Genomic DNA, 55,858 nt, shown 5'->3' on the forward strand with positions numbered 1-55,858 from the left:
AACTGCCCCACAGCGATCCCGCCACCCACCCGGATCCTGTCGCCCTCGCGGACCACATCCCCCACATGCAGGCGGCCCTCGCGCTGGCACGCCGCGGGCTGGGCACGACGTGGCCCAATCCCTCCGTCGGCTGCGTCATCGTCCGTGACGGCCGCGTCGTCGGGCGCGGCACCACGGCGCCCGGCGGACGGCCGCATGCCGAACCCGTCGCCCTCGCCATGGCGGGCGAGCAGGCGCGGGGCGCCACCGCCTATGTCACGCTGGAGCCGTGCTGCCACTGGGGCCGCTCGCCGCCCTGCACCGAGGCGCTGATCGCCGCCGGCATCGCCCGCGTCGTCGTCGCCACCGGCGATCCGGACCCACGGGTCAACGGCGAAGGCCTGGCGAAGCTCCGCGCGGCCGGCATCAGCGTGGAAACCAGCGTGCTCCAGGCCGAGGCACAGGACGTGCTCACCGGCTTCTCCCACCGCATCACCCTCGGCCGCCCGATGGTGACGCTGAAGCTCGCCACCACGCTCGACGGCCGCATCGCCACGCATCGCGGCGAGAGCCAGTGGATCACCGGCACGCCCGCCCGCCGCCTCGCCCATGCGCTGCGCGGCCGCCACGACGCAGTCATGGTCGGCGTCGGTACCGTGCTGGCGGACAATCCCGACCTGACCTGCCGCATCCCCGGCTTCCGCCCGACGCCGGTGGTGCGGGTGGTCGCCGACAGCCACCTGCGCACGCCGCTGACCACGCGGCTGGCCATGACCGCGGCGCAGACGCCGGCATGGTTCCTGATCCGCGCCGGCACCGACCCCGCCCGCCGCACCGCGTTCAGCGACCTGGGCGCGACGCTGATCGAGGTGCCCGGCGCCTCGGCCGGCGTCGATATCGCCGCCGCGCTGCAGGCGCTCGGCACGGCCGGCCTGACCCGCCTGCTGGTCGAAGGCGGCGGCCAGCTTGCCGCGGCGCTGCTGCGCGCGGACCTGGTGGACCGCATCGCCTGGTTCCACGCCCCCGCCGTCATGGGCGGCGACGGCTGGCCGGCGGTGCAGGCCTTCGGCATCGAGACACTTGACCACATGCCGCGCTTCCGGCGGCATTGCGTAACTTCCGTTGGTAACGACATGCTCAGCGAGTATTCGAGGCAGGCTTCATGTTCACCGGCATCATAAGCGCCCTTGGCAGCGTCCGCGCGATCGAACCCCTCGGCGCCGGAAAGGACATGCGACTGGTCATCGACACGCCCGTCGCGTTCCTCAGCGATCCGCCCGTCAGCCTGGGCGCGTCGATCGCCTGTTCCGGCTGCTGCCTGACGGTTGTGGCGCTGGGCGCCGACTGGTTCGCCGTCGACGCCTCGGCCGAGACGCTGGCGCACACGAAACTGGGATCATGGACCGTGGGGTCGCGGGTGAACCTGGAACGGTCGCTGCGGCTGGGCGACGAGCTTGGCGGGCACCTGGTGTCCGGCCACGTCGACGGCGTCGGCGAGGCGGTTTCGGCGACGCCGGAAAATGCCTCCACGCGCTGGGTTTTCCGCGTTCCGCGCGCGCTGTCGCGCTTCATCGCGGTAAAGGGCAGCGTCGCGGTCGACGGCGTCTCGTTGACTGTCAACGACGTTCAGGGTGATACCTTCGGGGTGAACATCATCCCCCATACCGCCTCGGTCACCGGCTTCGGCACGATGCAGCCGGGCGATCGGGTGAATATCGAGATCGACACGCTGGCGCGCTATGTCGCCCGCCTGGCGGAGACAGCCTGATGGACCAGTCGCAGAAGTCATTCGTTACAGCTGATTTGAGGCAGTATATCTCCTCGGCCGAAGACATCATCGAGGAAGCCCGCAACGGCCGGATGTTCATCCTGGTCGATGACGAGGACCGGGAAAACGAAGGCGACCTCGTCGTCCCCGCGCAGTTCGCCACGCCGGACGTGATCAACTTCATGGCCCGCCACGCGCGCGGCCTGATCTGCCTGGCGCTGACCCGCAAGCGGGTGGAGCAGCTCGGCCTGCCGCTGATGAGCCGGCAGAACGGCACGCGGCACCAGACCGCGTTCACCGTCTCGATCGAGGCGCGCGAGGGCGTCACCACCGGCATTTCCGCGGCCGATCGGGCGCGCACCATTGCGGTGGCGATCAATTCCGACAGCACGCGCGACGACATCACCACGCCGGGCCACGTGTTCCCGCTGATGGCGCGCGAAGGCGGCACGCTGGTGCGGGCGGGGCATACCGAGGCGTCGGTTGACATAGCCCGCAAGGCCGGCCTGGCGCCGGCGGCGGTGATCTGCGAGATCATGAACGACGACGGCACCATGGCGCGGCTGCCGGACCTGGTTTCCTTCGCGCAGCACCACAACCTGAAGCTCGGCACCATAGCGGACCTGATCGCGCACCGCCGGCTGACCGAGCGGCTGGTGCGCAAGGTCGAGGAAGGCAGCTACCACCATCCCGCCGGCGGCGACTGGCGCGCCGTGGTCTATGCCAACACGGTGGAGTACCAGGAACACCTGGCGCTGATCAAAGGCGACGTCAGCGGCCCCGAGCCGGTGCTGGTGCGCATGCACGCCATCGACCTGCTGGAGGACATGACCGGCTCGCCGCACTGGATCGCGGTGCACAACGCCATGCACATGATCTCCAAGGCGGGCCGCGGCATCGTCGTGCTGATCCGCGAGCATCGCCCGACGGCGCTGGCCGAGCGGGTGCGGCGGCTGGGCGTCGGCGGGCCGACCCCGTCGCGGGAACTGCGCGACTATGGCATCGGCGCGCAGATTTTGCTGGATCTGGGCGTGAGGAACATGGTGCTGCTGATCAACCATCCGCGCACCATCATCGGCCTTGAGGGCTATGGATTGAATGTGGTCGAGCAGCGGCCCATCCCGAATATCGTAGGAACGGATTACGTAGCATGAGTACACAGGATGCCGAACGCCCGAGCGCGCCGCGCGTCGAGGGGCGAGCGCCGCATCTGCTGATCGTCCGCGCGCCCTATTACCGGCAGGTGGTGGACGGGCTGACCGAGGGAGCCCACCAGATCATCAGCGAAGCGGGCGCAACGGCGGAGGTGCTGGACGTGGCCGGTGCCTATGAACTGCCGCAGGCGATCCGCATTGCCCTGCGCGGCATCCGCCGGTTCGACGGCTATATTGCGCTGGGCTGCGTGGTGAAGGGCGAGACGGATCATTACGAATTCATCTGCCAGGCGACGATGGACGGCATCATGCATGTCGCGTTGCAGTTCGGCATCAGCCTGGGCACCGGGCTGCTGACCTGCGATACGATCGAGCAGGCCGAGGCGCGGTCGGGCCGCGACGGCCACAACAAAGGCGCCGAGGCGGCCCGGGCCGCCCTGCTGCAGATCAACGCCGCCCGCCAACTCGGCGCCGTCTGATGGCCCGCCCTCCGAAAACCCGGGCGCGCACCGCGTCCCGGGTGGCTGCCGTGCAGGCATTGTTCCAGGCCGAACAGGCGGGCGACAGCGCCGAGACGGTGATCGACCAGTTCCTCAAGCACCGGCTGGGCGACCTGAGCGGCCAGGACGGGTTCGAGGACGGCCGCGTCCCCGACGCCGACGAGCGGCTGTTCGTCCGCGTGGTGCGCGAGACGGTGCGGCGGCAGGACGACATCGACCGCCTGCTGGCCGGGACCCTGCCCGAGGACTGGCCGCTGTTACGGCTCGATCCGGTGCTGCGGGCGCTGATGCGCGCCGGGATCGCGGAATTGTCGATGCCCGACGGGCCGCCGGCGAAGGTGGTGATCAACGAGTACCTGGATATCGCGCGCGGGTTCTACACCGGCCCGGAGGCGGGCATGGCGAACGCGGTGCTGGACAAGGCGGCGCGGTCGCTGCGCGGCAAGGAATTCCAGTAGGCTGTCACGCGGCGGCGGTCGTCTCGCCGCCGCGTGACAGCAGCGGCCGGAACCGGTAGGTTCGAAGCGTGAATAAACGCCGCGAGGGAACCGGCCGCCATGCGTCATTCCGCCCGCTTCGGCATCATCGGCGTCACGGCCGTCTGCCTGCTTGGGCCTGTTGCCTGCAAGCGGCAGCCGCCGATGCCGTATGCCGCTGCCCCGCTCGCCCCGATGGCGATGCGCAGCATGGCGGTGGGACAGGCGCCCGACGCGGCAAACCAGCGGATCGCCTACACGGAAAGCTTCGTGGTCGAGCTGCCCAGCGGCGCGGTGGAGGCGACGCAGCAGGAAACGCTGAAGAAATGTCTTGCCGCCGGCTGCTCGGTGCTGAACACCCGTCTGGATCGACTGCGCAACGGCGTGGTGGAGGCGTCGATTTCGGTGCGCATCGCGCCGGACCGCTACCAGGCGTTTGCCGACACGATCGTGGCGCCGCCGGCGCGGCTGGTGAGCCATGCCGAGACCGCCGAGGACAAGACCATCCCGCTGCTGGACATCGAGAAGCGGCTGGAGGCGCAGACCGCGCTGCGCGACCGCCTGCAGAAGATGCTGCAGCAGGCCGGGACCAGCGTCGGCGACCTGGTGGCGGTGGAGAAGCAACTGGCCGAGGTGCAGGGCACCATCGAGAGCGAAACGGCGCAGCGGGATTATCTGCGCACGATCACCGATACCGTGCGGGTGGAGGTTTCGTACAACGGGCTGATCCAGCAGGCAGGGCCGATCGATATTTCGCCGATACGAGTGGCGGCGGATGCGTTCGTGCAGACGGCGATTGAATCGTTTGGCGAAATGATCGGGCTGGTTGCCTATGCCCTGCCATGGCTGCCGATAGCCGCAGTGGGGTTCTGGCTGCTGCGCCGCCTGCTGCGGCGGGCATGAGGGGGGGGGGAACGACAGCTCCACCGGCGCCAGGATAGCGGCGGTCGTTACCGCTTCGTCATGCCGGGCGCAGGCCCATGCGTATCAGGATGGGGCGACGGGTGGTGAAGGATTTGGCACCAGGTCCGTTGCCTCATCGTCATGGCGGGCGTGTCCCGGCCATCCGCGCTTCGACGGTTGGGGGTAGATGGCCGGGACACGCCCGCCATACGATAGAGAGACGACCTCGCTCCGCCGTACGCCCTATCCTGATACGCATGAGGACACGCCCGGCCATGACGGTGAGGCAGCCGACGCCCTCAACAAGCCGTCAGCATCTCGTGCGCCGCCACGCTGCTGCGGTGCTGGACGATCCTGGCATCCCCGCGCAGCACCTCCCAGACCGTCCTCGTACCCTCCCGGTGGAACCGGATATCCAGGTGGCGCTTCCCGACCCGCAGGTCCCTCAGCGTCATGTCCGGCAGCCACTCCGGCAAATCCGGATCAACGTACAGCCGATCGGCTGGCGCGTCCGGCTGGATGCCGAGCATGGCCTGCAGCAGCGCGAAGCACGATCCCGCCGCCCAGGCCTGCGGCACGTTGGCGCCGAGATACTGCACCGGGAAATTGGCCCCGTCGCGGGCGACGCCGGCATACAGTTCCGGCAACTGGTGCATCAGGAAGTGGCTCGCCGCCTCGCTGATGTCACGGGCGAGCTGCGCCACCTCGGCGCTGAAGCCGTAGCGCTTGAAACCAAGCGCGATCAGGCTGTTGTCGTGCGGCCAGACCGAGCCGTTCTGGTAGGAATACGGATTGTACGCCGGATGCCGGCTGGACAGCGTGCGGATGCCCCAGCCGGAGTTCATGTCCGGCTGCATCAGGCGCGCCACCACCCGCGCCGCGCGCTCCGGCGGCACGATGCCGGACCACAGCAGATGGCCGGGGTTCGAGGCGATCGTCGTCACCTTCCGCTTCTGGCCATCCAGCATGTAGGCGTAGAAGCCGGTCTCCTCGTCCCAGAAGGTTTCGTTGAACTTCTCAAACAGCGCCGCCGCCTTCCGGCGCAGCTCCGTCGCCCGGTCCGGCCGGTCCAGCGCGTCGAACACCTCCGCCATGCGCACCCAGGCGTCATAGACATAGCCCTGCAGCTCGCACAGCGCCTTCGGCCCGCGCACCGGCGTTCCATCGGGATACACCATGGAATCGCCGGCGTCCTTCCAGTTCATGTTCTCATAGCCGACGGGCGAGCGGGTCTGGAATTCCTGGAACCCGTCGCCGTCGCGGTCGCCGTCGTTGTCGATCCATTGCAGCCCCGCCTCGGCAACCGGCAGGTATTTCTCCAGCAGCGCGCGGTCGCCGGTCGCGCGCCACGCGGCGTGCAGCGTGATCAGGTACAGCGGCGTCGCGTCGGCGGTGCCGTAATAGGGCGTGTGCGGAATCAGCTTGAAATGCGCCAGCTCGCCGTAGCGCAGCTCGTGCATGATCTTGCCCGGTTCGGCGTCGCGGAACTCGTCCCGCTCCTTCGACTGCCAGCGCCCCAGGATGTCCAGCGAGCCGCGGGCGAACTCGGGGTAGACAAGAATGTTCTGCAAGGAAACGATCAGGCTGTCGCGGCCGAACGGCGCCATGAACCACGGCAGGCCGGCGGCGGGCAGGAACACCATGTGGTCGGTGCCCGACAGCGGCAGCCGCAGCGCCGCCATGTCGTCGATCGCCTGGTGGTAGAAGCGGTAGAACTCCTCGTTGCTGGTGCGTATCTTCAGCACCGTCTGCCGCCAGTCGCGGTGCGCCCTGGCCTGCGACGACGACTCGGCGTGCTCGACGCAGTCGTTCGGGGCGTGATAGCGCTTGTCGCCGTCGGCGAACTCATACAGCAGGCAGGCGTGCCAGGTGCCGCCGGGCGGCAGCTTCACCTCGAAGCTCAGGCGGCCGTTGGCGAACACCGCCCGCGAGTCGCTGCGGCCGACGGAAATCGCCACCGAGCGGGCGAAGTCAGCGTTGCGATAGGTCGTGCGCAGCGTCTGCCGCGGCTCCGACCAGTCGGTGTTGATGTGGCCGCGCCGGATGTCGCGCCGGGACTTGACGTCGAACACGTCGGCGAAGTCCGAGCGGATCGCCATTTCTAAGTTGAAACGGATCGGCTTCTGGCCGTGGTTGGTGATGTCCAGGTCCTCGTGCATGCCCTGGTCGAGCACCCGCGCCAGGCCGAACGCCAGGGTCTGCCTGGCGATTGGCCCGTCCTCGGTGAGGAAGGACCGGTTGGTCAGGAAGATGCGGGCGCAGTCGAAATTCACCGCCCCGCCGTTCAGCAGGTCCCACTCGGCGCCGTTGGCGTAGACCGACCACGCACTGATCAGCCGCGTATCGAAAAAATACAACCCCTTGTCGCTGGGCCACGTGATCTGGCCATCCGGCTCGGTCACCAGGACCGTCATCGCCTGGTGGATGGCAATCTGCGGCGGGCCAACCTGAACCTTGAAGGGCATGGGCGAGTGTCTCCGCGTTGGTTGAGTGCGCCGGGTCCGCTATAGCGTGGCGCGAGCGGCCGTTTCACGTGACAGGATAGTAGGATTGGATACGCAGGATATAAGATGGACCTTGGACCACATCCGGCAGCACATCGAGCCGGGCATGCCGCTGGCGCCGTTGTTCAACATCGGCGTGATCGAGGCAAGCGCGTTCGTGTAGCCGGTGGGGCTACCGGACACGCACCGGCCTCGCTTGCCACCGGGTCCGGTGGTGCCCAGAATGCAGCGGCCGCACGAACAGGACCGAGGAACCGCCGCCATGGCCGATCTGCCGACGCACGTCGAAATCCACGAGGAAGGTCCGCGCGAAGGCTTCCAGATCGAGCCCGGGCCAATCGGCAGCGCCGACAAGATCCGGCTGATCGAGGCGCTGGCGGAAACCGGCCTGCGCCACGTCCAGGTCTGCTCGTTCGTCAACCCGCGGCTGGTTCCCGGCTGGGCCGACGCCGAGGCCGTGGTGGCAGGATTCCGCGCCAGGCCCGGGGTCGAGTACACCGGGCTGTTCTTCAACGGCAACGGCCTCGACCGGGCGCTGGCGTTCCGGGACAAGCTGGCCATCCGGGGCAGCATTTCGCTCACTGCTTCGGACGCGTTCACCCGCAGGAACCTGCATCGCAGCCACGCCGAGAACGTGGCGGCGATGCGGCAGCACAGCGCGCTGCAGCTTGCCAGGGGGATCCCGGTCAACCGCATCGGGGTGATGGCCGCTTTCGGCTGCAACTACCAGGGCGACATCCCGCCCGCCCAGGTGATCCGCACGCTGCAGGACGGCCTGGCGATCGCCACCGAGACCGGGGCCGACATCACGCTGTTCTCGCTGGCCGACACGATGGGCTGGGCGACGCCGGCGCGGATCGAGCGGGTCATCGGCGAGGTGCGGAACCGCTGGCCGGACATGGCCTTGTCGCTGCACCTGCACGACACGCGCGGCCTGGCGGTGGCGAATGCGTTCGCTGGATTGAAGCTGGGCGTCACCCGCTACGATTCGACCGTCGGCGGCCTGGGCGGCTGCCCGTTCGCCGGCCAGCCCAAGGCCGCGGGGAATATCTGCACCGAGGAACTGGTGCTGCTGTGCGAGGAAATGGGCATCGCCACCGGCGTGGACCTCGACGCGCTGATCGAGGTGGGACGCATGGCGGAGGCGATCGTCGGGCACCAGTTGCCGAGCGAACTGATCCATGCGGGAAGCCTGGATGCGTTCCGCCGCAAGGCGGCGTGACCCCGGTCGAGGAGACAATCTCTACCTGGCGGGGCCACGGCCGTTCTCTCTCCGTCATGGTCGCGAAGTCCTGCTACGCAACCAGGCTCGCATACTCCGGATGCCGCTCGATGTAGCTCGCGACGAACTCGCATTCCGGCACCACCCGGCGCCCACGCGCCCGCGCGTCATCCAGCACGGCGCGGGCGATCGCGGAGCCGATGCCTTGCCCGGACAAGGCCTCAGGCACCTCGGTATGCACCAGCACCACGTGATCGGCCTCCTTCCGGTACTGAATGAAGGCCACCACGCCGTCGATCGTCATCTCATAGCGATGACGCGCGACGTTGTCTGTCAGATCGGCCATGGCGTTCTCCCTTCGGCGAACCAACCTCTCAACGCGCGGACCTGGCCTGCGTTGCGCCGTTCGCCGGGTCCACCGGCCGTTCGGGCCGCAGGCGTCGGTGCCGCGCCCCTGCCCTCGCACCGGGCTGCCACCAGCCGGCGGTCCGACGATCAGCCGGCCGTCACTCCTCGGCCGCCGCCTTGCGCGCCAGCGCTTCGTCGGCCGAGGCGATGCCGCCATGTGCGGCGGACCAGGCGACCGGGTTCTCCAGGAACTTGCGGACGGCCGACATCGCCTCCTCCGAGAAGTATGGCCGATCCTTGCAGGCATCCAGCACGTCCCACCAGGTGCACAGGCTGTGCAGGGTGATGTCCATCTTCCGCAGCGTCTCGAACGCGCCGGGGAACACGCCGTAGAAGAACACCACGAAGGCATGGTTGACGATTGCCCCGGCGTCGCGCAGCGCGGTGGCGAAGCGGATCTTCGACTGGCCGTCGGTGGTCAGGTCCTCGACCAGCAGGGTGCGCTTGCCCACCGGGACGTCGCCCTCGATCAGCGCGTTGCGGCCGAAGCCCTTCGGCTTCTTGCGCACATAGGACATCGGTATCGACATGCGGTCCGCCATCCAGGCGGCATAGGGGATGCCCGCGGTCTCGCCGCCGGCGACGGTCTCGATCGCCTCGTAGCCGACGTGGCGCTGGATTTTCTCCACCGCCAGGTCGCAGATCTTCGCCCGCGCGTGCGGGAAATAGATGATCCGCCGGCAGTCGATATAGACCGGGGACTTCCAGCCGGAGGTGAAGGTGTACGGCTCCTCGGGCCGGAAATTGACCGCCTTGATCTCCAGCAGGATGCGCGCGGCCGTCAGCGCGGCGTCGCGGTCCCACTCGGTCGGGGCGGGGGTGGCATGAGCGGGCTTGGCCATCGCGGCTTGGTCCTCTGTCCCTGAAGAAGGCGCGTCTGATAGCCCATCGGCGCGGCGGGTGACAGCCCCAAGACGGCCGGCGCCGGCCTGTCGGGCCACGGTGTCAGGCCACGGGGATCGGGGGTCCGGATTGGGCGGCACGGCGGCGCCGCTGCGCCGGACGGCATCGTGCCGGCGATGCCCTGCGCGCCGGCCCATCGGCCCGCGGCGGTGGCGCGGCACCTTTGGGCTTTCACCGCGGCGATGGCGCCGGCAACCGCGCCCCGGGCCGGTTGGGGCGACAACGCGCCGATGCGAGCCTGCCTGCCGGCGACGACACCGTGATCCTGATCCGCACGCCCATGAGACCCGGAACGCAACCGCGCCACGACCGCTGGCGTTGCCCCGGCAGTGGGGCACGCGGCTCCACCTCATGAAGCCTCATTCGTCACAACCCGATCACTGCTCGCTGAAGCGCCGGCAGGTAATGGTTCGATTCGTTATCGAATTACGCATGCCCGATCGGTGCGCTGGCGAAGATGTGACGGGACCGAATCTGAGTTCTGACGTAATGTTCCAACCACAAACCGGGTCAACCGAAAAGCGGGAGCCTACCGTGCCAACAGCAAATCATTCCAGCGCCTTCAGCAATATTACCAACACGAGCGTATCGTTCGGCGGCACCTCTGACAGGCTGACCTTCATCAACTCCAGCAGTTGCGGCGTCACCGCCACCGGACTGAACCAGACGGTGTCGCTGATCAACGACAGCTGGATGGTGGTTCAGAACCAGTCGCCGAGCATGCTGAATGTGCTGATCCAGGGGAATGACGCCAACATCACGGTCAACGACATGACCCGCAACATGCACTTCACCCTGGTGCACCAGGGCGCCTACACGATCACCGACAATACCACCGGCCCCATCAGCGGCGCGTTCATTACCACCGCGCACAGCTCGATCTTCGTCATGGGCGTGACCGCCGCCACACTGGCGCACAACGTCACCTCCGTCCACTGATACCGGGCGGCGCTGGCGCCGGCCGGCATGCGCGCGGAGTTGGCGGGGCGGCTGCGCGCGCAATCAATAAGTTACCAACCGGCATTCCATCCTCGCAATGGTCCGTCTTTATGCCGGTTGGTATGACGGCCGGGCGGGACATGCCCTACGGCCGGATCAGGCCGCAGCGATCGACGGGCGGATCAGGCCGCGGCGAGCGCAAGCAACCGGCGGACGGCAGCGAGAGAGCCACTCGTGCCGGCAAGCCGAAGCGGTGGCCGGACCGGTCGTCGCACGCGGCGCCACTGTTGCGGCCCCGGTACGGCTGCGGCGGTCCTGTTTCAGGACCGCCGCCCGGGCGATTGTGCCTGTCATGCCTGCGGGTCCCGTGGATGACGCCGCCAGCGTGCCGCCTTTGTCATCGCACGTGCCGTCCGGCTTCTGCCGTCCGCCACGCCCGGTCCCCGGCCAGCCCGTTCAGTGCGTGGTCGCGATGGCGAAGGTGGCGGTGCCGTTGGAATACAGCGCGGAGACGCCCGAGCCATAGTGGGTGCCGTTTACGTCGATGCCGTTGACGTAGAGATTGCGGTCGGTGCTCGCCGTGCCGCCATAAGCGTCGTTGGTGAACTGCACCCCGATGGTGTGGTTGCCGGCACCGAAGTTGCCGGAGAAGGTCAGGTCTTCCCAGGCCCCGGCGGCGTGCAAGGCCACCACCTGCTGCGGCGTCGTCACCACCTTGCCGTCCACCAGCAACTGGAACTGGGCGTTGCCGTTGTAGGCATCCTCGGACAGGTGCACGGTGACGGTGTCGGCCGGGCCGCTCGCCGCCGCGACGCTGCCGCCCACGCTGAAGGTCCGCGTGCTGTTGGTATAAAGCGCCGCGCTGGTGCCGCTCTCGGTCTGGCCGTTGAAGGCGATCGCGTTGACATAGAGGTTGCGGTCGGTGCTGGCCGTGCCGCCGTAGGCGTCATTGAGGAACTGGATAGCCACCTGGTGCGAGCCGGAAGCCCAGTTGCCGGTCAGCACGAAGACGTTGCTGTCGCCGCTTGAATGCAGGGCCGAGGCGATCATGGTGCCGCCGACCTGGGTGCCGTCCACCTTGACGATGAACTGCGCGTCGCCCTGGTAGGCGTCCTCCGAAACGTTCAGGGTGATCGTCGACGTCGTGGAGGGCGGCGGGCTGGAAGGCGGCGTGGAGGTGGGCAGCGGGCTGGTGCTGGTGCCGTTGCCGGTATTCCACCCGCCATTGCTCCAGCCCCACCAATTGCCGGCGGCATTCTCCTGCCAAACCGTGCCGTTGACATAGGCCAGTTCGGTGACGCCGCTCGAGTAGCCGGCAGCCTGGCCGTTTTCCTGCACGACACCATTCGCGATCGTCCACGTGTTGCCGCTGGCGTCGGTGATCGCGGCGGAGGAGCCGGCCGTCACCACCGTGTCATTGGCCGATGGCGTGGCGGTGGTGGTGCCCCCGCCGCTGCCACTGCCACTGCCGCCGCCACTGCCGCCGCCACTGGACGGCGGTGTGGTCGGCGTCTCGGAGGCCGCCTCCGCGGCGATCCCGGCCGCCACCTGTTGGCCGTAGGACGTCAGCGAGTAGTTGGAATTCAGCAGGCCGTCGCCCGGGGCGCCTGTGTGGGCAATCCAGGCGGCCGAGCCTGATACCGTGCCGTTCTCCACGGCGCTCTGTATGGCGGTGATGACCTGGTTGGCGTTGGCGTCGATCGTCACGCCGGTGGTGCTGTTGCCATACTCGCCGATGATCACCGGGATCGTGCCGTCGGCGCTGGTGATGCTGTGCGCCTCCTGCACCGTCGTCGCCAGCGCGCTCGACACCGTCGATTGGTTGGTTGAATAGTTGCTGACCCAGCCATAGGAGTGGATGTCCCAGATGACGCTTGTCATTCCGGAATAATCGGACGCGGTCAGTTGTGAGGACAATGGTCCGCCCATGGGCGTAGCGCTGATGCCCGCTTCGAGCATGATGGGGCTGGTATTGCCGGTGTTGCGGATCGCGTCATAGGTCTGCTGCTGCCACGTTGACAGCGCAGCACCCGGGCCTGGCGGCTCGTTGTCCGTGCCGAACCAGACGTAGGGGTTGTTCTTGAAGTATGAGGCGACCGAGGAATACCAGTTCAGTTCGTTGGTCAGCTCCTGGCCGGTGAAAACGCTGCCCACCCCGCCCCCGCCGTCAGAGCCGGTGCTGGTGGTGTGATCCTCCAGTTCGACGACGATGCCTTGGCTGGTCAGCGAATTGACATAGGCGGCGATCGAGGCGGGGGTGGGATAGGTATTGATCGCGAGCCGGACGAAGTTCAAGCCCGGGAAATCGGCGAGAAGCTGGCTGGCCGGTACTTGCACGTCGATTCCGACGTTGACCCCGCGTGCGACATACACCTGTCCATTCGGATCGATGATCTGTCCATTGGAATCGTAGAACTGGCCGGTGGCGGTCGACATTCTTGCTTACCTCAAACGTTGCGGTAGGCAAGCTATCAGGCTGACCAACTATTGTTCAACATTAAAACTATATAGAAATGTTACGGGCATCTTCAGTGTGGATTTGGGAGACATATGAACAGGATGATACGATTCTGCACCGCACCGCCCGCCGGCAGGGCAGGCCACGCCCCTCGCCGATCGCGGGACGTTCGGGCGGCAGGCGGCGGTCCCCACCGCCGCAGGTGCCGGCAAGCCGAGGCCAGCCGGCGGCGACACGGCAAGGCAGCAGCGCCCGCCGGCAACCTGGTTGCGGTCTGGACGATGCGGTCGCAAGCCCCACGCACGGCCGTGAAGCGGTGCACAGGCAGCGAAGCCCGTCCGGGCCACGACGCCACGACACGGCGCCGCTCAGCGCGGTATGGCACCGGAGGTGGCCGGTGACGGCCTCTCCAGAGCCTCGGGTGCGGCGGACGCGCCGCCGTTTCGGCTACCGCGATGACGGTGTGGTGGCACTCTCTCCCGCAGAAGTCCCGGTTATCGCCAAAGCCCTCACGCATCCGTGAGCGGCCGCAGTCTCCACCACCACGTCATGCGGTGTCAATAACAAATCTTGATTGATTTGTGGCGTAACATTTCGGTAGCGTCAGGCTCGCAGCTCGTTCCGCAACATTCCGTCGGCGTTCTGCCCGCGCGGTCCCGTGCGGATGCGAACGATTGGCACCGGCAAACCCGCGGCATCAACCCGACGCCACCACTGCCGATCGGTGTTTGTTCACAACGTACTGGCAGGCCGCGGTCCTTGCCGGCATCCGGGGGTCGTGCGCCGGCGATCGATCTCCTCTATATCTCCCTCCCCAGATCACCGCCGCGGACCTGCCGAATGCACATCGCCACCTCCTCCGCCTTCAAGGAAAACGCCAGCAAGGCGCTGTCCAACAGCGGCCTGCAGAAAGCGCTGGCCCGCAGCGGCCCCAGCTTCATCGCCCGCCGCGCCGCCGCCGCCGCCGCCCTGCCGGAGTTCGAGCGGTTGCGCGACACCGCCCGCGACATCAAGAACCACGCCCTGGCCAACCTGGATTTCTACCTGGAAGCCTACGAGACGAAGGTGCTGGCCTCCGGCGGCAAAGTGCACTGGTGCGCCGACGCCGGCGAGGCCCGCGACGCCGTGCTGGCGATCTGCCAGGCCGCCGGTGCCCGCACCGTCACCAAGGGCAAGTCCATGATCGGCGAGGAGATCGCCATCAACGACCACCTGGAGCAGCACGGCATCCGCCCAGTGGAAACCGACCTGGGCGAATACATCATACAGTTGCGGCACGAGCTGCCCAGCCACATCATCGCCCCGGCCTTCCACCTGAACATGGAGGACTGGGAAGCCGCCTTCCGCAAGGCCCACACCGACCTGCCGGCGGACCGCACCTTCCGCGAACGCCGCGACGTGCTGATCGAGGCGCGGACGAAGCTGCGCTCGCAGTTCCTGGTCGCCGACGTCGGCATCACCGGCGCCAACTTCCTGATCGCCGAGACCGGCAGCAGCGTCATCGTCACCAACGAAGGCAACGGCGACCTGACCCAGACCCTGCCGCGCGTGCACATCGTGCTGGCCAGCATCGAGAAATGCGTGCCGACGCTGGAGGATGCAACCTCGCTGCTGCGGGTGCTGGCGCGATCCGCCACCGGGCAGGATTTCTCGGTCTATACCACGTTCTCCACCGGCCCGCGGCGCCCGGGGGACCTGGACGGGCCGGCGGAATACCACGTCGTGCTGATCGACAACGGCCGCTCGGCCATGCTGGGGACGGATTTCCAGGACATGCTGCGCTGCATCCGCTGCGCCGCGTGCATGAACCACTGCCCGGTCTACGGCGCCGTCGGCGGCCACGCCTATGGCTGGGTGTATCCGGGGCCGATGGGCGCGGTGCTGACGCCCGGGCTGATTGGCGTGGACAAGGCGGAGCACCTACCCAACGCCTCGACCTTCTGCGGCAAGTGCGAGAGCGTCTGCCCGGTGCGCATTCCCCTGCCCAAGCTGATGCGCCACTGGCGCGAGCGGGCGTTCGAGCGCCACCTGACCCCGGGCGCGACCCGCACCAACCTCGCTCTGTGGGCGTTCCTGGCCCGCCGCCCGGCGCTGTACCGGATGGCGACTCGGGCGGCGGCACTGGGCCTGGGCTGGATGGGCCGCAAGACCGGCCGCTTCGCCCACCTGCCGCTGGCTTCCGGCTGGACCGGCGGCCGCGACCTGCCGGCGCCCGAGGGCGACACGTTCTTCGCCCGCTACGCGCGGCAGCAGCGGACGCAGCAGGCGCAATGAGCAAGGACAGCATCCTGACCGCCATCCGCCGCGGCCTGAAGCGCGGCAAGCTGCCGGATGACCAGGCCGCCATGTTGCGAGACCGGATGCAGCAGCACCCGCGCCACCTGATCCCGGCCCGCTCGCGGCTGCCGCACGCGGGGCAGGTCGACCTGTTCGTGCGCAACGTGGAGAAGGAATTCGGCACCGTCGCCCGCGTGGCCGACGCCGGCGCGGTGCCCGCGGCGGTGGCGGACTACCTGGCGGCGCAGAACCTGCCCCCGCGCCTGGCGATGGCGCCGCATCCGGACCTGCGCGCCCTGCCCTGGGCCTCGCGGCCGCTGCTGGAAATCCGCGAAGGCCGGGCGGAGGCGACCGACGCGGTCAGCGTGCAGCACGGCTTCGCCGGCATCGCCGAGACCGGCACGCTGATGCTGCCCAGCGCGCCCGAGCGGCCGGTGACGCTGAACCTGCTGGCGGATACCGAGATCGTCGTGCTGCGCGCCTCCTGCATCGTCGGCGCCTATGAGGAAGCCTGGGATCGGCTGCGGGCGGAGTTGGACGGGATGCCGCGCAACGTCATGCTCGTGACCGGGCCGTCGCGGTCCGCGGATATCGAGCAGACGCTGGAACTGGGCGCGCACGGCCCAAGGCGGCTGCATGTGGTGGTGATCGAGGATACGGACCGGGCGGCGTAAGGGCCTGATGCAAAATAACCGATCCACCGGAGCCGGCGCACCGGCCCTTCCACGTCATGGTGGGCGCAAGCCCACCATCCACGCCTTTGCCGCGATCAGCACCGCAACGCGTGGATGGTCCGCCTTCGCGGACCATGACGGGGAGAGGCCGGTGCCGTGTACGCAATGACTCGGTCAGCCAATGACGCGGTTATCTCCTGACGGGTCCTTCGTGTGGTTCAGCGCCGCAAGGCGTGGATAGCGGCCCTGCGGCCGCCAAGACGACACGACCGGGCAAACTCTGCGCCGCCCGGCATCACACCCCGCAACAGCGGGGCATGACGCCGTTTCTCAATCAACGAGCCAATCAGCCGGCATCAAAGGCTGAACACGTACAGCATGGACGTGTTCTGCATATCCTTGAGCTGCGGCGACTTGTTCAGCATGTCCCGCGCCACGATGTTGCCGCCGACGAGCACGGCGATGTACTGTTTGCCGTTCACCGAGTAGGTCATCGGCGGCGCCGAGCTGAACGAGCCGACATTGAAGCCCCAGAGCGGCTTCAGGGTCGTGTCATCCAGGGCGTAGATCTTGCCGTCGATGGTTGTCGTCAGCGCGAGTCCGCCGGCGGTCGTCGTGACACCGGAATAGATCGCGTGCGGCAGGTTCTCCTGGGCGACCTTCCTGCCGGACGCGGGATCCATGACGGTCACGGCGCCCTTGACCACCTCGGCGTTCGAGTAGGCGCCGCCGAGCCAGAAGGCCCCGCTGGCGTCATTGGACGGGTTGACCGTGACGCTCGAGCAGCCTTCCAGGCCGCCGCCATACGACATGTGGGTGCGCTCGCTGTACGAGGTCGGGAAGAAGTTCACGCCGCCCTGGATGTTCGGGCAGCCCTCGATCTTGCCCTGCTCACGCCGGGAGGCCGCGCCGATCTTGTAGGTCTGCAGGTCCTTGTTCGGGTCATACTCGACCGGCTTGCCGGTCTTCGGGTCGATCCCGTCAGTCCAGTTCACCTTCTCGGCATATTGCTGACTGGAAATGAACTGTCCGTTGGTCCGGTCGAGCGTGTAGAAGAAGCCATTGCGCCCGAAGTGCGCGAGGATCTTACGCTCCTCGCCGTTCACCTTGGTGTCGATCAGCTGCTGAATGCCGATCTCGTCGTAGTCGAGGAAATCGCCTGGCGTGTACTGGAAGTACCACTTGATCTTGCCGGTGTTGACGTCGAGCCCCAGGCTGGAGTTGGTGTACAGGTTGTCGCCCGGACGGTATTCCGGATCGAACATCGGCACGGGCTGTCCGGTGCCCCAGATCGTCAGCTTGGTTTCCGGATCATAGGAACCCGTCTGCCAGAACGAGCCGCCGCCGTGCTCCCAGGCATGGGTATTGCCTTTCCAGGTTTCGCTGCCGGGCTCGCCAGGAGCGGGCACGGTGTAGGTCCGCCACAGGTGGTCGCCGGTATCCGCGTTGAAGGCGTCGATATGGGCGCGCGCGCCTCGGTCTCCGCCGCTGCCGCCGACGATCAGCTTGTCGCCGATGACCAGCGGCGCCGCCGTCAGCGCGCAGTGGCTCTTCACCATGTCGTCGAACTGGACGGACTTCACCAGTTCGCCGGTGTCGGCCTTGGTCCAGTTGACCTTGCAGTCGTTCGTCACGGAGATGACGAAATTCTTGTAGAGCGCGACGCCGCGGTTCGAAGCCGTGAACATGTCGGCTTTGTTGCTGCCAGGATCCATGATCCAGGTGATCCGGGCGTTCATCGGGTCGCGCACGTCGATGCGATAGACGGCGCCGAACCCATCGACGACATACATGAAACCATCATTCACGAGAGGCGTGCTCTGGTGGCCGCCCAGCGACATGAACCCGATGCCGTTCACGCCGCCCAGCGCGACAGTGAAGGCGACGTGAAGGTTCTTCACGTTGTCCTTGTTGATCTGGTCAAGCTCGGAATAGCGGTGGGAGCTGTAGTCCTTGTTGACCATCAGCCAGTTCTGCGGCTCCTTGTCAGGGTTCATCAGCCGCTGCGGCGTGACATCGGCCGCCAGGGTCGGCAGCGCGGTCGTGGCAAGCAGCATGGACAGCAGAACGGCGCGTGGCACTGTTTTCAGGCCCATCGTTTCCTCCTTATTGTTTCTTTGACCCGGCCGCCATCGAGACTGCCCATGGCTGGCGCTTCGTCCCGCGGGGTCGGTCAGTCTGAAGGAACCCGACGCGAGATCGAGGCGGGGCAACACTCGCTGACTGGGAAACCGTAGTGTACGACGTGATTCTTTTCCAGAGGATTGTTCGGTCGGCGGATGTGGCGTCAGGCGCGCGGGATGGTGGCCGGTGGAGGGCCTTGATGGCGCCCGGCGCGCGCCATCGTGACGGGTGCCGGCGCTTTGGGTCCTGTGCGAGGCCTGTCCCGTGCAGCGGGAACAAGCCGGGCCCCGGACCTTCCTCGGGCCGGCCGGCATCCGGGTGCATCGCTCACGGTCATGAACCCGGACAACGGTTCCAGGTCTTCACGCCGCGCCGCCCGATATGTCGATGATATCCTGCAGGCAATCAGCCGTGCGATAGCGTTTAGAAGGCACGGGTACGGTCCCGTTCGACGTTGGCACGCAGGCGCTGTTTATGGATCGGTTCAGGCAGGATCTGCACCTCGCGACCAAGAAGCGAACCGAGTTCGCGCTCGAACCTGACCAGATCGAGCAGGCCGATTTTCGCAGCAGGATCGAATTCGGCAGCCAGGTCGATGTCGCTGCCCGGGCCGGCTTCGCCCCGCGCGACGGAGCCGAACAGCGGCAGATGGGCAACCCCGGCCCGCACCAGGGTTTCCCGATGCGCGCGCAGGGTGTCGATCACGCGGGCCGCAGTGGGGGCCGCAGTGGGGGCCGCAGTGGGCGGTGGGGGACTGTCCATGGTCATGCCACTCCTGCAACATAGCATGGCGGAAAGGTATTTGTCCCGGCTTGCCTAAAGCTCTCCGTTGCACACGGTATCAGCATTCGGAGAGCGGCCTTCCTGCCGCTGTCTCGTCCAGCTTCAGTTGGACCGCGAGGACGCCCAGTTCAGCAGGTTGCGGTTCAGGCGCCCGTGCCTGCCGGGAGGGGTCAACGCCGCTCCACCAAGGAGTCAGCCGGCTTTGCGTTGACGTCGTGGCGGTTGAAAGGCATTCTCAATCGTTGCCTGCTCCCATCGTCCTCTAGACGTGGAAACTTTCCCCGCACCCACAGCGGCCCTTCTCGTTCGGATTGACAAACGTAAATCCGGACGTCAGGTTCTTCACTTGGTAGTCCATCACCGTGCCAATCAGAAACAACGAGGCCTTGCGGTCCACCAGGACGGTCAGGTCCTTGTCCTTCACCACCTCGTCGCTCGGCGCCGGCGCGTCCGCCCAGGACATGTCGTAGGACATGCCGGAGCAGCCCTTGGTCTTGACGGCGATGCGCAGCAGCTTGCCCTGCTCGCCCTTCTCATACAGGCTGCGCAGCCGCGTCGCGGCGGCGTCGGTCAGGGTCATCAGGGGCGGCAATGCGCGGGTCTTGCGGGGGGCAGTGGTCGTGCTCATGGTCCAGCTTCCATCGCGATCGGTCAGTACATGTTCAACTGCAGCCGGGCTTCCTCGGTCATGCGTGACGGGTCCCAGGGCGGATCCCACACCGTGTCCACGCTGCAGGACGTGACGCCGTCCACGGTCAGCACCGCGTCGTGCACCTGTTCCGGCAGTTCCTGCGCGCTCGGGCAGCCGGGCGCGGTCAGCGTCATCTCCACCTTCACCGCGCCGTCGTCGGCGATCTCGATCGCATAGATCAGCCCGAGTTCGTAGATGTTGACCGGGATTTCCGGGTCGTACACCGTGGCGATCGCCTCGATCAGCGCGTCCTCGGACGGCGTTTGGGCGGATGGCGTTTGGGCGGATGGCGGGGCCGGCGGCTGCAACGGCTTCTCGCCGTCGGGAGTCCATGCGGTCGGGGGCGTTATCTCATTCACTGCTTGCCTCCTTCGTCCCGTCCAGCGCGGCGATCAGGGCGTGCCAGGGCAGGGTCGCGCACTTCACGCGGGATGGATATTCGTGCACACCCGACAGCGGCGCCAGGCGCTCCAGCGGTTCGGCCAGGGCGCCGCCGCAGTCGGGGCAGGCGCCGGTGCGGGCCATGGTGCGGAATGCCTCGAACAGCGCCTTGGTGTCGGCCTTGGCGCGGCCCTGCACCGTTTCGGCCATCAGGTCCGCCGAGGCGACGCTGATGGCGCAGCCGCGGGCCTCGAAGCCGACATGGTCCAGCCTGTCGCCGTCGTATTTCACCCAGACCTGCACGCGGTCGCCGCACATCGGGTTGTCGCCCTTGGCGGTGGCGTCGAACGTTTGCAGCCGCTGCGCGTGGCGCGGGTGGCGGCCGTGGTCCAGGATCACCTCCTGGTACAGGTCGCGCAGGTCGTCGAAATTGTCGGTTCCGCTCATGCAAAGAAATCCCGCACCCGGACCAGGCCGTCGGCCAGGGCGTCGATCTCGGCGTGCGTGGTATAGACGCCGAAGCTGGCGCGGGCGGTGCTGTCCAGGCCGAAACGGTGCATCAGCGGCTCGGCGCAATGGTGGCCGGCGCGCACCGCGATGCCCTGGCGGTCCAGCAGAGTCGCCACGTCATGCGCATGCGCCTTGCCCAGCACGAAGGACACCACGCCGCCACGGTCCTGCGCCTGGCCGATGATGCGCAGGTCGGGCACGGTCGCCAGCCGCGCCAGCGCGTGCTCGGTAAGCGAGGCCTCATGCGCCGCCAGGGCGTCGTAGCCGATGGCCTGCACGTAGTCGATTGCCGCCTTCAGGCCGATGCCCTCCAGGATGGCCGGGGTGCCTGCCTCGAACTTGTGCGGCACCTCGGCCCAGGTGGATTTCTCATATGTTACCGACGAAATCATGTCGCCGCCACCGAAAAACGGCGGCATCGCCTCCAGCAGCTCGCGCCGCGCCCACAGCACGCCGATGCCGGTGGGGCCGTACAGCTTGTGGCCGGTCCAGACGTAGAAATCGCAGTCCAGCGCCTGCACGTCCACCTTGCGGTGCACGATTGCCTGCGAGCCGTCGAACATCACCTTGGCGCCATGGGCGTGCGCGACCTGCACGATGCGTTCCGCCGGCGTGACGGTGCCCAGCACGTTCGACATGTGCGTCATCGCAACAAGGCCGACCTTCGCGTCCTGCAGCAGGGCTTCGAAGGCGGCCATGTCGAGCTCGCCGGCGTCGGTCACCGGCGCCACCCGCAGCTCGATGCCGCGGTCCTCGCGCAGCAGTTGCCACGGCACGATGTTGGAATGATGCTCCATGCCGGAGATCAGCACCGCCTGCCCCGGCTTCAGGATGCCGCGGCCGTAGCTGTGCGCCAGCAGGTTGATCGCGCCGGTGGAGTTGCCGGTGAACACGATCTCCGACCTGTCGCGCGCGTTCATCAGCGCGGCGGCGGCGTCGCGGCAGCCTTCGAAGCTTTCCGTGGTCCGCTCGCTCATCCAATGCAGGCCGCGGTGGACGTTGGCGTACTGCGTCTCCATGGCGTTCACCATGGCGTCGATCACCGCCCGCGGCTTCTGGGCAGAGGCGGCGCTGTCAAGGAACACCAGCTTCTTGCCGCGGATCGTCTGCGTCAGGATCGGGAAGTCGGCGCGGATGCGCTCGACGTCCAGAGCAGCCGGATTGGTCATGACGTTCATGCGGCCAGCTTCTCCCACCAGCCGGCCACGGCATTCTCCAGCCAGGCGCGGATGGTTTCATCGGTGACGGCATCGAGGGCTTCAGTCAGGAAGGCGCGCACCAGGATGGCGCGGGCCTCGGCTTCCGGCACGCCGCGGCTGCGCAGGTAGAACATCTGATCGGCGTCCAGCTCGCCCACCGTGGCGCCGTGGCTGCACTTCACGTCGTCGGCGAAGATTTCCAGCTCCGGCTTGGTGTCGATCTCGGCGTGCGGCGACAGCAGCAGCGCCTGGTTCATCTGGTAGCCGTCGGTCTTCTGCGCCCCGCGGGCGACCTCGATACGCCCCTGGAACACGCCGCGCGAGCGGCCCGCCAGCACGTTCTTGACCGTCTGCCGCGACTGGCAGTTCGGCGCGGTGTGGCTCACGACCGAGGTGAAGTCGCCATGCTGCGAGCCCACCAGAAGCTGCGCCGCGTTCAGGTGCGCCGCCGCGCCGGCGCCGGACAGCTGCGCGTGCACCTCGGTGCGGCAGAGGCGGGCGCCGATGTTCAGGGTGAAACTGTCGTACGTCCCGCCCGCCTGCACGTCGGCATAGGTGGTGGAGACGTGAAACGCCATCGCCGCCTCGTTCTGCAGGCGCACATGCGTCAGCGCCGCGCCGTCGGCGACATGGATTTCCGCCACCGTGTTGAGCAGGTAGGCGCCCTGCCCGGCGGCGATTTCCACCAGTGCCAGCCGCGCGTTTTCGCCCAGGCGGATGGTGTGGCGGGGATGGAAGTCGGCGTCGCTGGTGGCGATGCTGATGAGCTGGACGATGCCGGCGTCGTGCCCGGCAGGGACGTGCAGGATGGCGCCGTCTTCGGCCAGCATGGTGTTGAGCGCGACCATCGGTTCGCGGTCCGGCCACGTCAGCGTGCCGAAATCGGCCTGGTCGGCGAAGCGGGCGACGGAGAACGCGGAGGAAGGCGTGGATGCCGGGCCTGCGCCCGGCATGACGGATGGGGCCAACATGACGGACAGATCGGCCCGCAACACACCATCGACGAACACAATGCGCGGGGCGTCAAGCAGCGGCAGGTTGGCGAGGATGGTTTCCGCCTCGTGCCGCGGCGCCGCGTCGCGGTGGAATTTCGTTTCGGCCAGCGCGCGCAGGCTGGTGTATTTCCAGGCCTCGATCGGCCGCCCCCGCGTGCCACCCGGCAGGCCGACGGTGCGGAAAGCGTCAGCGGCGGCGGCACGCAGGGCGGAGTCGCCCGGCAGCGCGTTCAGCACGCTGTCATACCGCTCCAGGAAGCCGGCAGCCCCGGTACTCATGCCGCCTCCGCAATCAGGTCGCCGTAGCCGCGCTTTTCCAGTTCCTTCGCCAGCTCCGGCCCGCCGGAGCGGACAATCTGCCCGTTCAGCAGCACATGCACCCGGTTCGGCACCAGATGGTCCAGCAGCCGCTGGTGATGAGTGATGACCAGCGCGGAAAATTCCGGCCCGCGCAGAGCATTGACGCCATCGGCGACGATCTTCAGCGCGTCGATATCCAGGCCGCTGTCCGTCTCGTCCAGGATCGCCAGCTTCGGGCGCAGCAGCGCCATCTGCAGCACTTCGTTGCGCTTCTTCTCACCGCCGGAGAAGCCGACATTGACGTTGCGCTTCAGCATGTCGTCCGGCATCGCCAGCCGCTTCGCCTCGGCCCGCGCCAGCTTCAGGAACTGCACCGCGTCCAGTTCCGACTCGCCGCGCGAGCGGCGGATCGCGTTCAGCGCCGTGCGCAGGAAGTTGGCGTTGTTCACGCCCGGCAGCTCAATCGGCGCCTGGAACGCCAGGAACAATCCGGCGGCGGCGCGCGCCTCCGGCTCCATATCCAGCAGATCGATGCCGTTGAACGTGGCCGACCCGGCGGTGACTGCGTAATCCTCCCGCCCCGACAGCACATAGCCAAGCGTCGATTTACCGGAGCCATTCGGCCCCATGATGGCATGAACCTCCCCATCCGGCACCGTCAGATCGATGCCCTTCAGGATCGGCTTTTCATTGATTGCAGCGGCCAGGCCGCGAATTTCCAGCATAGCGATTACCCCACCGATCCTTCGAGCGAAACCGCCAGGAGCTTCTGCGCCTCGACGGCGAACTCCATCGGCAGTTCCTTCAACACATCCTTGCAGAAGCCGTTGACGATCAGGCCGACGGCGTCTTCCTCCGACAGCCCGCGCTGGCGGCAGTAGAACAACTGGTCCTCGGCGATTTTCGACGTCGTCGCCTCGTGCTCCACCTTCGCCGTCGGGTTGCGGCTTTCGATATACGGCACCGTGTGCGCGCCGCACTGGTCGCCAATCAGCAGGCTGTCGCACTGGGTGTAGTTGCGCGCGTTCGCCGCGCCGGGCAGCATCCGCACCAGGCCGCGATAGGTGTTGTTCGACTTCCCCGCGCTGATACCCTTGGAAACGATCGTGCTGCGCGAGCCCCTGCCGACATGGATCATCTTCGTGCCGGTATCGGCCTGCTGGTGGCTGTTGGTCACCGCCACCGAGTAGAACTCGCCCACGCTGTCCTCGCCCTGCAAGACGCAGGACGGATACTTCCAGGTGATAGCCGAACCGGTTTCCACCTGCGTCCAGGAGATCTTCGACCGCGCGCCGCGGCAGGCGCCGCGCTTGGTGACGAAGTTGTAGATGCCGCCCTTGCCTTCCGCGTCGCCGGGGTACCAGTTCTGCACCGTGGAATACTTGATCTGCGCATCATCCATCGCGACCAGCTCCACCACCGCGGCGTGCAGCTGGTTCTCGTCGCGCTGCGGCGCGGTGCAGCCTTCCAGATAGCTGACGTAGCTGCGCTCTTCAGCGATGATCAGCGTCCGCTCGAACTGCCCGGTGTTGCGGGTGTTGATGCGGAAATAGGTGGACAGCTCCATCGGGCAGCGCACGCCCCTGGGGATGAAGACGAAGCTGCCGTCGGTGAACACGGCGCTGTTCAGCGCGGCGAAGAAGTTGTCGCCCACCGGCACGACGGTGCCGAGGTACTGCTGCACCAGATCCGGATACTCACGGATCGCCTCGCTGATCGGGCAGAAGATCACGCCGGCCTTGCGCAGCGTCTCCTGGAACGTGGTGGCGACCGAGACGCTGTCGAACACCGCATCGACCGCGACCTGGCGGTTTTCCACGCTGTCGGGATCGACGCCGGCCAGGATCGCCCGCTCCTTCAGCGGGATGCCGAGCTTCTCGTACATCGCCAGCAACGCAGGATCGACCTCGTCGAGGCTCTTCGGCCCGTCGCTCTTCTTCTTCGGCGCGGCGTAGTAATGCAATTCCTGGTAGTCGATCGGCGGATGCTCCACGCGCGCCCACTGCGGCTCCTGCATCGCCTGCCAGGCGGCAAATGCCTTCAGGCGCCAGGCCAGCATCCACTCCGGCTCCTGCTTGCGGCTGGAGATCAGGCGGATGATGTCCTCGTTCAGCCCCTTGGGGGCGATGTCCATCTCGATGTCGGTCTCGAAGCCCCACTTGTAGCCGGACTGGGTGACGGACTGGACGGTGTCGAGCGTTTCGGTGTCGGCAGCCATGGAGCGATCCTATTCGGCAGCCGCGGACAGCGCGGCCTGAGGGGGCTGGTTGGGGGGCGGCTGGTCAGGCAGGGGCGGGTCGAACAGATGGAACACTGGCGGCAGCGTCACCTGCATGTCAGCCAGCGTGATCGCCGACAGCGCCTTGTGGATGGCCTCGTTCACCGGATCCCAGCGCCCGCGCATCGGGCATTGGCCCTGTGACTCGCAGCCCATTCCCGTGCCCTCCACGCAGGCGGTCAGGGCAATCGGCCCGTCGATCGCGGCGATCACGTCGGCGATCGGGATCTCGCTCAGCGCCCGGTTCAGCCGGTAGCCGCCGCGGGCGCCGCGCTGCGACGCGACAAGGTCACTGGCGGCCAGCGCCTTCAGCACCTTGGCCACTGTCGGCTCCGGGATGCCCGTGGTGGCGGCAAGCCCAGGCGAGGTCTGCACCCCGTCCATCCCGGAGAGTCGCACCAGTACCACGACGGCATAGTCCGTCAGCTTCGACAGCCTGAGCATGGCCTGCGAATCCTCGCTTCTGACCGGTTTATGGCTAACAGGACCGAACCAGTCCTGATTGAACAGGACATGGCGTATCGGGCGGGCAGCGTCAAGGGGGAAATCAGCCGAAGCGGGAACGATTTTTCGGCGGGCGACGCGAGGGCGCGGCAGAGGATTGTAGAACCCAGGTGTACTGGAGAAAAGTACTGCACCCTGCCAAGACCGCCTACCGGAGGAACCGACCCTGTTGGACCTGGCGGAATGGCCTCCGCCGCTTGCCCTGGGCACGGCCCGCAACGGCCTGGGACCGCGGCGGATGGAACCAGCGCCCTCCGGAACCGTCCGTGCCCGCTCATCCTTCCGTGATTCTTAACACTGAGGAAGATGAAGGGCTACGAAGACCGAACCTCGCTGGCAAATCGGGACCTGACCAACCGCATTGTTGGCGTGGCGGATGGCAGCATCGGCGCAGTCCTGCGCGGATGCGTGGACGTCGCGTGAAGGAGGGGCATCGCTGCTTTATCGCCTGACTGGTTCACATCCCTTCGTGGTCCTCAGGTGGTCCTTCGCGTTCTTCGTGTTGAAAATCGGCAGGCGATCCAGGCTCCGCCTCCGGCTTTGACCCCCACCCGGGACAGTCGCGCCGCCCCATTGGTTATGACGGAATGTCCTTTGCCGTCCGGCCCACCAAGGTACGCAAAGGTTGGGGGAATAGGGGCTGAACCGCCGACGGGCGGTACTGGCAGACTGCGGAAAACCCGCCGAACGGTTGCTGTTTGCGGCGTTCCTGGCTGCCGGCCCCGGTCACGTTCTTGCCGTGGTGGCAACCGCGCGGATAACCTCAACCAGCCGGTTCTCGTCATATGGTTTCGTCAGCCAGAGGGCGGAACGGAAAGCGGCGGGCACCGCAAGATTGGCGTAACCGGTCACGAAAACAACCGGCATGCCGCGCCTGGCAAGGATTTCAGCCGCCGGATAACTCATCTCCCCGCGAAGATTGATATCCAGGATCGCGACATCGGCGGACACCCGCTCCGCCTCCACCAGTGCTTCGCCCAGGCTGGACGCGGTTGCGACGATGACCGCGCCGAAACTCTCCAGCGTCGCCTCGGCAAGCATCAGCAGCAGAGACTCATCCTCAACCAGAAAGACCCGCACACCATCCAGCAGCATCCCAACAAACCTCCTCCACGCCGACGCCGTTCTCAGCCGCGAGCCGTACCGTCACGCACAGCCGTTCCGGTCAACTCGTCCAGGTCACGCAATCCCGCGGGATCACCAGGTGGCAGACCAGCCCTTCAGGCTCGAAGGTCTGGATGGCGGATCCGCCGATCTCTTGTTTCAGGCTGCGCTCGATCAGCAGGGAACCGAACCCGCGCCGGACCGGAGGCGACACCGGGGGGCCACCGCTCTCCCGCCAATGCAGCAAGAGGTTGTCTGCATTGTCTCTGCCCCAGGTGATGCCGATCCGGCCGTGGGGAACGGACAATGCGCCGTGCTTCACGGCATTGGCGGCCAGCTCGTGCACCACGAGAGCGAGCGGCAAGGCCGCGCGCGGCGAAAGGGTCACCGGCTCACCGGACATGATGACCCGGCCACCAGTCGCAAATGAAACCTCTCCCTCCGCCAGGAGATCGGCAAGCGGCACGCCGTGCCAGCGAGTCCCAGCCAGAAGTTCATGCGCCAGGGCCATGGCCCGGATTCGGTTCTGCAGCGAGACGGCATACGTATCAAGGTCGTTGGCATTGGACTTCGTGAGCTGAACGACAGCCGAAATCGTCGCCAGAATATTCTTGACCCGGTGATCGAGCTCGGCCATCAGCACGTTCTGGTGCTCGATCACAGCGTCCCGTTCGCGCCGGGCGGTATCCATTTGCCGGAAAACCGCCTCAAGCAAGGTCACGTGGAAGCCCTGGGCAATTTCCAGATCGGCCTGATCCCAGGGAACGGACCGCCCTCGCATTTCCTGCTTCCAGGCCGCGAAGGATTTTCGAGGGGCCAGCCGATCGGCGAGCGGCCCAACCTCCACCGGCTTGTCGGGCTGCCCGCCCCAGGTGACGGTTTCAATCAGTTGCGGACGGAACCAAAGGATGTAGTCGCGTTCCCGCCGCTGCGACGCGATCGCCAGCAGGCCACTGGCGGTATCGAGATGCGCCAGGGCCGGTTCGAACACACTGCCCAGTTGTTGCGTATGGAAGATCGCGTGGTTCGTGCTGTCCAGCCACTTGATCAACTGCTCCAGCACCGGGACTGGCGGCACCTTTCCGACGCTGGCCAGGCGGCCGTTCACCCAGGCCGCCGCGCCGCCTGAGGGAACAAGATCCAGCAGCGTGACACGGCCGCCGACCAGCGCCGCCGGTATGTCCTCTGCCTGCAGCGCATCCGTCGTCAATTGGCTGTGAACCCGCTGGGCAGCGACGCGCCGCTGGGCCTGGTCGGCTTTCAGCTTTGCCTCCAGGTACAAGGAGAAAATCTGCGCGAACAACTCAAGCGCCGTGCGCAGGTCAACGCCCGGATAGCGCGGCGTGTAGCTATGACAGGCGATCAGGCCCCACAACGCCTCGTCATGCACGATCGACATCGACATGGAGGCCGTCACGCCCATGTTGCGCAGATACGCCAGATGGATCGGCGATACGCTGCGCAGGAAACAGTGGCTCATGTCCAAAGTCTGGCTGCCAGGCTGTTCGCCCGCCATTTTCAGCGGGGCCGGCCTGTAATCGATATCGGGGATCAGCCGCAGCCAGTTGCGGCGGTACAGCTCCCTCGCCTGGCGCGGGATGTCCGAAGCGGGATAATGCAGGCCGAGGAAACGATCGACGTCCTGGCCAGTGTCTTCGGCGATGACCTTTCCACTGCCATCGTCCAGGAACTGGTAGATCATCACGCGGTCGAACCCGGTGATCGCGCGCACGGCGCGCACCGCCGCATCGCAGCAGGCGGCGAAGTTCTCGGCTGTTGCCACTGAAGCGAGCATTCGCTTCACGTCCGAAATCGGATCATACCCATCCGCCGCACAACGCGACGGTTCCAGCTCGACAACGGCAAGATCGCCCTGCGCATGGATCGTCATATCCAGCCGCGAAGCAGCCCCGGGAATGACGATACCGGCCTGAATCGATGGCACGACGGTGGCGGCAGGATCGCGGAGACGCTCGGCAACGGCCTGCAGCACCGGTTCGGCAAAAATGCTATGTAACGAAAGCTGTGCGATGCGGCGAGGCTTGATGCCAAGCAAGGCTTGGGTGTCGCCGGCAAACTGGCGGATCACGAAATCCTTGCGGTCCACCGCCAGCAACACGCCGTATGGTTGAATCGCCCCCGGAATGTGAATCGGTTCGCGGTCGCACGACGTCAGATCGGCTTCGCCAGGAGCAATGTCTGAAGCTATGCTGTCGTTCGACACAGCCAGGATCCCATACATCAAATATTGTGCCCGCCGCCGCTGTGGCCCGGCCCGGCAGCGCCATGGTTGTCAATCGCCGCCCCGAACCGCGCCCGCGTATCACCGATGGGTGCGCCATGGTTCGCATCAAACGAGGCATCGTCCCGATTGTAATATCTTGCTGCTTTTCCGAAAGCGTTGATATAGCTCAATCGGGCAGGCCCGTGGTGGCTGTTGAACGCTCGCCTCCGGGCGATGCCTGACGCAGAGTCCTGATGCGTCGGCTGGACCTACCCCCCGCACCCGACGACCTGCACCGGATACCGCTCGGCCACCCGGTTCCCGGTCACGAACGTCGCGTCCTCGGTGATCGCCTGCGCGATCAGCAGGTGGTCGAACGGATCGGGATGCAGCACCGGCAGCGTCGAGAGCCGCCGCAGGTGCTCCGGCGTGATCGGCACCGACAGGAACCCCTGCCGCTCGCAGGCCACCGCGATGTCACCCAGGTCCGCCTCCAGCTTGCCGACGCGGATCTTCACCAGGATCTCCCAGATCGACACCACGCTGACCAGCACGTCGTTGCCCGGCTCGGCGACCAGGCCGCGCGCCCGAGGTCCGAGGCGGGCGTCGTCCGACAGCCACCACAGCAGCGCCGGCGTGTCCAGCAACAGCTTCATCCGCCGTCGCCCTCCATCGCCGCCAGCACGTCCGGCGGCAGGGTGTCGAAATCGGCCGCCATGCGGATCCGGCCGCGCAGCGCCCCGGGCTGGCGTGGGGCGAGCTGCGACTGCGGCGGCGGGCCGAGTTCGGCCACCACCTGGTCGTGCGAGGTGATCAGGAACGACGCGCCCTGGCGCGCCTGGCGCAGGAATTCGGTCAGGTTCTCCCGGAACTCCCGCACGCCGACCCTGGGCGGCGGCACGGCATCGGATTGCGCCATCGTGGCCTGCCTACAACGGATTGTGGACACCGCGTGTGTACTCTCCGCCGCCGCCGGGTCAAGCCGGACCCGTCCGGCCCGCCAACGGGCGCGCCAGGGTTCACAAGCCGCCCGGACCCGCCTAGCCTCGTCGCCATCACATCGAGGAGGAAACGATGGCAGGCATGATGGAAGGCAAGGTCGCGGTCGTCACCGGGGCCGGCGGTGGCATCGGGCGGGAGATCGCCATCATGATGGCGGGCGCCGGCGCCAAGGTGATCGTCGCCGACATCGGCGCGTCCCTCACCGGCGAGGGCGCCTCGGCCAGCCCGGCCGAGCAGACCAAGCAGATGATCGAGCAGAAGGGCGGCGCCGCCCAGATCTGCACGGAATCGGTCGCCAGTTGGAGGTCCGCGCAGAAGATCGTCCAGGCGGCGCTGGATCATTACGGCCGTATCGACGCGGTGGTGAACAACGCCGGCATCCTGCGCGACGTCATCTTCCACAAGATGACCGAGGACGACTGGCTGTCGGTGATTGCCGTGCACCTGAACGGCAGCTTCTTCGTCTCCCGCGCCGCGGCCGAGCACTACCGCAAGCAGGAGAGCGGCACTTTCGTGCACATGTCCAGCACCTCCGGCCTCATCGGCAATTTCGGCCAGGCGAACTATTCGGCGGCGAAGTTAGGCATCACCGCGCTGTCGAAGTCGATCGCGCTGGACATGGCGCGCTACAACGTGCGCTCCAACTGCATCGCGCCGTTCGCCTGGAGCCGGATGACCAGCTCGATCCCGGCGACGACGCCCGAGCAGCAGGCGCGGGTGGCGAAGATCCAGCAGATGACGCCGGACAAGAACGCGCCGATGGCGGTGTTCCTGTCGTCCGATGCGGCCAAGGGCGTCACCGGCCAGGTGTTCGGCACGCGGATGAACGAGATGATCCTGTTCAGCTCGCCGCGGCCGATAAGGATCGTGCACCGGGCGGAGGGGTGGACGCCGGAGACGATCGCGGAGCATTGCATCCCGGCGATGCAGGCGGCGTTCATGCCGCTGGACCGGTCGGGCGACGTGTTCAGCTGGGATCCGGTGTGAGCTGACGGGGCGTTTGATCCGGGTTTGATGTTGCCCTACAGTGTGCGGGGAAACACAGTGTGCAGGGAAACATCAAACTCCGGTCAAACATGCCACTCGATCGCTCCGAGGTGGACGCCGCATTGGCCCGCATATCGGCCGGCGAGGCCGCTGGCGCCCTGCAATCGGACACGCTTGATTTCAAGGAAGATCGAGCATCGGCCTGCGATATCGGGACAATGCTGGCCGACGCGGCGATCTGTTTTGCCAATGCCGCCGGCGGCATCATTGTCCTTGGCGTTTCCGACAAGATGAAGGGCGTGCCGGGCTTCACGGGCACGCGGCTCGGTCCGGGCCAGATCAAGCGGCGCATTTACGAACGCAGCAGGCCTCCGCTCGTCGTCGAGTGGAGGCCTGGATCGGCATTTCCGTCGCGGAAGCGCAAGCCCCGCCTGCCAACGGGTAGCGAGCCTGATCCCCAGGGATCATTGCTTTAATAAAGGAGCCTGGTTGCTCCTGCTCCGCCCGATCTGCCTCGGGCACCGCGCCGGCGGCGGCGCGGGCGATCGTCGCGGACCATTGGTTTCCGGCGGTGCAGGGGGCGCCCACATTTCACGGCCGGTCCGGCGACGTGCCCGGCGGCCCGCTGCGCTACAGCACGTCGCAGGATGGTCGGACGTCCGGTGCAGGAATACCGCGGCAGCATGCCTGTCTTCGGGCTGGGTGCGCGGCGGCCGGGGTGCCCGTCCAGAGCGGATTGCGGTGCGGCCAGCGGCGTGCGCCCCTGTCATGGCCTGGATCGGCCGCGGCCGACGATGGGCCGCCACAGAGTTACAGCAAACCGCAGATCGGTTGGGACAGGGCGACGGTGCACCGACACCGTCATGGCCCGGCTTGTCCCTACCGCATGCACAGATCCTGGAAACAACCGCCGAGCCAAGCGCTCGCCCGATGCCCCGGAAGGGTGCCGCCTTCGCCGCGCCGATGCGCGTTGGGCGGACCGGCAACTGGCCGAGGACGCGCAGGGCCGCCTCGCCGTCGTGTGACCCGCACGCATCTGGCGTGGGGCGTCGTGCCGACCGGGATGGGGCGGGGGCGGGTCTGCCACCGCAATCAAGCGAACACGGAGTTGCACGGTGTTCGCACGGAGTTGCGCAGAGTCGTCCGGGGCGGCCGCATCATGATCGCCTCCTTGGCGGCGTCCGATTATTTTACCCGCTTCGCGCGACGCGCATGACCAACGTTCTCTGCGGAACTCCGTGCAAACCCCGTGCAACTCCGTGTTCGCTTGATTGCCGTCGGTGAAACCGGCACCAGCCATGACAGTATTGAGCCACGGCGGCAGCGGATCGTTTCCGGAATCTGTGCATCCGGTAGGGCCTGTCCGGGCCACCTGTCGCGGCATCGGTGCTTGAACGGGTGGCCCGGACAAGCCGGGCCATGACGGTGAAGACAGGCCGCCTGTGCGTCCCAACCGACCTGCGGTCTGCTATAGCCAGCCGCCGCGCCGGTACCGCGATGGCGGAAAAATGGGCGAGGGGTCCGTTGCCCCTCCGTCATGGCCTGATACGCATGGGGACACGCCCGGCCATGACGATACGGGGATGACCTTGCTCCGCCCCGGTTCCATCCCCGGGCCGCATCCTGCGTGGCCCGGCGACGACACCGGCGGGCCTGCCTGTGCTCCAACGGTAACAGCTTCGTGCCGGATGTTTGATTCTTTAGCGTCCCGGTCTATTCTGGACCGAATAGGCAGCGGACCCTCGCCCCGCATACTTTTCAGGCTGGCTTTATCCTGTAATATCACTGCCACGTGAGAAACATGTCATGAACAAACATGTACTTGCGATGAATTAAAGGCTAGTGTCAGAAAAAGGGTGACGTCATGGCCGATATCATTACACGGGTCTACGGCAGTTACGAGAATGCCCTAGCCGCCGTCAACGAGCTGAAGCTGCACCGCTTCACCGATTCCCAAATCACCGTCATCGCCGGGTCCAGCGCCCGGGCGGGCAGCGGCGGCCCGCCGTTCGACGCCGTCGTCAACGCCATCGCCGCCGGCTGGGTGCTGAAGTCCGAGGCCGCGATCTACGCGCTGAGCGTCACGCGCGGCGCCTCCCTGGTCACGGTGCGCGCGCCGTTCGGGGCCGCCGGCAACGCCACGGCGATCCTGGACAAGCATGATCCAGTCGAATCCGGCGTGCCGGCGCGCGTGCTCCCGGGGATGCGTCCGTGGGACGAGGCGGCGCCGGCCTCCTCGGTGCTGCACATGCCGCCCCTGGCGGATCCCGACTCCTCGCTGTCGGCCATTCTCGGCCTGCCGATGCTGACGAAGCGCGGCCGCACCCTGTGCACGGCGCTGCATATGCCGGAGCTTGTCGGCCGCGCCCGCGCCAGGACGACGCTGCTCGGGCCGGCGATCCTGAAGGGCGCCCCCCGGATCATGGGCGGCTCGGTGACCCGCGGCCCGGCCTATCTGTCCTCGGCGCTGCACATCAAGCTGCTGCTGAGCCACGAGGCCTCGCTGTCCCGCTTCCTCGACATGCCCTGGCTGCGGCGCTTCGCGACCCCGCTGTCCTCCCTGCTGCACATTCCGACGCTGATCAACAGTTCCGCCTCGCTGTCGGGGCTGCCGCGGCTGTCGGGCAGCGGCACGGTGTCGTCCTGCGTCGGCCTCCCGACCCTGACCAGGGACCGGACCGCGCGGTCCTGAGTATAGGGCGCCGGCGATGCCGCCCCCATTGGATGTGGCAGAAGGCTCTCCAGCTCTGGCCCTGCCCATCATTGGCAAGCGATGGGGAATGGGGGGCTGAAGCCGGGCCGGGCGGCCGCAGCGCCCCCCTGGAAACGTCCGTGTTTGTTCATCCTTCCGCGATTCTCACCACGGAGGAAGATGAAGGACGACGAAGCACCACGGAGACCGGACCTTGCGGGCGCACCGGGACCGGACGAACCGCATTCCTGGGCTGGCGATCAAGACGCTTCGCAGCGTCGCCTCGCCTGCCCGAAGCGGTTTATGGCTTGTACCTGACGCACGGCCCGTGCTGCATCATTGGCTGACTCGTTCACACCCTTCGTGGTCCTCCGTGGATTCTTCGCGTTCTCCGTGTTGAAAGCAGTCGCCAATCCGGCCTCTGCCGTTGCCCTGGCCCGCCCGGGACAACACTGCCGCCGTCCCGCCGTCGCAAGAACCCAGGGTATGGGAGCGGACTCTTCGGCGGCCGATCGTGGCGCCGGGGCGGTTCCGCGCCGTGCGGCGAGCGCCGGCATGCCCGCGGCCGTTGATCGGCCCCGGCGCGGGGCAGCAGTGGCGGCTCCCCCATTCTGTGTACACATGCGTTGTACGCACAAGCTGAAGCCTCCGGCGCTTTCCCCGCGCCGGGAAACAGGGAATCCGACGGCCGGATCAGCGGCAATCCGTCCATTGTCAACACCGGGCGACGCTTCCGGCGCACGGCAGGCATGAGTGTCACGCAGAAAATACGTCAACGAAAGTGTACATCATGGGTTGATGGAGGACCGGTAATGCGGTAGCAAAGCCCTGCCCCTTTCACGGAAGTGTGGATCAATGACCGTTATTGCCATCCGTATTTACGACGCTCCTCAGAACGCGAAGAGCGCCGTCACCAAGCTGAAGAAGAGCAACGTCAACGACAGCCAGATCGCCGTCGTTTCTGGCGAAGGCAAGACCGCGGCTGACGTCGCTGCCGCCATCACGGCGGCCGGCATCCCGGCGGCCAACGCCTCGGCGCTGGCAGCCTCGGTCGCCAAGGGCGGCACGATGGTTGCCGTCTGCCCGCTGTTCGGCCGCGCCGCCGAAGCCGCGGAAATCCTCGACAGCTGCAGCCCGACCGAGGCTTGCGAGCTGGCCACCGGCGCGCAGCCGGACGCGAAGAACGACGCCGGCGCCGGCCAGGCGCTGTCGGCCGCCGCCGGCTGGGACCTGCTGTCCAGCGACCCGACCCCGCTGTCCTCCAAGATGAACTGGAAGCTACTGTCGGACAACAAGTTCCCGGCTTCCAAGCTGTTCGGCTGGGGCATGCTGTCGAACAACAAGTTCCCGGCCTCCAGCGCCTTCAGCTGGAAGCTGCTGTCGGACAAGAAGTTCCCGGCTTCGTCGGCGTTCAACTGGAAGCTGCTGTCGGACACGAAGTTCCCGCTGTCCTCCAAGTACGGCTGGTCGCTGCTGTCCAACAACGCCACCCCGCTGTCGGACAAGCTGGGCTGGCCGGTCCTGTCGAAGAAGTAAGCCTGTTTCTTTCTTAACGGAAATGGGCGCGGGGCGGGGCGATGGCGACATCCCCCGCCTCACGGGCTTTCTCCGCGTCGTGGCCGCCAGCCGACGCTACGCGCGGACCGGTCCAAGATGGCGTTATAGATCCGGCCCTGATCGTCTTGACTGCCAGGCCGTAAATCGCAACAGGAACAGCCCGGCTGCGTTCGAGCCACCGTGGCCGCAGGCCGCCCCAATTTAGCAATCGCAGGCCGCCCCAGTTTCTTCTCTGCGTGCTCTGCGTTGAATCGCAGTGGCCGGGGCACCACCGGCGTTGCAGGTGGGACGATTCACGCGCAGCATTGTTCTTTGTTGCGGCACCGCATTTTTAAAACGCAGAGACCGCCGAGCGGAGCGCAGAGCGCGCAGAGACGGAATCGGATGCCCTGCGGCGCGGCGGCCGTGCCCCGCTTCCGTTCTGTCAACGCCTGGGCGGACAAGCCCGGCGACGACGGCAAGGCAACGGCCACCCGGGCCGGCATCAGCGCAATGACGCCAGCATTCGGCCTGACCCGGGGCTGTCGAAGCGGCGATAGCGCGCCTCCCGCGCCACCACCGCGGCCACGTAGCGGCGGGTTTCCTCATACGGCAGCTGCATGGTCAGCCGCTGCAACGTTTCCTCCGGCGACAGCGTGTTGATCAGCCGCGCAGCGCTGGCAATCCGCGTCGTGCCGTTGAACGCCTTGGCGACGTTGCCGGCGCCGGTGTTATAGGCCGCGATCACGGCATAGGTGCGGCTCGTCGTGTCGGAAATGGCCTTCAGATACTGGCTGTACAGAATCTTCAGGTAGGCCGAGCCCAGCGCGATATTGGTATCCGGATCATACAGCGTGTTGGCATCCGGCTCCTTCGGCACGCCGTACAGATAGGCCCAGGCATCGCGGCCGGCGGTCCGCGGCACCAGTTGCATCAGGCCGTAGGCCGGCACCGGCGACCGGGCGCGCGGATTGAACGCGCTCTCGGTCTCGATCACCGCGTAGATCAGCGACGGCTCCAGCCCGTGACGCTTTGCCGCCTGCTCCACCGGCTCGACATAGTGCGCGGCGAGGATCAGGAAATGGTCGTCCTCAAACCGCACGCGGTAGGTCAGCATCACCCGCTTGTGGCCATCCTCGCCGGTGACCGGCGTGCGCTGCAGCGCCGCAGGCTTCAGCTTCGCAATGGCGTCGGCCGGCATCAGGCCGGCGAGCACCGGCGTCTCGTTCTCCGGCGTGGCCGGCATCGGCGTCGCGTCCGGCGGCGGCGCCCCGGCGATCTTCGCGGCCAGCTTGGCAACGATGTCATCGGCGGGCATCTCGGCGGGCGTCAGCGTCTCGGCGACCTGCAGCCGCTTGCGCAGTCTGGCGACGGCTTCCTCCATCGTATCCGCCTGTTTGTCGGCGTCGACCAGCACCTGGGCGGTGAAGACGCCATACTCGAAATCCATCTCGCCGCGGCCGGTCAGGTCCGCGCTGTGCGACACCCAGGTCTTGGCCGTCGGCAGCCTGGCGTTGCCGGGACCCCAGAGCTGCGTGCACTCGTGGGTCAGGCGGCGCGTCGCCTCCTGCATCGCCTCCTGCATGGTGAGGTCATCGGTATCAGGGACGGTCGTGGCGCCGTCGGCAAGTCTCGCGGCCGGCGCGATGCCATGCGAGGCGCATCCGGCGGCAAGCAGCGTGCAGCCGAGCAGGAACGCGCGGCGGGGCAGCGCGTGGCGTGGGCGGGATGTGTCGCTTATCGGCGGGGCTCCTGGAAAAGAATGCCCGTCCGCCTTGGCATGAGCCTGGGTGGCGCGATGTGACGAAGTAAACGACTCCGCTTTTTTCGTCTGCCAGAAGTGACAAAGGCCACAACTGGCTACTTTTCCCGTCAGTTGACTTAATCGAGAAGAATACTGCGTCTTTGTCTCGCCGTGACCAGGACCACGCGACAAAACACCGGAAACGTAACCCCCGTCACTGCCCCACGCCGCGGCGCCTGCTGAAACCGGCGGCGACGACAGCGCCAATCCATCGCAACCGTCTGTCGCCGATTATTGGCATTATTTGAAAAGGAACGATCCATGCTCCGCACCATGGGCCGCCGCCTCAATGGCGTTGGCCAACTCGTGCTGTCGCTCGGCCCGCCGATCATCGTCGTCGTCGGCCTGGGCATCACCGTGAAGCTCGCGGTCGACGTCGTGCAGGTCACCCGCGCCAAGGTCGAGGCCATCGCCGACACCGTCAACGACCAGATCACCCCGCGCATCGCCGCCATCCGCGCCGGCTACGAGTCCGTCGCCGCCGACGCCCAGCGGCTGGACGCGCAGATCGGCCAGACCTTCCAGACCCTGGCGTCGCTGCAGGACATCAGCATCCAGCCGGGCCAGTTCGGCACCGCCGGCGGCCAGCAGGTCCGCATCCCCGAGAACGACGTCTGGGTTGGCCCGATCAAAATCGGCAGCGGCTCGGTGGCGAACAACGCGCTGCCGACCATCACCCTGCCGAGCCAGCCGGTGAACATCCCGATCACGCCGCTGCGCCAGGCGTTCGCGCCGCTCGGCCCGAACGGCCCGCTCGGGCAGGGCATCCAGGCCGCGCAGGCCGAGCTTGGCCGCACCGTCGGCGCCGTGAAGGACCTTGGCGGCCCGCTGGACCAGGTCATCGGCACCGTCCAGGGCTGGGCCGCGCCGTTCACCAGCACCGTCAGCCACCTGGTGATGATCGCCGGCCTGGTGGTCGCCGCAGTGGTGGCGCTGCTGCTGGCCTATGTCGTCGCCGGCGTGACGTTCGCCATCCGCCGCCGCCCGGAAGCCGCTTGCGCCTATCGCAACGGCGGCGAAATCGGCTACGTCATGTGGGTGCACCGCACGATGATCCTGGACGGCCTCGCCCGGGTCCGTGGCCGCGATCCGCTCGCCCTGCGGCCGCCCAGCCCGCAGGACCTCCAGCGCACCATCGAGGCGCTGCAGGCCGAACTGCAGGCGCTGCGGGCGACCGTGGAAGGCAGGCCCCAGCCTGTGCCGGCGACCGATGTGCCCGCAACGGACGTGCCCGTGCTGGCCGCCTGATCCCCGAAGCCGGCCTGCCGGACATGTCAACCAGCCGAGGCGGGCGGTGGCGACACCCCCGCCTCGAGGGCTGTACCGGCCGCGGGCGCCGTCGTTGCAGGACCGGGGGTTCCGGGCCGGACTCATCCCGCGCCACGCCGCCGCGCCGGCAATGTCGCGTTACAGTGCGACATGACCCGGCACACGGCGGCGAGGCATTTCGCCGGACGGGCTGTACACCGTCACGCTTTCAAATCCTCGCCAGCAAGCGGTGCGCTGCCAACCGGCGCGTTACATATGCTTCGCGCAAAAAACGGAGAGGAACCATGCCAGTCACCGTGACCCGCATCTACGACAGCCCGGAAAAGGCCCGGCAAGCCGCGGACGAACTGAAGAAGTTCACCACGGAGAGCCAGATCCACGTCGTCAACCCCGGTGGACAGGATGCGGAGGCGGTCCTGGCCGCGACCGGCATGTCCGCCGGCAGCGCCAAGGCCTATGCCGAGGCGGTGGGTCGCGGCCGCTCGGTCGTCACCGTCACGCCGATGTTTGGCACCGCCGGCCGCGCGACCGAAGCCCTCGACGGCGCCGGCCCGGTCGACACCCACATCACCGACGTGCCCGACACGGTCGAGCGCCGCCCGCGGCGCGCGGCGGGCGCGACCGGCAGCGCCACCGTGGCGGACCCGGCGGCGCCGCTGTCGTCGAAGTTCGGCTGGGAGGTGCTGGACACGGACAACCCGACGCCGCTGTCCGACAAGGCCGGCTGGAAGGTGCTGTCGCCGAACAACCCGACCCCGCTGTCGAGCTGGCTGGGCTGGAAAGTGCTGTCGGATCGGCAGGACGCCAAGGCCTCCCTGATGCACGACCCCACGCCGCTGTCGTCGAAATTCGGCTGGCGCGTGCTGACCAGCGACCCGGCGCCGATCTCGCGCAAGTTCGGCTGGCGCGTGCTGTCGGACGACCCGGCGCCGCTGTCGCGCAAACTGGGGTGGCGGGTGCTGTCCGAGGACCAGAAGGGACGCGCCTCGCTGATCCACGACCCCGCCCCGCTGTCGCGCTGGCTGGGACTGCCGGTGCTGCTGAACGAGAGCCGGAAGGGCTGACAACTGGCCTGATCGGACGACGGGATCGCGCCGGTGGTTCATGCCTCCGGCGCTTTCTGTCATAAGGCAGCCGTTGCGGCACCGTCTGTGCCTGATGGCTGATGCACAAGCAGCGAAACCGTTGGACTGGTTGCCTCGGCCGCGCTGAGGGGAAAGCACGCCCAAACGTCGCCGTCGGGGCAGCGAAGCGATTCGTTGGAACGACTACCTTGTTCGGCCCGAAGACTACCGGATCGCAGTCGCGCCGATGGACGCGGAACAGCGGCGTCCCCACCGCCACATGGTCAATTGGCAGCGTCCTGGCAGCCAGACCGGCGGCATCGGCGCGTGCGGCCAGATGAGCCGCGCGGTGGTGACGATGTCAGGCAAATCCATCGCCGTGCTGTATGCGAAGTACCCGAGCGAGCGCGTCGGTCCAGCCTTCGCTGCGAAGTATGGCGAGCGGCGTCCTGCCGTTCAATGCGTCATCCGGCGACAGGAGCAGATCCAGCACCACCCACGGGTTGGCGACCTTCGTCTCCCACAGGAAGCGCGGCAAATCGGCGACGACATCGTGCCGAGCCTCGTCGAACTGGCATCGAGGATACTAAGAAGGCGGTCAAACGCCTACCATTTCACCAAGCCAGACCATTGAACTTCCTATAAAAAGTGGCATGGTTGGGTGGCCGCGTGGCGAGGGATTGACCGGTTCCTTAGTAATGCCAGTCCCCGCCCTGCCGCAGGCCGAGCAATCCGTTCGACCGCCGGCGCTTGTCCACGGCCTGCCGGCTTATTGCGAGCAGCCGGGCCACCACGGACGCGTTCGGCGTGCCGCCGGCCGCTTGAAGCAAGTCCAGGCGGTGCCCGGCGTTGCGGGCGATAAGTGGCGCGAGCGGTTCCACGGCAGACTGCATTTCGCTATGGGACAGCGGATTTGGCATACAGAGCCTGTTTGACTGAGTTCCTCTTGCGGAAGCGGCCGATGATTTGAACGCCGGCGGCATGGATAGGCTATGTCTGCGTTTCGGCTGGTTGAGGGCCATTGGCAGCGGGCGTGCGGGTGGATCGTCCTGGAATGTAACCACAGAGGAAAACTGAGGGTCGCGGAGGGCCACAGGGAAGATGTTCGGGCGCTACGGGCGAAGCGCATGACAACCGGCACCGCCGCACCATGAATCGCCCGGCATCGCCGCACGGGTGGACCGGCGACGCTACCCGCCACGACGCCAACACCCGCACCAGCCTGCGCGACATCCCCCTGACGCTCCGCGGCCCTCCAAGGGCCTCAGTCATTCTCTGTGCGAACAGAAATACGCCATCAACCACGCTGTCCCAACCGGGGGCACACCATCCCCGACCACGGCCAAGCCGGACCAGGAAGCCCACGCCTCAATCCTTCACGCATGCCTCCCGGCACCAGTTTCCACCCAGACAGCAACCGCTCCAGACCTCAACGCCCAATGCAATCAAACAGATGGGGTGGACGGCCCCAAGGGCTCTCAACGCGATGCTTCCTGCACGAACGTGGCAGGTTGACAATCGGGATGCCGCGAAAAGGATTGAGGACGAGCAAATCGGAATCGCCGGTTAAAATGGAATCGGCATGACCGTTCACCGCGAGTTCCAGGAATTTGTCGTTAGTGGAATCGCGACAAGCTGCAATTCTCTCGGCAATCGTGACCAGTTCCGCCTTCGTCATCAGTTGCCTGAACCATTCAGAGGTTGCCGGTGCGATCAATGGCACCAGGTTATGGTCGCGCGATGACAGCGAGAAGCTGTGCCTCCGTCGCGGCTGATTTGAGCACGACACCGCGTTGCGCCGCCAAACGCAATGCGACGGCGGGAAGGGACTTGTCTTTAAAGCGCGGCGCTGACGAAGACGTTGGTATCGACAACAACTCTCATGCAATCCTTGGCTCGACTTCGTGTTGAGCCTGCTTGATGAGCCTGTCGATGTCAGCATCCGACAAACCGGCGGCGACAACTTTCGTGCGGGATTCGCGGCGACCGGGGATCAACTCACCTTCCGGCTCTATCGTCAGAGTTACCCGTTCGTCGGAACTGATCCCGCGACGTTGCAGCTCAGCCGCGATCTCTCCGGCGGTAACTTCGATGACGCTCGGTGCCGATGCCATAGTCTGTCCTCTCTGTCGGTAGCAGGGCCGAAGCTGCACCATGTTTGCGTGATAGCAGGGAGCGATGTCCTTGTTCAAACATCTGCCGCCGTGGAAATCCCCCGTGTTTTGTCGCCCGCGATATTCTCCGTCATCAGTGCATTGGTATACAGCGTCACCGCCTCCCACCCGCACCGCCTCGGCCTCAGCGGCAACCGCCCGCCGGATCATTCCGCCGCCGCTTCCTCCAGGTCCTCCACCGCCGCCGCCGCCAGCCCCATCGCCTGTGCCAGCCGTTCCAGCCGCCTGATCACCGCCTCGCCGGCGAACACGCCGCTGTTCGGCCGCAGGTGCAGCGCCAGCTTGCCGTCCTCGACCCGCAGCCAGGTGCCGGCCAGCAGGTTCCGCGTGCCGGCGGACAGCGTATAGGCCAGCCCCAGCGCCAGCCCCAGCAACTCGGCGCGGCCCGCGCTCTCCAGGTCCAGCAGCAGGCGCGCCGGCCGCAGGAACGCGGCGTCCGGGCCTGCGTCGTAGCGCCCGGCCACGCCCAGCGCCAGGAACGCCCGCGACGGATGGTCCAGCCCCAGCCCGGGCTGGCGCAGCACCCGCAGGAAGGCCTGCTCGGCGCGGAACTCGGGATGGTCGTGGCTGCCGATGTCCGACATCCAGCACATCGCCTCGCGCAGCTTGGTGATGGCCGGCCGCTCGCCGCGGAACAGTGGCCGGGTCCATTCGATCAGCGCCGGCGGCAGCTCCGGGTCGCGGCCGTGCCGTGCCGCCAGTTCCCATGCCGCGCTGTGCAGCGGCTCCTGCTCGCGGATCGCCGCCGGCATCCGGCGCATGAACCAGCCCTCGCGCAGGCCCGAGGCGCTGAACACCACCCGCCGCGCGCTGGTCCGCCGCAGCAGCCGGCGCAGCACCATCCCGGCGAACGGCAGGTCGTCGATCCGCCGGCGCGGCGCCCCCGGCAGCCGCTCCAGCGTCCGGCGCGGCGCCGTCGCCAGCATGTCGGCCAGCGTCCGCGCGTCCTCCCGGGCGACGGTGTAGTGGTGCACCATGGCCAGCGGGTAGTTGGCCTGGAGCATCTGGATGCGCGCCAGCGCCCGGAACGCGCCGCCGACGAGATAAAGATCGCTGCCCGACGCCTGCGCCAGCCACGGCACCGAATCCAGGTCCGCATCAGCCAGCGCCCGCGCCCGCGCCATGTCGCCGCCCGAGCGCTCGGCCAGCCGGATCACCCCCAGCGGCAGCGTCTGCGACTCGCCGCGCCGCCCGTCGGCCAGCCGGATCACCTCCAGCGAGCCGCCGCCGATATCCGCCAGCACGCCCTCGGCATCCGGGATGCCGCACAGCATGCCGTCGGCCGAATACGCCGCCTCCTCCTCGCCCGACAGAATCCGGATCGCCACGCCCGGCATGCGCTCCTGCAAGGCCGCGACGAAGGCCGGCCCGTTGGAGGCGTCGCGCACCGCGGCGGTGGCCAGCACCTCGAACGGATGCGCCCCCATGGCGCGGGCGACGGCGTGGTAGCGGTGCATCACCGTCAGCGCCAGCGCCATGCCCTCTTCGTTCAGCTTCCCGGTCGCCTGCAAGCCCCGCCCCAGCCGCAGCACCGCCTTTTCATTGAAGATCGGCAGAGGATTGCGCGTATGCCCCTCATAGACCACCAATCGAACCGAATTGGACCCGAGGTCCACGACACCACACCGGGGCAGCCTGGGAGGGGATGCGAAGGGCATGCTCTAATCCTGGTTGACGCGGTCCTGCTTGCCGATCCCGGCCACCCCCGCCGAGCCGATGCCGGCCACCGGCGACGGCACCCCGGCGACCAGCGGCGTCACCGCCGGCCCGTGCAGCGCGGAGCCGCGGCCGGACAGGGATGGATTGGTCATGAACCAGTCATGCGCCGACATCGGCTTGTTCCCGGGCGCGACCCGCGTCCAGGTGCCGTCGGCATGCAGCTCCCACGACTGCAGCGAGTCCTTCAGGTTGATCACCATGATCTGGTCCAGCACCTGCGCGTGCACCGTGGGATTATGGATTGGTACCAGAGTTTCTACCCGCCAGTCCATATTCCGTTCCATCCAGTCCGCCGAGCTGATGAAGACCTTGGCGTGGCGGCTGGGCAGCAGGTGGCCGTTGCCAAAGGCGATGACGCGGCCGTGCTCAAGGAACCGCCCGACGATCGACTTGATGCGGATGGTGTCCGACAGGCCGGGCACACCGGGGCGCAGGCAGCAGATGCCGCGAATCACCCCCATCACCCGCACCCCGGCGTTCGAGGCGCGGTACAGCGCGTCGATCAGCGCCATGTCGGTCAGGCTGTTCATCTTCAGCCAGATCGCCGCCGGCTTGCCCGCCTTGGCGAAGGCGATCTCCTGCTCGATCAGGTCCAGCAGCATGGCGCGGGTGGTCAGCGGGCTGAACCCCAGTTCCTCCATGGCCTCAGGCTTGGCATAGCCGGTCATGAAGTTGAACAGCCGCGCCGAGTCGCGGGTCAGCGCCGGATCGACGGTGAAGAAGCTCAGGTCGGTATAGATCCGTGCTGTGATCGGGTGGTAGTTGCCGGAGCCGAAATGCGCGTAGGAGCGGATCGCCCCCGCCTCGCGCCGCACCACAAGCGACAGCTTGGCGTGCGTCTTCAGGCCGGTGAAGCCGAACACCACCTGCACGCCAGCGGCCTCCATGCGGCGCGCCAGGCGGATGTTCGCTTCCTCGTCGAAGCGGGCACGCAGCTCCACCATGGCGGTGACCGACTTGCCGGCCTCGGCCGCCTCGATCAGCGCCTTGACGATGGTGGAGTCGCGGCTGGTGCGGTACAGCGTCTGCTTGATCGCGATCACCGCCGGGTCCTGCGCCGCCTGGCGCAGGAACTGCACCACCACGTCGAAGCTCTCGTACGGGTGGTGGACGATGATGTCCTTGGCGCGGATCGCCGCGAAGCAGTCGCCGCCGAAATCGCGGATGCGCTCGGGGAAGCGCGGCGTGTAGGGCGGGAACAGCAGGTCCGGGCGGTCGTCGACGATCAGCTGGCTCAGGTCGGTCAGCCCGAGCAGGCGCTGGTCGTCGTGGATCTCGTCCGGCAGCGCGTCCAGCTCGTCGATCACCAGGGCGCGCAACTCCTCGGGCATCTGCTCGCTGATCTCGACGTGGATGGCGACGCCGCGGCGGCGGCGCTTCAGCGCGGTCTCGTAGGAGCGGACAAGGTCCTCGGCCTCTTCCTCGAATTCCACGTCGGTGTCGCGAATCAGCCGGAACATGCCGCTGCCCACCAGGCGGAAGCCGGGGAACACGCGGTTCAGGAACAGCACCGCCAGATCTTCCAGCAGCATGAAGCGGATGCGCCCGGCCGGGTCGGTGTTGGGCAGGCGGATGAAGCGCTCGATCTGGCTGGGCAGCGGCAGCAGGCCGCGCATGCCCTGCCCGTCCTCCTCCCGCACCAGCAGCAGCGCCAGCACCAGGCCCATGTTCGGGATGAACGGGAACGGGTGCGCCGGGTCGATCGCCAGTGGCGTGACCACCGGGAAGACCCGCTCCATGAACCAGGCCTGCAGCCAGGCCTTGTCGGCCTCGTTCAGGCGGTCCGGGTTGCAAAGCTCCAGCCCCGCCTCGCGCAGCAGCACCAGCAGTTCCCGCAGGATGCGCTGCTGGTCCGCCAGCAGGCTCTCGGCGCGCACCTTGATCTCGGCCAGTTGCTGCCCCGGCGTGCGTCCGTCGGCCGAGGCATGCGCCGCGCCGGCCTTGACCTGGCCAATCAGCGCGGCGACACGCACCGAGTAGAACTCATCCAGGTTGGAGGCGCTGATCGACAGGAAGCGCAGCCGCTCCAGCAGCGGATGGCGGGTGTTCTCCGCCTCCTCCAGGACGCGATGGTTGAAGTCGAGCCAGGACAGTTCCCGGTTGATGAACCGCTCGGGGCTGTCCGGCGCCACCAGCCGATCGGGCACCTTGTCGGTGGCCGAGGCGACCAGCTTGGGGGTGAAGGCGGCGGCCAGCGGCGTCTTGTCCGCGCGCGGCTTCGGCGCCCGGCCGGACCTGGCCCGCGCAGGCCCGGATCCCGAGCTGGTGGCCAGTTCCGTGACTTCACCTTTCGGTGGCATGGATCGTGTCCTTCACTTCTATCGAGTGACGAGCTTACAGGAATCCGGCTGGCCGCGACGAGGGGCTTGATCCGGCCGCCGCCATATCGTCGGCGAAATCCTCCATGTCCAGCATCTTTGCCGCAAACGCGCGGGTGATCGGCTGCTGGCGGACCATGCTCTCCCGGTCCAGCCGCGCCACCGCCTCACGCAATGCCCCGGGCGCCCGCGGCAGCCGCAGCAGCAGCCAGTCCTGCACCGCCTCCCCCACCGTCAACTGCCGATCGGCTACCATGCGCATGAGCAGGGAGCGGAGCAGGAAATCGGAGGGGGGCAGGATCTCCACCGCGGTGATGGCGCGCAGCCGGCTGGACAGGTCGGGCAGGCGCACCGGCCAGCGCGCCGGCGGGGTGCGGCCGGACAGCAGCAGCAACAGGCCCCGGTCGCGGGCGGTGTTCAGCAGGTGCAGCAAGGTGTGCTCGTCGGCGACGGTGTCGGCGTCGTCCAGCGCCAGCCCGCCCGACTGCGGCACGGCGTCCAGGCCGCGCAGCGTCTGGCCCTGCAGCAGCGGGAAGCCGGAGTCCCGCGCCCAGACATGCAGCAGATGTGACTTGCCGCGGCCGCCGTCGCCCCACAGCGCCAGCCGCCGGTCGGGCCAGTCCTGCGGGCGTTCGAGCCAGGCCAGCGCGTCCTGGTTGGAGCTGTCGGGCACGAAATCGAGCGCGGCGTAGCCCGGCTCGTGCGGGAACGGCAGCGTCAGTTGCAGGCGCCGGTATGGCATCAGGCGGCCGGCGGGTCGAGGTAGAGCGGGCTGTTGAGGTAGCGGCGCAGCCAGAAGCGGGCCAGCGCGCCGATGGTCGCCGCCACCGGCACCGCCAGCATCACGCCCAGGAAGCCGAACGCCGCGGCGCCGGCGAACAGGGCGAAAATCACCCACACCGCCGGCAACTCCACCCGGTCGCCCAGGAAACGGGGATAGATCACGTAGCCTTCCAGCGTCTGGCCGACGATCAGCACGCCGATGACAACGACCACGCCGCGCCAGTGCGGGAATTGCGCCAGCGCCAGGCCAATGGACGTCACCGCGCCGGTGATCGAGCCGACATAGGGGATGAATGACAGCAGCCCAGCGGCCAGCCCGACCAGCAGCCCGAGGTCGAGGCCAGCAATGGTCAGGCCGGCGGCATAATACACCGCCAGGATCAGGCAGCACAGCGCCTGGCCGCGCACCCAGGCCGACAGCACGCGATCGACCGCCCGCGCCTGCGCGCGGATGACGTCGCGGTAGCGGTACGGCAGCCAGGAATCGATCAACCCCAGGATCGTCGGCCAGTCGCGCAGCAGGTAGAAGCCGACGACCGGCGTCACCACCGCCAGCGACAGCAGGTTGAAGATGGCGAAGCCGCTGGTGACCAGGCCGGTCACGGTCGAGAGCAGGATGCTCAGCATCGACCCCGCCTGGCCGCTGACCAGGTCGCGGATCTTGTCGTTGACCACGTCGGTGCCGAAGTTCTCCTGCAGGTGCGTCAGCACCTCGCGCGCCCAGCCCTGCAGCAGCGTTGCATACTGCGGTATTCGGCCAATCAGCAGGCCGATCTGGACGATGACCAGCGGGTAGAGCAGCAGGGCGAACAGCAGGACGCCGGCCAGCACGGCCAGGATCATCAGCAGCGCCGCGCCGCCGCGCGGCAGGCCGAGCCGGGTCAGCGCGGTTGTCGGCGGATCGAGCGCATAGGCCATCACCGCGGCGGCGACGAACGGCGCCAGGACCGAGGCGAACAGCTGCAGGCCCAGCCAGAACACCACCAGCAGGCTGACGATGGCGATGATGCGCTGCGTGCGGGTGGGCGGGCCGTAGCGCGGCCGCGGGATGGCGGGAGGCGGCGGCTCCGGCTCCGCGATTATCTCCTGCTGGTCCGCTGCCACGCGATCACCCTCCCCGGGCGGTATTCCAGACATAGGCTGCGCCGGAGGCCAGCGTGGTCAGCGTGACGCCCCAGATCAGCACGGTGGTCAGCCAGGGCAGGCCGACGCCGTATCCCCCCTGGAGCAGGCTGGCCGCCACCAGCATGAGCTGGGCCAAGGTATTGACCTTGGATATATACAACGGTCTGATGACAATCGCATGTCCCATGACGGACAGGATGACGACACCGCCAACGATGACGACGTCGCGGAACACCACCAGGATGGCCACCCAGGCGGGCAGGATGTCGACCGCGGCCAGGGTGACGTACATCGTGACCAGCAGCGCCTTGTCGGCCACCGGGTCCATCATCGCGCCTATGGCATTGCCGCCATAGCGGCGCGCCAGCCAGCCATCCAGCGCATCCGATGCGCCGGCCACCATGAACAGGATGAAGGCCTGGTCGATGCGGTGGTCGATGATCATCCAGAACGCCAGCGGCACGGCGCAGAGGCGGCCGAACGTGATGATGTTGGGCAGGTTCACGATGGACGCCGTGCCGGCTTGCGTCACATCCTGGCTCAGCGTCGGGCCATCAGGCATGCGGTTCAGTTCCCATTCGTCGTCTTTGTCGCAATGCGGTCATCCCGTAATTGCTTTTCACCGGCCGCCCATGGTTTGTGTCACCCAATCTCCACCCCGCGGCACAGGATATAGAGGTTTGCCATGACCAGAGCGGATCACCAAGATGCGCGTAACGGACCGCGTGCCGCCGGGCTGAACTATCGCGACGCGGGCGTCGACATCGACGCCGGCGACGCCCTGGTGGACATGATCAAGCCGTTGACGAAGGCCACGAAGCGGCCGGGGGTCATGGGGTCCCTTGGCGGTTTCGGTGCTCTATTTGATCTGAAAGCGGCCGGGTTCAAGGACCCGGTGCTGGTCTCCACCACCGATGGCGTCGGCACCAAGCTGAAGGTGGCGGTGGAAACCAACCTGCACGACACCGTCGGCATCGACCTGGTGGCGATGTGCGTCAACGACCTGGTGGTGCAGGGCGCCGAGCCGCTGTTCTTCCTGGACTATTTCGCCAGCGGCCGGCTGTCCGTGCCGCAGGCGCATGCGGTGATCGCCGGCATCGCCAGCGGCTGCCGCGAGGCCGGCTGCGCCCTGGTGGGCGGCGAGACGGCGGAAATGCCGGGGATGTATGCGGAAAGCGACTACGACCTGGCCGGCTTCGCCGTCGGCGCGGCCGAGCGTAACGCGCTGCTGCCGCAGGGCGTGGCGGTGGGCGACGCCGTGCTCGGGTTGGCGAGTTCCGGCGTGCATTCCAACGGCTACTCCCTGGTGCGGCGGATCGTCTCTGGCGCCGGGGTGGCCTGGGGCGACCCGGCGCCGTTCTCGTCGCGTGAGACGCTGGGCGAGGCGCTGATGACGCCGACGCGGATCTATGTGCAGCCGGTTCTGGCGCTGCACCGCGCCGGGCTGCTGAAGGCGGCGGCGCACATCACCGGCGGCGGGCTGCCCGGCAACCTGCCGCGGGTCCTGCCGCACGGCACGGTGGCGGCGCTGGATGTCACCTGGCCGGTGCCGCCGGTGTTCCCCTGGCTGGCCGAGGCCGGCGGGGTGCCGGCCGAGGAGATGCTGCGCGTGTTCAACTGCGGCATCGGCATGGCGCTGGTGGTTTCCGACCCCGACGCGGCAACCCGCCTGCTGGAGGAACAGGGCGAGCGGGTCATGCGCATCGGCACGATCGAGGCCGGCAGCGGCGAGCCGGGCGTGCGCATCGGCGAGACCGCCGGCTGGCTGGCATGAAGCGCCGCACCGCCATCCTGATCAGCGGCCGCGGCTCCAACATGGAGGCGCTGGTCGCGGCGGCGCGCGACCCGGGGTTTCCGGCGGAGATCTGCCTGGTGCTGTCCAACCGGCCGGAGGCGGGTGGTCTGGACACCGCCCGCGCCGCCGGCATCCGGGCCGAGGCGATCGACCATCGGGCATACGGCCGCGACCGCGCGACGCACGAGGCGGCGATCGACGCGGCGCTGCGATCGGCCGACATCGAGATCGTCTGCCTCGCCGGCTACATGCGGCTGCTGACGCCGTTCCTGGTGGGCGCCTGGCAGGGCCGGATGCTGAACATCCACCCCAGCCTGCTGCCCTGCTTCCCCGGGCTGCATACCCATGCCCGCGCGCTGGAGGCCGGGGTGAAGCTGCACGGCTGCACTGTCCACCTGGTGACTTCGGAGATGGACGCCGGGCCGATCCTGGCGCAGGCGGCGGTGCCGGTGCTGGCGGGGGATACCGAAGACGACCTGGCGGAGCGGGTGCTACGGCAGGAACACCTGGTCTATCCGGCGGCCCTGGCGGCGGTGGCGGCCGGCTTGCCGGCGGCCGCGCCGGAGCCGGCGGCGGCGCTGGCGAATCCGTTGGGGTGGCGGGCGCGTTGAGCGCTGGCGACTGATGCCAGGCGGCGTAGAGTTCTGGCCGCCGGGCGCCGGTGCCTCATCGTCATGGCCGGGACGGGCCCTACAGGATGCACAAATCTCGGAAACAAACGCAAAATCAGGCGATTGTCTGGGGCCTGGTGCGAAGCCTCTGCAATCCCACATGATGTTCCCGGACAGATACTGGGATGCCGCTTGTCCACAGCGAACCGGAAGAATTGGCTCAGCGCGATGAGGTGCCGCTTCGCTGTCTTCTCCTTGATCCTCGGCAAATTGCCTGCCTCCGCCCGCGCAATGATGTTTGGTAGCGGCGTCTCCTTGTCCTTCGGTGACCGACCATAAACGGCCGGGAGTTTCCCCATGGTGTCCAGGAAATCGGTCACGTCGCCCCTGTGATACGCGTTCACCGGCTTGTCGCCGCGCGCCTCCAGGAAATGGCGCAACGTTCCGCGTTCCTGGTTCATATCATGGTGGCTGATCTTGTCCTTCGTCTCCCGGTGCTGGAAAAATGGTTCGATCAACTGAGAGGCCAGTGGCGCTGGCGGCAGTTTCGGCGTTTGCTGTTCGACATCGGCTCTCACTTGAGCCAGTGCGGAGACGGCCGATTGCAGGCTTGCTGCCATCCTTGGCCCTCTCCCCCTCTTGTCGCGCCGCGGCCATGTGTCCGTGAGCGCGGTCAATGAGCGGCATAAGCGCGGCCACACGGTCTGACATGGCTTTGGTCCGGGCCGCCATTTCCCGCTGATGGCGGATCTCGGTGCTGAGCATGCGGTACTCGTGTAGTCGTTGTTGCAGAGCCTGCTGTTCCTCAGTCAGTGCAGCAATCTGCTGCACTTCGGCATCTGCACGCAGCCGTAGGTCCAAAGTCTGCTTTGCTGTATCGGCGAGGTTATCGTTAGATTGAATTGTTGTCGGTAGGCTAATGATTTTTTCAGCCACGGCGAAAGTCCTTTCGACTGCGGCATATAGCAGACCGGCCTTGGCACGCTCTATGGTTGCTGACGATCTGCCGAGGGACGCCCAGAGTTCTGTCTGGCCGATGAAGGGGCGAAGACGCGCCGGAACGGCGCGGCGGAAGTGGAATGTGGAACCCTGACGGGTCAGCATTGGGGCACCATTGGAGAAGCCCGCTGGAGAGTTACTCCAGAAGGCGGTGGTGCCCGACGAAAAAGTTAGACAAATCAACGCGGTGGCTGGGGGACCTGGATTCGAACCAAGGATGCCCGGGTCAGAGCCGGGAGTTTTACCGCTAAACTATCCCCCATCGGGATGCCATCTTGGGCGCGGGCGGGCGCAATAGCACGCTCGCCCGCAGCCCGCAACAGGGTCCGTGCATTTATCCGAGGGCATCCATCTCCCGCCGCAACGGCGCGACCCGCGGACTCTCGACCTTGCCGAACAGCACCTCACGCGACGTCAGCTGCCGCCCATAATATTCCGAGTCCTGGTTCGGCTCCGCCCGGATGATCGATCCGTCCACCGTCAGCCCGCCGTACAGGCCGGTCGAGGACGACCATACCACGACATCGGGCAGCGATGCGCCGCCGATGGCGCCTTCAATCCCGGACCCAAGGGTCGCCACCGAGATCCCCGCCTGGGCACCGATCTTGAACTCGTCCCGCAGGACGCCGTTCATGCCCTTCTGGGTCATGATCAGCAGGATCACTTCCGACTGCTCCAGCCCCACCTGCAATCCGAAGGATGCGGCGCCCAGGGCATAGAAGGCGGGTGCGCTCCAGCGCCCGTCATGCTGCACCATCATCACGCCGTTGCCGCCCTCGCCGCCGACGAAGAAGCCACCCTTCAGCAGCTTGGGAACGATCAGGACCGCCCTCGCCTGGCGGATCAGCCGCTTGGCATTGCCGAATTCCTTGTCGTGGCGCAAATCGGCCAGCACCTTGCGGGCGCCGTCCACCGTGACCTGCTGGCTCGTCTGGGCGCCTGCCACCGGCGCGCCAAGCGCCGCCGCGCCCAGCAATGCGGCGCCGCCCAGAAACTGCTTCCGTGTGATCATCATCGGTCCCTTCCTGTCGAACGGCAATGCAGCAACAGCGGAGGGGATATCTTCACGGACGTATCGCGGTTGTAGCGAGCGGCGATAACGACCGCGCGAAGGCCGTGCATCGCGCAGCCGGTGTAACCGAAAAACCATCATCGAGGTGCCCGAAAGCCTCAGGTTTCCGGAAACCCCGCGCCGGCTTGGCAGGTGGCGCGCCAAACTTGGGGGGAGCGGGGTCCGCCGGAAGACGAGCCTCTCAGCCGCCGCCGGCTGCCTCGATATCCGCGGCCGACAATCCCCAGGCCTCCAGGGCTTCCCGCGCCGGCACCGAGCCGGGGGGGCGCGGCGGCGCGGACTGCGTCACGCTGAAGCGCGGCGCCGGCGCGGGCTGGCGGATGCCGTCGACATCGATGAACGCCGATCGCGCCTGGTTGTGCGGATGCGTGTGCGCCTCCGCCATGGACAGCACCGGCGCGAAGCAGGCGTCGGTGCCTTCCAGGATGCGGCACCAGTCGTCGCGGGTGCGGGTGCGGAACCGCTCGGCCAGCAGATCCTTCCAGCGCGGCCACCCCTCCGGGTCGCGCTGGGGCGGCATCGTCGCCGGGTCGATCTCCAGGATCCGCAGCAGTTCGGCGTGGAATTTCGCCTCGATCGGCGCAATCGAGATGTACTGTCCATCGGCGCACTCATACACTTCGTAATAGTAGGCGCCAGAATCGAGCTGGTTGTGGCCGCGCGGCCCCTTCATCCGCCCGGCCGCCTTCATCCCGTAGATCGGCGTCATCAGCGACAGCGCGCCATCGACCATCGCCGCATCCACCACCTGCCCGACGCCCGTGGCGCGGGCCGAGACGATCGCCGCGAGCAGCCCGGTCACCAGGTACATCGCGCCGCCGCCGTAGTCGCCGACAAGGTTCAGCGGCGGCGTCGGCTTCTGGCCCGCGCGGCCGATGGCGTGCAGCGCGCCGGTTAGGGCGATGTAGTTCATGTCGTGCCCGGCCGCCTGGGCCAGCGGCCCTTCCTGCCCCCAGCCGGTCACCCGCCCGAAGGCCAGCTTCGGATTGCGGCGCAGGCAGACATCCGGGCCGAGCCCCAGGCGCTCCATCACCCCCGGACGGAAGCCCTCGATCAATCCGTCGGCGCCGTCGATCAGCCGCAGCACCAGGGCAATCGCCTCGGGCTTCTTCAGGTCCAGCTTCAGGACCGCCCGGTTCCGCTTGGTGAAATCGAACTGATCGGCCATCGGCACACCCAGGTCCGTGGCCGCGACGCGATCGATGCGGATCACCGTCGCCCCCATGTCCGCCAGCAGCATGGCCGCCAGCGGCGCCGGGCCGATGCCGGCGAACTCGACGATTTTAACCCCTGCCAAAGGACCCATGGCCGGCTTCCTTCCCCTTGTTCTTTCAAGACGAAAGTAAACGCCAACCCGGCCCCCTGGCGCAACCGAGGCGCGTGCCGCGGTTGCGCCAGAGCAGGCTCAGCTCCGCTGGATCAGCTCGATCTTGTAGCCGTCGGGATCCTCGACGAAGGCGATGATCGTAGTGCCGAACTTCACCGGCCCGGGCTCGCGGGTCACCTTGGCGCCGAAGCTGCGCAGCTTCTCGGTGGTGGCGGCCACATCCGGCACCCCGACGGCCAGGTGGCCGAACGCCGTGCCCTGGTCGTACTCCTTGACGCCGTAGTTATAGGTCAGTTCGATGACGGCATTGCTGTCCTCGTCGCCGTAGCCGACGAAAGCCAGGGTGTACTTGCCATCCGGCACGTCACGGCGGCGGAGTTCCTTCATCCCGAACCCCTTGGTGTAGAAATCGACGCTGCGCTGCAGGTCGCCGACGCGCAGCATGGTGTGCAGGAACCGGCTCATCGGATGCTCCTCCTCTGGATCAGGTCGCGGGATCGAGGCCAATCATGAACAGGCCCGCCGCGTCCGCCGCGGCCACGCAGGCCGCGCGGTCTGCCAGAATGGTGCACTGCGCCTCGAACGCAAGCCCCCTCAGCCCCGCTGCCGCGGCATGGCGCACCGTGTCGGGACCGATGGTCGGCAGGTCCGCCCGCCGGTCCTGGCCCGGCTTGACCACTTTCACCAACACGCCGCCAATGCCGTCGCGCCGCAGCGTCCCGGCGCGGGCGAGCATCGCGTCGGTGCCTTCGATGGCCTCGACCGCCAGCACAAGCCCCTGCTGCACCACGCATCCCTGCCCGACATCCACCGCGCCCAGGGCGCGGGCGACCGCGCGCCCCCGCTCGATATCCGCCATCGCCTGGGCGTCCGGCCGCACGCGGGTCAGCACCCCGGCCGGCGCCAGGACCTCGCGGAGCACGTCGTGGGCACCGATGACCGTGAACCCCTCTTCGGCGAAGATCCTGATGACGGCCGCCAGCAACCCGTCGTCGCCGGCGAAGGCGGCGCGGCCGATGCGGGCGAGGATCCGCGCCCCTTCCGCATCCGGCCGCAAATCGAGCAACGACGGCCGGCGGACCGCGCCGATCATCACGATGTCCTGGCAGCCATGCTCGCGCAGGGCGGCGAAGATACGGCCGGCCTTGCCGATGCGCTGGATTTCGTGCGGCCATGGCGCGAGGACTGCGGGGTTCGCGAACCCCTCCAGCCCCAGGATGAAGACAAAGCGGCCGGCGGCCACGGCCGCGGCCGCGACCCGGGCCGGCAAAGTGCCGCCGCCGGCGATGATCCCCAGCCTGCGTGGCATTTCTGCCTGATTTTTCATTGCGAAATGCGCCGCCACGACTCTTTCCTTGCAACCCACATGGGTTTTTCCGCATACATCATAGGCCACAATTTCACGCTACCGTGATATACCCAATACAGAGATTGCCCTGCCCATGGTTGACGACGATTTGCCCGAAGCGGCGCGGCATGCAACAGCGGCCAACGTCCTCCAGTGCCTGAACATGCTGGCCGAGGAGACAGTCAACCTGAACCTGCCCCGCACCATGGTGGCCCTGCGCAAGGCGATCCGCGCCTGCCAGGCCGAGCAGACCCGTCCGGTCCCCGCGCTGCGCCCCCGACGCCACCTGATCCTGCATTAACGATCGTGGCGACAAAGATGTGTCCGGCGCACAGCTTTGCTGCATAAGCGAAGGTTGCGTCGCGACACAGCACGCCATAATTTTAGCCTTAATTAGCGTCCTGGCCGGGCACGCGGTGTCCGCTGGCGGCGCAGTCCAATCTCGTACTCAGCACAAGGACTCCGCGCATGAGCGCTTCGGCCAAAGGATCTGTTACAATCACGCTGGACGGCTCGAACAAGTCGACCAGGCTGCCGTTGCTGTCGGGCACCGTGGGTCCGGACGTTTTCGACATCCGCAAGATGTACGCCGATCTGGGCGTGTTCACCTATGATCCTGGCTATGGTGCGACCGCGTCCTGCGACAGTTCGATCACCTATATCGACGGCGACGCCGGCATCCTGCTGTATCGTGGCTACCCGATCGAGCAGCTTGCCGAGCAGTCCCGCTTCCTGGAAGTCTGCTACCTGCTGCTGAACGGGGACCTGCCCACCGCCTCGGAATACCGCAATTTCGAACTCGGCGTCATGCGGCACAACATGCTGCACGAACAGATCCGCACCTTCTACAACGGCTTCCGCCGCGACGCGCACCCGATGGCGGTGATGTGCGGCGTGGTTGGCGCGCTGTCGGCGTTCTATCACGACAACCTGGACGTCCGCGACACCGAGAGCCGGCGGATCGCCGCCTTCCGG

General features: G+C 67.2%; 53 protein-coding genes and 1 tRNA gene (1 of these 54 cut by a window edge). 21 read left to right on the forward strand and 33 right to left on the reverse strand.

Translation table 11 applies throughout. The features are described from left to right. The first annotated feature begins 65 nt into the window (after positions 1–65). From ribD to CCS01_RS27200, 6 genes are all read left to right on the forward strand, one after another. On the forward strand, positions 66–1,160 hold the full coding sequence (gene ribD, locus CCS01_RS27175; protein WP_104521952.1) for a bifunctional diaminohydroxyphosphoribosylaminopyrimidine deaminase/5-amino-6-(5-phosphoribosylamino)uracil reductase RibD: 1,095 nt from the start codon (positions 66–68) through the stop codon (positions 1,158–1,160). Beyond that, positions 1,142–1,747 (forward strand): riboflavin synthase, encoded by a 606-nt coding sequence (locus tag CCS01_RS27180; protein WP_104521905.1) that lies wholly within the window; start codon positions 1,142–1,144, stop codon positions 1,745–1,747. Before ribD ends, CCS01_RS27180 begins: the two co-directional genes overlap by 19 nt. Next, entirely contained in the window at positions 1,747–2,901 is a 1,155-nt protein-coding gene (gene ribB / locus CCS01_RS27185; RefSeq protein WP_104521906.1) for a 3,4-dihydroxy-2-butanone-4-phosphate synthase, read from the forward strand. The genes CCS01_RS27180 and ribB overlap by 1 nt, the downstream gene beginning before the upstream one ends. Then, positions 2,898–3,380: a 6,7-dimethyl-8-ribityllumazine synthase gene (gene ribH / locus CCS01_RS27190; protein WP_104521907.1), complete on the forward strand. Its 483-nt coding sequence runs from the start codon at positions 2,898–2,900 to the stop codon at positions 3,378–3,380. The genes ribB and ribH overlap by 4 nt, the downstream gene beginning before the upstream one ends. Next, a complete protein-coding gene (nusB, locus tag CCS01_RS27195; protein WP_104521908.1) occupies positions 3,380–3,859 on the forward strand; it encodes a transcription antitermination factor NusB in 480 nt (159 codons plus the stop codon). Before ribH ends, nusB begins: the two co-directional genes overlap by 1 nt. A gap of 99 nt (positions 3,860–3,958) precedes the next feature. After that, positions 3,959–4,780 carry a DUF4349 domain-containing protein gene (locus tag CCS01_RS27200; protein WP_104521909.1) on the forward strand — a complete coding sequence of 274 codons (822 nt, stop codon included), beginning with the start codon at positions 3,959–3,961 and terminating at the stop codon, positions 4,778–4,780. Positions 4,781–5,079: 299 nt separating this feature from the next. Here CCS01_RS27200 and CCS01_RS27205 read toward each other — a convergent pair whose 3' ends face one another. Then, entirely contained in the window at positions 5,080–7,245 is a 2,166-nt protein-coding gene (locus CCS01_RS27205; protein WP_104521910.1) for an amylo-alpha-1,6-glucosidase, read from the reverse strand. A 301-nt stretch (positions 7,246–7,546) separates the two neighbouring features. Between CCS01_RS27205 and CCS01_RS27210 the strand changes: the two genes are divergently transcribed. Next, the gene (locus CCS01_RS27210; protein WP_104521911.1) at positions 7,547–8,506 is read left to right on the forward strand and encodes a hydroxymethylglutaryl-CoA lyase; all 960 of its coding nucleotides are present in this window, start codon (positions 7,547–7,549) and stop codon (positions 8,504–8,506) included. Between the two features lie 73 nt (positions 8,507–8,579). On the opposite strand, the gene CCS01_RS27215 is transcribed toward CCS01_RS27210, so the two are convergent. After that, on the reverse strand, positions 8,580–8,852 hold the full coding sequence (locus CCS01_RS27215) for a GNAT family N-acetyltransferase (RefSeq protein WP_104521912.1): 273 nt from the start codon (positions 8,850–8,852) through the stop codon (positions 8,580–8,582). Positions 8,853–9,012: 160 nt separating this feature from the next. Beyond that, complete coding sequence (locus CCS01_RS27220) at positions 9,013–9,756, reverse strand: orotate phosphoribosyltransferase (RefSeq protein WP_104521913.1); 744 nt, start codon at positions 9,754–9,756, stop codon at positions 9,013–9,015. Positions 9,757–10,351: 595 nt separating this feature from the next. Between CCS01_RS27220 and CCS01_RS27225 the strand changes: the two genes are divergently transcribed. Further along, entirely contained in the window at positions 10,352–10,756 is a 405-nt protein-coding gene (locus tag CCS01_RS27225; protein ID WP_146101990.1) for a hypothetical protein, read from the forward strand. A 456-nt stretch (positions 10,757–11,212) separates the two neighbouring features. Here the strand turns inward: CCS01_RS27225 and CCS01_RS27230 are convergent, their stop codons facing one another. Further along, a complete protein-coding gene (locus tag CCS01_RS27230; RefSeq protein WP_104521915.1) occupies positions 11,213–13,192 on the reverse strand; it encodes a carbohydrate-binding domain-containing protein in 1,980 nt (659 codons plus the stop codon). Between the two features lie 862 nt (positions 13,193–14,054). Here CCS01_RS27230 and CCS01_RS27235 point away from each other — a divergent pair. Then, positions 14,055–15,488 (forward strand): lactate utilization protein B, encoded by a 1,434-nt coding sequence (locus tag CCS01_RS27235; protein WP_104521916.1) that lies wholly within the window; start codon positions 14,055–14,057, stop codon positions 15,486–15,488. Continuing rightward, on the forward strand, positions 15,485–16,165 hold the full coding sequence (locus tag CCS01_RS27240; RefSeq protein ID WP_104521917.1) for a LutC/YkgG family protein: 681 nt from the start codon (positions 15,485–15,487) through the stop codon (positions 16,163–16,165). Before CCS01_RS27235 ends, CCS01_RS27240 begins: the two co-directional genes overlap by 4 nt. Before the next feature lie 356 nt (positions 16,166–16,521). Here CCS01_RS27240 and CCS01_RS27245 read toward each other — a convergent pair whose 3' ends face one another. From CCS01_RS27245 to CCS01_RS27310, 14 genes are all read right to left on the reverse strand, one after another. Beyond that, the gene (locus CCS01_RS27245; RefSeq protein WP_104521918.1) at positions 16,522–18,261 is read right to left on the reverse strand and encodes a pyrroloquinoline quinone-dependent dehydrogenase; all 1,740 of its coding nucleotides are present in this window, start codon (positions 18,259–18,261) and stop codon (positions 16,522–16,524) included. Positions 18,262–18,712: 451 nt separating this feature from the next. After that, a complete protein-coding gene (locus tag CCS01_RS27250) occupies positions 18,713–18,994 on the reverse strand; it encodes a nucleotidyltransferase family protein (RefSeq protein ID WP_158258635.1) in 282 nt (93 codons plus the stop codon). A gap of 340 nt (positions 18,995–19,334) precedes the next feature. Continuing rightward, entirely contained in the window at positions 19,335–19,700 is a 366-nt protein-coding gene (locus CCS01_RS27255) for a HesB/IscA family protein (RefSeq protein ID WP_104521920.1), read from the reverse strand. Positions 19,701–19,723: 23 nt separating this feature from the next. Continuing rightward, positions 19,724–20,122 (reverse strand): SUF system Fe-S cluster assembly protein, encoded by a 399-nt coding sequence (locus tag CCS01_RS27260; RefSeq protein ID WP_104521921.1) that lies wholly within the window; start codon positions 20,120–20,122, stop codon positions 19,724–19,726. Then, the gene (gene sufU, locus CCS01_RS27265; RefSeq protein WP_104521922.1) at positions 20,115–20,591 is read right to left on the reverse strand and encodes a Fe-S cluster assembly sulfur transfer protein SufU; all 477 of its coding nucleotides are present in this window, start codon (positions 20,589–20,591) and stop codon (positions 20,115–20,117) included. Before sufU ends, CCS01_RS27260 begins: the two co-directional genes overlap by 8 nt. Beyond that, positions 20,588–21,832, reverse strand: coding sequence for an aminotransferase class V-fold PLP-dependent enzyme (locus tag CCS01_RS27270; protein WP_408887513.1), 1,245 nt, complete (start codon positions 21,830–21,832; stop codon positions 20,588–20,590). Before CCS01_RS27270 ends, sufU begins: the two co-directional genes overlap by 4 nt. Further along, positions 21,829–23,127 (reverse strand): Fe-S cluster assembly protein SufD, encoded by a 1,299-nt coding sequence (sufD, locus tag CCS01_RS27275; protein WP_104521923.1) that lies wholly within the window; start codon positions 23,125–23,127, stop codon positions 21,829–21,831. Before sufD ends, CCS01_RS27270 begins: the two co-directional genes overlap by 4 nt. After that, a complete protein-coding gene (gene sufC / locus CCS01_RS27280; protein ID WP_104521924.1) occupies positions 23,124–23,873 on the reverse strand; it encodes a Fe-S cluster assembly ATPase SufC in 750 nt (249 codons plus the stop codon). Before sufC ends, sufD begins: the two co-directional genes overlap by 4 nt. A 5-nt stretch (positions 23,874–23,878) precedes the next feature. Further along, complete coding sequence (gene sufB, locus CCS01_RS27285) at positions 23,879–25,366, reverse strand: Fe-S cluster assembly protein SufB (RefSeq protein ID WP_104521925.1); 1,488 nt, start codon at positions 25,364–25,366, stop codon at positions 23,879–23,881. Between the two features lie 9 nt (positions 25,367–25,375). Further along, positions 25,376–25,870: an SUF system Fe-S cluster assembly regulator gene (locus CCS01_RS27290; RefSeq protein ID WP_104521926.1), complete on the reverse strand. Its 495-nt coding sequence runs from the start codon at positions 25,868–25,870 to the stop codon at positions 25,376–25,378. 786 nt (positions 25,871–26,656) lie between these two features. Further along, entirely contained in the window at positions 26,657–27,025 is a 369-nt protein-coding gene (locus CCS01_RS27295; RefSeq protein ID WP_104521927.1) for a response regulator, read from the reverse strand. Positions 27,026–27,095: 70 nt separating this feature from the next. Beyond that, entirely contained in the window at positions 27,096–29,258 is a 2,163-nt protein-coding gene (locus CCS01_RS27300; RefSeq protein WP_158258636.1) for an HWE histidine kinase domain-containing protein, read from the reverse strand. Positions 29,259–29,527: 269 nt separating this feature from the next. After that, a complete protein-coding gene (locus CCS01_RS27305) occupies positions 29,528–29,914 on the reverse strand; it encodes a type II toxin-antitoxin system VapC family toxin (RefSeq protein WP_104521929.1) in 387 nt (128 codons plus the stop codon). After that, a complete protein-coding gene (locus tag CCS01_RS27310) occupies positions 29,911–30,177 on the reverse strand; it encodes a type II toxin-antitoxin system Phd/YefM family antitoxin (RefSeq protein WP_104521930.1) in 267 nt (88 codons plus the stop codon). The genes CCS01_RS27305 and CCS01_RS27310 overlap by 4 nt, the downstream gene beginning before the upstream one ends. A 155-nt stretch (positions 30,178–30,332) precedes the next feature. Here CCS01_RS27310 and CCS01_RS27315 point away from each other — a divergent pair, with 155 nt between their 5' ends. The 4 genes from CCS01_RS27315 to CCS01_RS27330 all read left to right on the forward strand — a co-directional run bounded on the left by CCS01_RS27315 (position 30,333) and on the right by CCS01_RS27330 (position 35,475). Then, entirely contained in the window at positions 30,333–31,247 is a 915-nt protein-coding gene (locus CCS01_RS27315) for an SDR family NAD(P)-dependent oxidoreductase (RefSeq protein ID WP_104521931.1), read from the forward strand. A gap of 59 nt (positions 31,248–31,306) precedes the next feature. Next, positions 31,307–31,723, forward strand: a complete 417-nt coding sequence (locus tag CCS01_RS27320; protein ID WP_146101992.1) for an AlbA family DNA-binding domain-containing protein — start codon at positions 31,307–31,309, stop codon at positions 31,721–31,723. A gap of 1,388 nt (positions 31,724–33,111) precedes the next feature. Further along, positions 33,112–33,939 (forward strand): hypothetical protein, encoded by an 828-nt coding sequence (locus CCS01_RS27325; RefSeq protein ID WP_104521933.1) that lies wholly within the window; start codon positions 33,112–33,114, stop codon positions 33,937–33,939. 855 nt (positions 33,940–34,794) lie between these two features. After that, positions 34,795–35,475: a hypothetical protein gene (locus CCS01_RS27330; RefSeq protein ID WP_104521934.1), complete on the forward strand. Its 681-nt coding sequence runs from the start codon at positions 34,795–34,797 to the stop codon at positions 35,473–35,475. A gap of 505 nt (positions 35,476–35,980) precedes the next feature. Here CCS01_RS27330 and CCS01_RS27335 read toward each other — a convergent pair. Beyond that, positions 35,981–37,060: a transglycosylase SLT domain-containing protein gene (locus CCS01_RS27335; protein WP_104521935.1), complete on the reverse strand. Its 1,080-nt coding sequence runs from the start codon at positions 37,058–37,060 to the stop codon at positions 35,981–35,983. A 480-nt stretch (positions 37,061–37,540) separates the two neighbouring features. Between CCS01_RS27335 and CCS01_RS27340 the strand changes: the two genes are divergently transcribed. The 3 genes from CCS01_RS27340 (at position 37,541) to CCS01_RS27350 (ending at position 40,246) form a co-directional block, all read left to right on the forward strand. Then, positions 37,541–38,527 (forward strand): hypothetical protein, encoded by a 987-nt coding sequence (locus CCS01_RS27340; protein ID WP_104521936.1) that lies wholly within the window; start codon positions 37,541–37,543, stop codon positions 38,525–38,527. 305 nt (positions 38,528–38,832) lie between these two features. After that, positions 38,833–39,612 (forward strand): hypothetical protein, encoded by a 780-nt coding sequence (locus tag CCS01_RS27345; RefSeq protein ID WP_104521937.1) that lies wholly within the window; start codon positions 38,833–38,835, stop codon positions 39,610–39,612. A gap of 247 nt (positions 39,613–39,859) precedes the next feature. After that, positions 39,860–40,246: a hypothetical protein gene (locus CCS01_RS27350; RefSeq protein WP_146101993.1), complete on the forward strand. Its 387-nt coding sequence runs from the start codon at positions 39,860–39,862 to the stop codon at positions 40,244–40,246. Positions 40,247–40,304: 58 nt separating this feature from the next. On the opposite strand, the gene CCS01_RS27355 is transcribed toward CCS01_RS27350, so the two are convergent. The 8 genes from CCS01_RS27355 to CCS01_RS27385 all read right to left on the reverse strand — a co-directional run bounded on the left by CCS01_RS27355 (position 40,305) and on the right by CCS01_RS27385 (position 48,293). After that, complete coding sequence (locus CCS01_RS27355) at positions 40,305–40,532, reverse strand: hypothetical protein (protein ID WP_104521939.1); 228 nt, start codon at positions 40,530–40,532, stop codon at positions 40,305–40,307. Positions 40,533–41,041: 509 nt separating this feature from the next. Continuing rightward, complete coding sequence (locus CCS01_RS35790; RefSeq protein ID WP_104521940.1) at positions 41,042–41,554, reverse strand: putative toxin-antitoxin system toxin component, PIN family; 513 nt, start codon at positions 41,552–41,554, stop codon at positions 41,042–41,044. Then, positions 41,493–41,726 (reverse strand): hypothetical protein, encoded by a 234-nt coding sequence (locus CCS01_RS34000; RefSeq protein WP_158258637.1) that lies wholly within the window; start codon positions 41,724–41,726, stop codon positions 41,493–41,495. The genes CCS01_RS35790 and CCS01_RS34000 overlap by 62 nt, the downstream gene beginning before the upstream one ends. A 206-nt stretch (positions 41,727–41,932) precedes the next feature. Next, complete coding sequence (locus CCS01_RS27365; RefSeq protein ID WP_104521941.1) at positions 41,933–43,444, reverse strand: Ppx/GppA family phosphatase; 1,512 nt, start codon at positions 43,442–43,444, stop codon at positions 41,933–41,935. Positions 43,445–43,447: 3 nt separating this feature from the next. Continuing rightward, positions 43,448–45,805 carry an RNA degradosome polyphosphate kinase gene (locus tag CCS01_RS27370; RefSeq protein WP_104521942.1) on the reverse strand — a complete coding sequence of 786 codons (2,358 nt, stop codon included), beginning with the start codon at positions 45,803–45,805 and terminating at the stop codon, positions 43,448–43,450. Between the two features lie 34 nt (positions 45,806–45,839). Further along, complete coding sequence (locus tag CCS01_RS27375; protein WP_104521943.1) at positions 45,840–46,565, reverse strand: P-loop NTPase family protein; 726 nt, start codon at positions 46,563–46,565, stop codon at positions 45,840–45,842. Next, positions 46,565–47,710 carry an AI-2E family transporter gene (locus CCS01_RS27380; RefSeq protein WP_239992416.1) on the reverse strand — a complete coding sequence of 382 codons (1,146 nt, stop codon included), beginning with the start codon at positions 47,708–47,710 and terminating at the stop codon, positions 46,565–46,567. The genes CCS01_RS27375 and CCS01_RS27380 overlap by 1 nt, the downstream gene beginning before the upstream one ends. Positions 47,711–47,714: 4 nt before the next feature. Continuing rightward, entirely contained in the window at positions 47,715–48,293 is a 579-nt protein-coding gene (locus CCS01_RS27385) for a CDP-alcohol phosphatidyltransferase family protein (protein ID WP_239992417.1), read from the reverse strand. A 123-nt stretch (positions 48,294–48,416) separates the two neighbouring features. Between CCS01_RS27385 and purM the strand changes: the two genes are divergently transcribed. Both purM and purN read left to right on the forward strand, forming a co-directional pair. Beyond that, the gene (gene purM / locus CCS01_RS27390) at positions 48,417–49,505 is read left to right on the forward strand and encodes a phosphoribosylformylglycinamidine cyclo-ligase (RefSeq protein WP_104521945.1); all 1,089 of its coding nucleotides are present in this window, start codon (positions 48,417–48,419) and stop codon (positions 49,503–49,505) included. After that, entirely contained in the window at positions 49,502–50,137 is a 636-nt protein-coding gene (gene purN / locus CCS01_RS27395; protein WP_104521946.1) for a phosphoribosylglycinamide formyltransferase, read from the forward strand. The genes purM and purN overlap by 4 nt, the downstream gene beginning before the upstream one ends. A gap of 462 nt (positions 50,138–50,599) precedes the next feature. Here the strand turns inward: purN and CCS01_RS33255 are convergent, their stop codons facing one another. The 6 genes from CCS01_RS33255 to CCS01_RS27420 all read right to left on the reverse strand — a co-directional run bounded on the left by CCS01_RS33255 (position 50,600) and on the right by CCS01_RS27420 (position 54,844). Continuing rightward, positions 50,600–51,241 carry a DUF6538 domain-containing protein gene (locus CCS01_RS33255; RefSeq protein ID WP_146101994.1) on the reverse strand — a complete coding sequence of 214 codons (642 nt, stop codon included), beginning with the start codon at positions 51,239–51,241 and terminating at the stop codon, positions 50,600–50,602. Between the two features lie 83 nt (positions 51,242–51,324). Continuing rightward, positions 51,325–51,398: transfer RNA gene (locus CCS01_RS27400), tRNA-Gln, on the reverse strand. A 72-nt stretch (positions 51,399–51,470) separates the two neighbouring features. Then, positions 51,471–52,151: a lipid-binding SYLF domain-containing protein gene (locus tag CCS01_RS27405; protein WP_158258638.1), complete on the reverse strand. Its 681-nt coding sequence runs from the start codon at positions 52,149–52,151 to the stop codon at positions 51,471–51,473. Positions 52,152–52,389: 238 nt separating this feature from the next. Next, the gene (locus CCS01_RS27410) at positions 52,390–53,514 is read right to left on the reverse strand and encodes a CaiB/BaiF CoA transferase family protein (protein WP_104521948.1); all 1,125 of its coding nucleotides are present in this window, start codon (positions 53,512–53,514) and stop codon (positions 52,390–52,392) included. Between the two features lie 99 nt (positions 53,515–53,613). Continuing rightward, complete coding sequence (gene gloA / locus CCS01_RS27415; RefSeq protein ID WP_104521949.1) at positions 53,614–54,000, reverse strand: lactoylglutathione lyase; 387 nt, start codon at positions 53,998–54,000, stop codon at positions 53,614–53,616. 19 nt (positions 54,001–54,019) lie between these two features. Further along, positions 54,020–54,844, reverse strand: a complete 825-nt coding sequence (locus CCS01_RS27420) for an LpxI family protein (RefSeq protein ID WP_104521955.1) — start codon at positions 54,842–54,844, stop codon at positions 54,020–54,022. Positions 54,845–54,977: 133 nt separating this feature from the next. On the opposite strand from CCS01_RS27420, the gene CCS01_RS27425 reads away from it, so the two are divergent. Then, the gene (locus CCS01_RS27425; RefSeq protein ID WP_104521950.1) at positions 54,978–55,184 is read left to right on the forward strand and encodes a hypothetical protein; all 207 of its coding nucleotides are present in this window, start codon (positions 54,978–54,980) and stop codon (positions 55,182–55,184) included. 167 nt (positions 55,185–55,351) lie between these two features. Continuing rightward, positions 55,352–55,858 carry the 5' end (the start) of a citrate synthase gene (gene gltA / locus CCS01_RS27430; RefSeq protein ID WP_104521951.1) on the forward strand. Its footprint extends 801 nt past the window's final position, so only the first 507 of its 1,308 coding nucleotides appear in the window; the start codon lies at positions 55,352–55,354; its stop codon lies off the right edge, out of view.

Origin of the sequence: Rhodopila globiformis, from assembly GCF_002937115.1 — a bacterium.
Lineage (GTDB): Bacteria > Pseudomonadota > Alphaproteobacteria > Acetobacterales > Acetobacteraceae > Rhodopila > Rhodopila globiformis.

What these genes read in the sequence shown, in the direction of transcription:
- ribD (WP_104521952.1), top strand. Translation starts at nt 66, where the DNA reads ATGCAGGCGGCCCTCGCGCTGGCACGCCGCGGGCTGGGCACGACGTGG.
- CCS01_RS27180 (WP_104521905.1), top strand. Translation starts at nt 1,142, where the DNA reads ATGTTCACCGGCATCATAAGCGCCCTTGGCAGCGTCCGCGCGATCGAA.
- ribB (WP_104521906.1), top strand. Translation starts at nt 1,747, where the DNA reads ATGGACCAGTCGCAGAAGTCATTCGTTACAGCTGATTTGAGGCAGTAT.
- ribH (WP_104521907.1), top strand. Translation starts at nt 2,898, where the DNA reads ATGAGTACACAGGATGCCGAACGCCCGAGCGCGCCGCGCGTCGAGGGG.
- nusB (WP_104521908.1), top strand. Translation starts at nt 3,380, where the DNA reads ATGGCCCGCCCTCCGAAAACCCGGGCGCGCACCGCGTCCCGGGTGGCT.
- CCS01_RS27200 (WP_104521909.1), top strand. Translation starts at nt 3,959, where the DNA reads ATGCGTCATTCCGCCCGCTTCGGCATCATCGGCGTCACGGCCGTCTGC.
- CCS01_RS27205 (WP_104521910.1), bottom strand. Translation starts at nt 7,245, where the DNA reads ATGCCCTTCAAGGTTCAGGTTGGCCCGCCGCAGATTGCCATCCACCAG.
- CCS01_RS27210 (WP_104521911.1), top strand. Translation starts at nt 7,547, where the DNA reads ATGGCCGATCTGCCGACGCACGTCGAAATCCACGAGGAAGGTCCGCGC.
- CCS01_RS27215 (WP_104521912.1), bottom strand. Translation starts at nt 8,852, where the DNA reads ATGGCCGATCTGACAGACAACGTCGCGCGTCATCGCTATGAGATGACG.
- CCS01_RS27220 (WP_104521913.1), bottom strand. Translation starts at nt 9,756, where the DNA reads ATGGCCAAGCCCGCTCATGCCACCCCCGCCCCGACCGAGTGGGACCGC.
- CCS01_RS27230 (WP_104521915.1), bottom strand. Translation starts at nt 13,192, where the DNA reads ATGTCGACCGCCACCGGCCAGTTCTACGATTCCAATGGACAGATCATC.
- CCS01_RS27235 (WP_104521916.1), top strand. Translation starts at nt 14,055, where the DNA reads ATGCACATCGCCACCTCCTCCGCCTTCAAGGAAAACGCCAGCAAGGCG.
- CCS01_RS27240 (WP_104521917.1), top strand. Translation starts at nt 15,485, where the DNA reads ATGAGCAAGGACAGCATCCTGACCGCCATCCGCCGCGGCCTGAAGCGC.
- CCS01_RS27245 (WP_104521918.1), bottom strand. Translation starts at nt 18,261, where the DNA reads ATGGGCCTGAAAACAGTGCCACGCGCCGTTCTGCTGTCCATGCTGCTT.
- CCS01_RS27255 (WP_104521920.1), bottom strand. Translation starts at nt 19,700, where the DNA reads ATGAGCACGACCACTGCCCCCCGCAAGACCCGCGCATTGCCGCCCCTG.
- sufU (WP_104521922.1), bottom strand. Translation starts at nt 20,591, where the DNA reads ATGAGCGGAACCGACAATTTCGACGACCTGCGCGACCTGTACCAGGAG.
- CCS01_RS27270 (WP_408887513.1), bottom strand. Translation starts at nt 21,832, where the DNA reads ATGAACGTCATGACCAATCCGGCTGCTCTGGACGTCGAGCGCATCCGC.
- sufD (WP_104521923.1), bottom strand. Translation starts at nt 23,127, where the DNA reads ATGAGTACCGGGGCTGCCGGCTTCCTGGAGCGGTATGACAGCGTGCTG.
- sufC (WP_104521924.1), bottom strand. Translation starts at nt 23,873, where the DNA reads ATGCTGGAAATTCGCGGCCTGGCCGCTGCAATCAATGAAAAGCCGATC.
- sufB (WP_104521925.1), bottom strand. Translation starts at nt 25,366, where the DNA reads ATGGCTGCCGACACCGAAACGCTCGACACCGTCCAGTCCGTCACCCAG.
- CCS01_RS27290 (WP_104521926.1), bottom strand. Translation starts at nt 25,870, where the DNA reads ATGCTCAGGCTGTCGAAGCTGACGGACTATGCCGTCGTGGTACTGGTG.
- CCS01_RS27295 (WP_104521927.1), bottom strand. Translation starts at nt 27,025, where the DNA reads ATGCTGCTGGATGGTGTGCGGGTCTTTCTGGTTGAGGATGAGTCTCTG.
- CCS01_RS27305 (WP_104521929.1), bottom strand. Translation starts at nt 29,914, where the DNA reads ATGAAGCTGTTGCTGGACACGCCGGCGCTGCTGTGGTGGCTGTCGGAC.
- CCS01_RS27310 (WP_104521930.1), bottom strand. Translation starts at nt 30,177, where the DNA reads ATGGCGCAATCCGATGCCGTGCCGCCGCCCAGGGTCGGCGTGCGGGAG.
- CCS01_RS27315 (WP_104521931.1), top strand. Translation starts at nt 30,333, where the DNA reads ATGGCAGGCATGATGGAAGGCAAGGTCGCGGTCGTCACCGGGGCCGGC.
- CCS01_RS27325 (WP_104521933.1), top strand. Translation starts at nt 33,112, where the DNA reads ATGGCCGATATCATTACACGGGTCTACGGCAGTTACGAGAATGCCCTA.
- CCS01_RS27330 (WP_104521934.1), top strand. Translation starts at nt 34,795, where the DNA reads ATGACCGTTATTGCCATCCGTATTTACGACGCTCCTCAGAACGCGAAG.
- CCS01_RS27335 (WP_104521935.1), bottom strand. Translation starts at nt 37,060, where the DNA reads ATGCAGGAGGCGATGCAGGAGGCGACGCGCCGCCTGACCCACGAGTGC.
- CCS01_RS27340 (WP_104521936.1), top strand. Translation starts at nt 37,541, where the DNA reads ATGCTCCGCACCATGGGCCGCCGCCTCAATGGCGTTGGCCAACTCGTG.
- CCS01_RS27345 (WP_104521937.1), top strand. Translation starts at nt 38,833, where the DNA reads ATGCCAGTCACCGTGACCCGCATCTACGACAGCCCGGAAAAGGCCCGG.
- CCS01_RS27350 (WP_146101993.1), top strand. Translation starts at nt 39,860, where the DNA reads ATGGACGCGGAACAGCGGCGTCCCCACCGCCACATGGTCAATTGGCAG.
- CCS01_RS27355 (WP_104521939.1), bottom strand. Translation starts at nt 40,532, where the DNA reads ATGCCAAATCCGCTGTCCCATAGCGAAATGCAGTCTGCCGTGGAACCG.
- CCS01_RS35790 (WP_104521940.1), bottom strand. Translation starts at nt 41,554, where the DNA reads ATGCTGACATCGACAGGCTCATCAAGCAGGCTCAACACGAAGTCGAGC.
- CCS01_RS34000 (WP_158258637.1), bottom strand. Translation starts at nt 41,726, where the DNA reads ATGGCATCGGCACCGAGCGTCATCGAAGTTACCGCCGGAGAGATCGCG.
- CCS01_RS27365 (WP_104521941.1), bottom strand. Translation starts at nt 43,444, where the DNA reads ATGCCCTTCGCATCCCCTCCCAGGCTGCCCCGGTGTGGTGTCGTGGAC.
- CCS01_RS27370 (WP_104521942.1), bottom strand. Translation starts at nt 45,805, where the DNA reads ATGCCACCGAAAGGTGAAGTCACGGAACTGGCCACCAGCTCGGGATCC.
- CCS01_RS27375 (WP_104521943.1), bottom strand. Translation starts at nt 46,565, where the DNA reads ATGCCATACCGGCGCCTGCAACTGACGCTGCCGTTCCCGCACGAGCCG.
- CCS01_RS27385 (WP_239992417.1), bottom strand. Translation starts at nt 48,293, where the DNA reads ATGCCTGATGGCCCGACGCTGAGCCAGGATGTGACGCAAGCCGGCACG.
- purM (WP_104521945.1), top strand. Translation starts at nt 48,417, where the DNA reads ATGACCAGAGCGGATCACCAAGATGCGCGTAACGGACCGCGTGCCGCC.
- purN (WP_104521946.1), top strand. Translation starts at nt 49,502, where the DNA reads ATGAAGCGCCGCACCGCCATCCTGATCAGCGGCCGCGGCTCCAACATG.
- CCS01_RS33255 (WP_146101994.1), bottom strand. Translation starts at nt 51,241, where the DNA reads ATGCTGACCCGTCAGGGTTCCACATTCCACTTCCGCCGCGCCGTTCCG.
- CCS01_RS27405 (WP_158258638.1), bottom strand. Translation starts at nt 52,151, where the DNA reads ATGATGATCACACGGAAGCAGTTTCTGGGCGGCGCCGCATTGCTGGGC.
- CCS01_RS27410 (WP_104521948.1), bottom strand. Translation starts at nt 53,514, where the DNA reads ATGGGTCCTTTGGCAGGGGTTAAAATCGTCGAGTTCGCCGGCATCGGC.
- gloA (WP_104521949.1), bottom strand. Translation starts at nt 54,000, where the DNA reads ATGAGCCGGTTCCTGCACACCATGCTGCGCGTCGGCGACCTGCAGCGC.
- CCS01_RS27420 (WP_104521955.1), bottom strand. Translation starts at nt 54,844, where the DNA reads ATGCCACGCAGGCTGGGGATCATCGCCGGCGGCGGCACTTTGCCGGCC.
- CCS01_RS27425 (WP_104521950.1), top strand. Translation starts at nt 54,978, where the DNA reads ATGGTTGACGACGATTTGCCCGAAGCGGCGCGGCATGCAACAGCGGCC.